Here is a 40,597-nt window from a genome sequence, read left to right on the forward strand (position 1 = left end):
TGAGCTGGGGGTGGCCGCAGAGACCAGCGAGAAGCGACTGTTTACTAAAAACACAGGTCCGTGCGAAGCCGTAAGGCGATGTATACGGACTGACGCCTGCCCGGTGCTGGAACGTTAAGGGGACCGGTTAGCTGCTCTTCGGGGTGGCGAAGCTGAGAACTTAAGCGCCAGTAAACGGCGGTGGTAACTATAACCATCCTAAGGTAGCGAAATTCCTTGTCGGGTAAGTTCCGACCTGCACGAATGGCGTAACGACTTCTCGACTGTCTCAACCATAGGCCCGGTGAAATTGCACTACGAGTAAAGATGCTCGTTTCGCGCAGCAGGACGGAAAGACCCCGGGACCTTTACTATAGTTTGATATTGGTGTTCGGTTCGGCTTGTGTAGGATAGGTGGGAGACTTTGAAGCGGCCACGCCAGTGGTTGTGGAGTCGTCGTTGAAATACCACTCTGGTCGTGCTGGATGTCTAACCTGGGTCCGTGATCCGGATCAGGGACAGTGTCTGATGGGTAGTTTAACTGGGGCGGTTGCCTCCTAAAGAGTAACGGAGGCGCCCAAAGGTTCCCTCAGCCTGGTTGGCAATCAGGTGTTGAGTGTAAGTGCACAAGGGAGCTTGACTGTGAGACCGACGGGTCGAGCAGGGACGAAAGTCGGGACTAGTGATCCGGCAGTGGCTTGTGGAAGCGCTGTCGCTCAACGGATAAAAGGTACCCCGGGGATAACAGGCTGATCTTCCCCAAGAGTCCATATCGACGGGATGGTTTGGCACCTCGATGTCGGCTCGTCGCATCCTGGGGCTGGAGTCGGTCCCAAGGGTTGGGCTGTTCGCCCATTAAAGCGGTACGCGAGCTGGGTTTAGAACGTCGTGAGACAGTTCGGTCCCTATCCGCTGTGCGCGTAGGAATATTGAGAAGGGCTGTCCCTAGTACGAGAGGACCGGGACGGACGAACCTCTGGTGTGCCAGTTGTTCTGCCAAGGGCATGGCTGGTTGGCTACGTTCGGAAAGGATAACCGCTGAAAGCATCTAAGCGGGAAGCCTGCTTCGAGATGAGTATTCCCACCCTCTTGAAGGGTTAAGGCTCCCAGTAGACGACTGGGTTGATAGGCCAGATGTGGAAGCCCGGTAACGGGTGGAGCTGACTGGTACTAATAGGCCGAGGGCTTGTCCTCAGTTGCTCGCGTCCACTGTGTTGTTCCCAGGCCACGAACGGTCGTGCTGGTTGAACAACGTCACTCATAAATTGAAAAGTGTGCTTGTTCGCTAAGTGCCGATACTCCGCTTTGCAGCGGGGTGGCCGATAGTGTTTCGGTGGTCATTGCGTTAGGGAAACGCCCGGTTACATTCCGAACCCGGAAGCTAAGCCTTTCAGCGCCGATGGTACTGCAGGGGGGACCCTGTGGGAGAGTAGGACGCCGCCGAACAATTTTTGAAGGACCCTTGGTCCCAGCGTTCAGCGCTGGGACCAAGGGTCTTTTTTGTTTTGCCCGAAGCGCGTCGGGTGTCCGGCTGCGCAAGAATGTCTGTAGTACCCCGATGACAGGAGCTCCACCCATGTCCACCAACTCTCCCGACGATCGTTCGGAGCGCGAGCCGCGTCGCCGGGACGGCGGTGACCGGGGCGGCTTCGGCGGCGGTCGCGATGACCGCTCGCGCGGTCCGCGCCGGGACAACGACCGCGGTGGATACCGCCGTGACGACCGTCCCTCCGGGGGCGGCTTCCGCCGCGACGACCGGGACCGCGACCGGGATCGTGGCCCGCGCCGCGACGACCGGCCCGCCGGCGGTGGTTTCCGCCGCGACGACCGGGGCGGTTCCACCGGTGGCGGCTTCCGTCGCGATGACCGCGGTGGCGGCTACGACAACCGTGGCGGTGGGTTCCGTCGCGATGACCGGGCGCCGCGTCGTGATGACGACCGCGGTGGCCGGCCGGGTGGCTTCGACCGCCGTGACGACCGGCCTCGTGGCCCGCGTCGGGATGACGACAACCGTGGTGGCGGCTTCCGCCGCGACGACCGCCCTTCCGGTGGCGGCTTCCGTCGCGATGACCGCGGTGGCGGCTACGACAACCGTGGTGGCGGGTTCCGTCGCGATGACCGGGCCCCGCGCCGCGACGACGACCGCGGCGGGTTCCGCCGTGACGACCGCGCTCCGCGCCGGGACGACGACCGCGGTGGGTTCCGCCGCGACGACGACCGTGGCGGCTTCCGCCGGGACGACCGCGACCGCGCCCCCCGGCGCGACGACGAGCGCGGCGGGCGTTCCGGCGGCTACGGCTACGACCGGCGCGACGACCGCCGTGACGACCGCCCGCGCGGTCCCCGCCGCGACGACGGCCGTCCGGCCGGCGGCGGGTTCCGCCGTGACGACCGGGACCGGGACCGCGACCGCGGCCCCCGCCGTGACGACAACCGGGGCGGCGGCTACCGCGGCCAGCGGGACGACCGCGACCGGGGCGGCTACCGGGGCCGCGACGACCGAGGCGGCCGGCAGGGCGGTTACGAGCGTCGCGACGACCGCGACCGCGAGCCCGTCAAGCGGCTGCCCATCCCGGACGACGTCACCGGTCACGAGATCGACCAGGACGTCCGCCAGGAGCTGCTGAGCCTGCCCAAGACGCTGGCCGAGGACGTCGCGCGGAACCTGGTCATGGTGGCCCGGCTCATCGACGAGGACCCCGAGCAGGCGTACGCGTACTCCCGCATCGCCCTCCGGCTCGCCTCGCGCGTCGCCGCCGTCCGCGAAGCCGCCGGTTTCGCCGCCTACGCGACCCAGAAGTACGCGGAGGCCCTGGCGGAGTTCCGGGCGGCCCGGCGGATGACCGGGTCCGTGGAGCTGTGGCCCGTCATGGCCGACTGCGAGCGCGGGCTCGGGCGGCCCGAGAAGGCCATGGCGATGGCCGGTGAGCCCGAGGTGCAGAAGCTGGACAAGGCCGGCCAGGTCGAGATGCGTCTCGTGGCCGCCGGCGCCCGGCGCGACATGGGGCAGCTCGACGCCGCCATCGTCACCCTGCAGAGCCCCGAGCTGGCCTCCAACGCGGTGCACCCGTGGACCCCGCGCCTGCGCTACGCGTACGCGGACGCGCTGCTCGAAGCGGGCCGCGAGGACGAGGCGCGCGAGTGGTTCGGCAAGGCGCTGGAGGCCGACAAGGACGGCGCCACCGACGCGTCCGACCGCCTCGCCGAGCTGGACGGCGTGGAGTTCGTGGACGCGCTGGACGACGACGAGGACGAGCCCGTCGCCGCCGACACGGACCGGGACGACGCCGACGAGGACGGCACGCCCCGCGCGTAACGCATGAGAAGAGGGCGGCACCCCGCGCGGGTGCCGCCCTCTTTCGCGTTCAGCCCAGGTTCAGGCTGCGTAGGACCAGGCCCGTCGCCGGCTTCGGGCCGAACGACGTCGACTTGCGGGGCATGGTGACGCCCTGGCGGGCCAGGTTCCGGACGAGCTCCTCGCGCACCGGATGCATCAGCACCGCGGTCGAGCCGTTCCGCTCGGCCTGTTCCACCGCGGCGGCGGTGTCGTGGATGTAGGCGATGTGCGCCGGGTCGTCCGGGATGCGCCACACCCGGTCGAGCAGCGCCGCGTGCAGGACCGTGGCGTCGAGGGTGCGCCAGGCGGCCGGGCGGTCCCCCGGGACCGTGCGGGCCAGCAGCGCCTCGTCCGGGCGGTCGACCAGATGGAAGGCGCCGTCGCCCGCGAGGAGGAAGGCGTTGCCCTCGGCCGCCGCCCCCGCCAGGGCTTCCATCGCGTCGGGAAGCGGCCCCGCCACCTCCCGTATCCGGAACAGGCCGGTCAGCGCGTCCAGCGCGTCCGCGACGGGCAGTCCGTGCAGCAGGCGGTGGATGGCGCGGACCCGGAGCGGGTAGCGGGCGGTGTCCACCAGGAGCACGAGACCGTAGTCCCAGGGGCCCGGGTCCGTGTGCTCCTCCTGAAGCCTCAGATAGGTGGCCCAGCGGTGGTGGCCGTCCGCGATCAGCGCCTGGTGCCCGGCCAGGTCCGCCTGGATCTCCGCGCGTTCGGCCGGGTCGGTGACCGCCCACAGCCGGTGGCGGAAGCCGTCCTCCGTGGTCGTGCAGAGCAGCGGTTCGCGTTCGACGGTCCGCTCGACCACCGCGGTCGCCCCCGTCGCCGTGCCCTCCCCACCCCGGTACGTCAGCAGCAGCGGTTCCAGGTGGGCGGCGGTGGCACGCATCAGGTCGGCCCGGTCCTCGACCACATGCGCCATGACGTCCTCGTGCGGGAGCACCACGCCGTCGGCCGGCCCCGAGAGCGCGAGGGCGCCGATCACGCCGCGTTGCAGGATCTCCTCGTCGCGCTGCTCGTACACGTACAGGGCGGGCTCCGGGTCCGGCGCGAGGACACCCTCCGCGAGCCAGTCGTCCAGGGTGGCGGCGGCCCGGGCGTTGCGGGCGGCGACCGTGCCGGCCTGCGGCAGGATCAGCCGCACGATGTTGTGCGGGTCCGCCGACTCCAGGTGCAGCAGCCCGTCGGGCCGCACGACCACGTCGTACGGGGGAGAGGTCACCGCGGCGAGACTGCCGACCCGCTCGGGGACGTACCGCAGCCCACGGAACGGAAGCAGACGCAGTCCCTGGTCCGCCGTGCCTCGTGTGTTCATCCACGCATCGTATGTGGGGTACAGGGATGCGCGATGATCGGGGGAGAAGCAGTCGATGAGGAGCGCGGAACATGAGCGGGACGAGCAGGACCAGGCCGAGCGGCAGCAGCACCGCGCTGAGTGAGGCGTACGACACGGCGCTGCTCGACCTCGACGGTGTCGTGTACGCGGGCGGGCTGGCCATCGACCACGCCGTCGAGGCGCTCGGCTCGGCGCGGGCCGGCGGGATGCACCTGGCGTACGTCACCAACAACGCGCTGCGCACCCCGGCCGCGGTGGCCGCGCACCTGACCGAGCTGGGCGTCCCGGCCGAGCCGGCCGACGTGATCACCTCGGCGCAGGCCGTGGCCCGGCTCGTCGCCGACCAACTGCCCGCCGCGGCGCGGGTCCTGGTCATCGGCGGCGAGGGACTGCGCGTCGCACTGCGGGAACGCGGCCTCGAACCCGTCGAGTCGGCCGACGACGACCCGGTCGCCGTGGTCCAGGGATACGGCGGCCCCGACCTGGCGTGGGGCCGGTTCGCGGAGGCGTCGTACGCGATCAACCGCGGGCTGCCGTGGTTCGCGTCCAACACCGACCTGACGATCCCGGGCGCCCGGGGGATCGCGCCGGGCAACGGGGCGGCCGTCGAGGTCGTCCGCATCGCCACCGGCGCCGAGCCGCAGGTGGCCGGGAAGCCGCTCCCGCCGATGCACCGCGAGACCGTGCTGCGCACCGGCGCCGAACGGCCGCTGGTGGTCGGCGACCGGCTGGACACCGACATCGAGGGGGCGTTCAACGGGGGCGTCGACTCGCTGCTCGTGCTCACCGGGGTGACCGACGCGGCCCAGCTGGTCACTGCCGTCCCCGAGCACCGGCCGACGTACATCGACGCCGACCTGCGCGGGCTGCTCACCGGACAGCCCGAGGTGACGGAGGACGGCGAGGGATTCCGCTGCGGCGGCTGGACGGCCTCCGCCGGGGGCGGCGCGCTCGTACTGGAGGGCGACGGCGACCCGCTCGACGGGCTGCGGGCGCTGTGCGCGGCGGCCTGGTCGCACGCCGGGGACGGGGCCTGTGACCTGGCCGCGGAGAAGGCCGTGGCCCGGCTGGGGCTGTGAGGACGGGGCCGGAGCCGGAAAGGCTGGGTAGGCTAACCTAACCGGGTGTTGGTTGAAAGCCCCCCGGATTCCAGTTCCGGCCCGATAGCCGCGCCGGACCAGGCCGCCGCTCCCCGCAGGCGCCACGCGGCGAGAGCGGCGGGGCTCCTGGTGGCCGTGGCCGTCCTCGTGCTGGTGTGTCTCGCGTCCATCGGGATCGGCGCCAAGGCGCTGCCGCTCTCCGACGTGTGGCACGGCCTGTTCCACTACGCGGGCAGCGGCGACGACGTCCTCGTACGCAAGGTCCGTGTCCCCCGCACCGTGCTGGGGCTCCTGGTGGGCGCCGCGCTGGGCCTCGCCGGGGCGGTGATGCAGGCGCTGACCCGGAACCCGCTCGCCGAGCCGGGCATCCTCGGCGTCAACGCGGGGGCCTCGGCCGCCGTCGTCTCCGCGATCAGCTTCTTCGGCGTGACCTCGCTGACCGGCTACGTGTGGTTCGCTTTCGCGGGCGCCGCGATCGTGTCGGTGGCCGTGTACTTCCTCGGGGGCAGCCGGTCCTCGACGCCGGTACGGCTCGCGCTCGCCGGGACGGCCGTGACCGCCGCGCTGTACGGATACGTCAACGCCGTACAGCTGCTGGACTCGGCGTCGCTGGACCGGCTGCGGTTCTGGCAGGTCGGCTCGCTGGCCTCCGCGAACACCGAGACCGTCGGCAAGGTCTGGCCGTTCATCGCGGCGGGCGTCCTGCTGACGGTGTTCATCGCACGCCCGCTCAACGCCCTGGAGATGGGCGACGACACCGCCAGGGCGCTGGGCGCGCACCTGACCAGGACCCGCGTCCTCGCGATGCTGGCCGTCACCCTGCTGTGCGGGGCGGCGACCGCCGCCTGCGGGCCGATCGTCTTCATCGGGCTGATGATCCCGCACCTGGTCCGCACCCTCACCGGTCCCGACCTGCGGTGGATTCTGCCGTACGCGGCGGTGCTCTCCCCGGTGCTCCTGCTCGGCGCGGACGTGGTCGGCCGGGTCGTCGCCCGCCCCTCCGAACTCCAGGTCGGCATCGTCACCGCGCTCATCGGCGGGCCCGTCTTCATCTACCTCGTACGACGCAAGAGGATGTCCCAGCTGTGAAGGCCACGACCACGAAGGAGACGGCACGCGCGGTCCGCCCGGCACGGGCCGTGCGGACGGCCGGCGGGTACTCGTTCCGGATGAACGTGCGGGCGGCCCTGGTCGTCCTGCTCCTGGCCGTCGTGGCGGCGGCGGCCGCGGTCGTCCTCATCGGCAGCGGCGACTTCTCGATGACGCCCGGCGAGGTGCTGACCACGCTCTTCGGCCACGGCACCTTCCAGCAGGAGTTCATCGTCACGGACCTGCGGCTGCCCCGGGTCCTCGTCGGACTGCTCGTCGGCGGTGCGCTCGGTGCCGGGGGCGCCGTCTTCCAGACCATCTCGCGCAACCCGCTCGGCAGCCCCGACGTGCTCGGCTTCGGGCAGGGCGCCACGGTCGGCGCGCTCACCGTGATCGTCCTCTTCGGGGGCGACGCGAAGGAGGTCGCGGCCGGCGCGGTCGTCGGCGGCCTGCTGACCGGTCTCGCCGTCTACCTGCTGGCGTGGAAGCGCGGGGTGCACGGCTTCCGGCTCGTCCTGGTGGGGATCGGGGCGGCCGCCATGCTGACCGCCGCCACCCACTACCTGATCACCAAGGCGAACCTGGTCGACGCGACCCGTGCCGTCGTCTGGATGACCGGCTCCCTGGACGGCCGCGACTGGGCGCAGGTCTGGCCGCTGCTGGTCGTCTGCGCGGTGCTGCTCCCGCTCGTGTACGGGCACGGACCGGCCCTGCGCGTGATGGAGATGGGCGACGACGCCGCGTACGCACTCGGGGTCCGCGTGGAACGCACGCGCCTCCTCCTCATGGGCGCCGCCGTGCTGCTCGTCGCCGTCGCCACGGCCGCCGCCGGGCCGATCGCCTTCGTCTCGCTGAGCGCCCCGCAGCTGGCGCGCCGGCTGACCCGCTCCACCGGCCCGAACCTGGTGGCCGCGACGTTCATGGGCGCGGCGCTCCTGCTCGTCGCCGACTGGGTCGCGCTCGACGCCTTCGGCGACCGGCAGCTGCCGGTGGGGGTGGTCACCGGGGTGCTCGGCGGCTGCTACCTGGTGTGGCTCCTGGTGACCGAGCGCAAGGCGGGTCGCATATGAGATCCCGTACCGCCGCCACTCCCCGACCGTCCGCCCCCCGACCGCCCGACAACCGGCCGTCCGACCCCCGGAGTACCCCCATGCAGCGCCTCACCGCGGACTCGGTGACCCTCGGATACGACCAGCGGGTCATCGCGGAGAACCTGTCGGTCGAGATACCCGACCACTCGTTCACCGTCATCGTCGGCCCCAACGCCTGCGGCAAGTCGACGCTGCTGCGGGCGCTCTCCCGGATGCTGAAGCCGAGCCGGGGCCAGGTGCTGCTGGACGGGCAGTCGATCCACGGACTGCCCGCCAAGAAGGTCGCGAAGACGCTGGGCCTGCTGCCGCAGTCCTCGATCGCGCCGGAGGGCATCACGGTCGCGGACCTCGTGGCGCGGGGCCGGTACCCGCACCAGGGGCTGCTGCGGCAGTGGTCGCCCGAGGACGAGCGGGTCGTCCGGGAGTCGATGGAATCGACGGGCGTCGGTGAGCTGGCCGACCGCTATGTCGACGAACTGTCCGGCGGCCAGCGTCAGCGGGTCTGGATCGCGATGGCCCTCGCCCAGCAGACGCCGCTGCTGCTGCTCGACGAGCCGACGACGTACCTCGACATCCAGCACCAGATCGACGTGCTGGACCTCTGCGCCGAGCTGCACGAGACGCAGGGGCGGACGCTGGTGGCCGTCCTGCACGACCTGAACCACGCGGCGCGGTACGCCACGCATCTGATCGCGATGCGCGGCGGGGAGATCGTCGCGGAGGGGGCGCCGGGGGAGATCGTCACCGCGGAGCTGGTGGAGCGGGTGTTCGGGCTGCGGTGCCAGGTGATCCCCGATCCGGAGACGGGTACGCCGTTGGTCGTACCCGCTGCGAGGGTGCGCGGGGCGCGCGTTGCGCGCGGGGCCGAAAAGACGTCCTCAAGCGCCGGACGGGCTTGATTTTGGCCGCTGTGGGCCTGCCTGCTCAGCTCAAAGACGTCCTCAATCGCCGGACGGGCTTGAGTTTGGTGGGCGTGGTGCCGCCTGCTTCACTTGCAGAGGTCCTGAAGCGCCGGACGGGCTTGATTCGGCTGATGCCGTCACAGCAGTGACTTCAGTTTCAGGAGGTCTCTGAAGCCCGCCTCCAGGCGGACCCGGCCCGACGCCCACGCCTTCGCGAAGTTCAGGTCGCCGTCGACCATGGCGACCAGGTCGTCGCCGGTCATCGCGAGGCGGATTTCGGCCTTTTCACGGGGTGGGCCCTCCAGCGTGTCCAGGACCTGGATGCGGCCGCCGGACAGGCGGCCCGTGAACGTGATGTCCAGGTCCCGGATGTGGCAGCTCAGCGAGCGGTCCAGGTCGGCGGCGCGGCGCACGTCGCCGTCGGCCCCCGCGAGGTTGTCGGAAAGTCTGTCGAGTGCGCTGCGGCACTCCGCCATGGTCGCCATCATGATCGACGGTACCCCAGCGCTTCGCGGTAGCGTTTCCGCATGAGCGACCCTATGCCCGCCCCCGAGACGGACGCCCCGCCGGAGCCGGCCGAGCCCGCGGGGCCCGCGCCGCTCGGTGTCGTACGGACGCCCACCGGCAGCCCCGAGGTGGACGGTCTGCTGGAGCGGCTCGCCGACGCCGACCACCTCGCGGCGGACGGACACACCGAGGTGTACGAGGATGTACACCGGGGCCTGCGCGAGGCGCTGAGCGCGCTGGACGCCGGGCCCGCCCCCGCACCGGGACCACCCGTACCGGTGCCCCCGTACAACCACAGGAGCTGAACCGAACGTGGCAGGAGTCGCCCGTCGCCGTCTCGACGCCGAGCTGGTACGCCGCAAGCTGGCCCGGTCGCGCGAGCACGCCAGCCAGCTGATCGCGGCGGGCCGGGTGACCGTCGGCGGCAACACCGCGACGAAGCCGGCCACCCAGGTCGAGACCAGCGCCGCCGTCGTCGTCAGCAAGGACGACAGCGACCCCGAGTACGTCTCGCGCGGCGGCCACAAGCTGGCCGGCGCCCTCGCCGCCTTCGTCCCGCTCGGGCTGGAGGTCGAGGGCCGCCGGGCGCTCGACGCGGGGGCCTCGACCGGCGGGTTCACCGATGTGCTGCTGCGCGCCGGGGTCGCCCGGGTGGTGGCCGTGGACGTCGGCTACGGGCAGCTGGCCTGGTCGCTCCAGTCCGACGAGCGCGTCGTCGTCAAAGACCGCACCAACGTCCGGGAGCTGACCCTGGAGGCCATCGACGACGAGCCGGTCGACCTGGTGGTGGGCGACCTGTCGTTCATCCCGCTCGGGCTCGTGATGCCGGCCCTGATCCGCTGCACGGCCCCCGGCGCCGACCTGGTCCTCATGGTCAAGCCGCAGTTCGAGGTCGGCAAGGAACGGCTCGGCAGCGGCGGTGTGGTGCGCGATCCCGAACTGCGCGCCGAGGCGGTGCGGGAAGTCGCCCGCCGGGCGTGGGCGCTGGGCCTGGGGGTGCGGGGCGTGACCGCCAGCCCGCTGCCGGGGCCCTCCGGGAACGTCGAGTACTTTCTGTGGCTGCGGGCCGGAGCACCGGAACTCGATCCCGCGGATGTCGACCGTGCAGTGGCGGAGGGGCCCCGTTGACGACGAATGCGGCACGTACAGTCTTTCTTCTTGCGCACACCGGCCGCCCGGCCGCGATCCGCAGCGCGGAGCTCGTGGTGCAGGGGCTGCTGCGCAACGGCCTGGGGGTGCGGGTCCTCGCCACGGAGGCGGCCGACCTGCCGCTGCCCCTGTCCGTGGAGACCGTCACCGATGCCACGCCCGAGGTGCTCAACGGCTGCGAACTGCTGATCGTCCTCGGCGGCGACGGGACACTGCTGCGCGGCGCCGAACTCTCCCGCGCCTCCGGCGTGCCCATGCTCGGCGTCAACCTCGGCCGGGTCGGCTTCCTCGCCGAGGCCGAGCGCGACGACCTCGACCAGGTGGTCGACCGGGTCGTCACCCGGGCGTACACGGTCGAGGAGCGCATGACGATCGACGTGCTGGTGCACAGCAACGGGGACGTCGTCCACACCGACTGGGCGCTCAACGAGGCGGCCGTGCAGAAGGTGTCGCCCGAGCGGATGCTCGAAGTCGTCCTGGAGATCGACGGCCGCCCGGTGACCGGGTTCGGCTGCGACGGCATCGTGTGCGCCACGCCCACCGGCTCCACCGCGTACGCCTTCTCGGCCGGCGGGCCCGTCGTCTGGCCGGAGGTCGAGGCGCTGCTGATGGTCCCGATCAGCGCCCACGCCCTCTTCGCCAAGCCGCTCGTCACCTCACCCTCCTCGGTGCTCGCCGTCGAGGTCCAGCCGCACACCCCGCACGGGGTGCTGTGGTGCGACGGACGCAGGACCGTCGAGCTGCCCTCCGGGGCGCGGGTCGAGGTGCGGCGCGGCGCGGTGCCCGTCCGGCTGGCCCGGCTGCACCAGGCGTCGTTCACGGATCGCCTGGTCGCCAAGTTCGCGCTGCCGGTGTCGGGGTGGCGGGGCGCGCCCCACTGACCCTCGGACGCGGCGCCACGATCCGGGGACCCGGGCCGTGGCCCGTGTGCACGCGGGCGGTGAAACCTCGTATGGTCATGTCCGTGTTGGAGGAGATGCGGATACGGTCGCTCGGGGTCATCGACGACGCGGTGGTGGAGCTGTCACCCGGCTTCACCGCGGTGACGGGTGAGGCCGGCGCCGGCAAGACCATGGTCGTCACCAGCCTGGGGCTGCTGCTCGGCGGGCGCGCCGACCCCGCCCTGGTGCGGATCGGCGCCAAGGCCGCGGTGGTCGAGGGCCGGATCACGGTGGCCGAGGGCGACGCGGTGGCCCTGCGCGCCGAGGAGGCCGGGGCCGAGATCGAGGACGGGGCGCTGCTCATCAGCCGCACCGTCTCCGCCGAAGGGCGCTCCCGGGCGCACCTCGGCGGCAGATCCGTGCCCGTGGGCGTGCTGTCCGAGCTGGCCGACGAACTCGTCGCCGTGCACGGCCAGACCGATCAGCAGGGCCTCCTCAAGCCCGCCCGGCAGCGCCAGGCCCTCGACCGGTACGCGGGCGACGGCGTCGCCGTGCCGCTCGCCAAGTACGCGGCGGCCTACCGGCGGCTGCGGGACGTGGCGGCGGAGCTGGACGAGCTGACGACGCGCGCCCGCGAACGCGCCCAGGAGGCCGACCTGCTGCGCTTCGGTCTGGACGAGATCGCCGCCGTCGAACCACTGGCCGACGAGGACACCGAGCTGGCCGCCGAGGCCCAGCGGCTCGGCCACGCCGACGCGCTCGCCTCCGCCGCCGCCCTCGCGCACACCGCGCTGGCCGGCAACCCGGAGGACCCGGAGGCCCTGGACGCCACGACCGTGGTGGCCGCCGCCCGGCAGGCCCTCGACGGGGTGCGGTCGCACGACCCGGCGCTCGCCTCGCTCGCCGACCGGGTCGGCGAGATCTCCATCCTGCTCGCGGACGTCTCCGGCGAACTGTCCGGTTACGCGGACCAGCTCGACGCCGACCCGCTGCGGCTCGCCGCCGTCGAGGAGCGGCGGGCCGCGCTCACCGCCCTCACCCGCAAGTACGGGGAGGACATCACCGCCGTACTCGCCTGGGCGCAGGAGGGCGCGGCCCGGCTCACCGAGCTGGAGGGCGACGACGACCGGATCGGTGAGCTGACCGCCGAGCGGGACGCCCTGCGCGCCGAACTCTCCGGGCTCGGGCAGGCGCTGACCGACGCCCGGACGGCGGCCGCCGCGTCCTTCGCGGAGGCGGTGACCGAGGAGCTGGCGTCCCTGGCCATGCCGCACGCCCGGGTGTCCTTCGACATCCGGCAGGCGGAGGCGGCGGACGAGGCGTCCGGCATCGAGATCGGCGGGCGGAACGTGGCGTACGGCCCGTCCGGCGCGGACGAGGTCGAGCTGCTGCTGGCCCCGCATCCCGGTGCCCAGCCCCGGCCGATCGCCAAGGGCGCGTCCGGCGGTGAGCTGTCCCGGGTGATGCTCGCGGTCGAGGTGGTCTTCGCGGGCTCCGACCCCGTGCCCACGTACCTCTTCGACGAGGTCGACGCGGGCGTCGGCGGAAAGGCGGCGGTGGAGGTCGGGCGGAGGCTCGCGAAGCTGGCGAAGTCCGCCCAGGTCGTCGTCGTCACGCACCTGCCCCAGGTGGCCGCGTTCGCGGACCGGCAGCTGCTGGTCGAGAAGACCGTGGACGGCTCGGTGACCAGCAGCGGGGTCACGGTCCTGGAGGGCGAGGACCGGGTCCGGGAGCTGTCCCGGATGCTCGCGGGCCAGGAGGACTCCGAGACGGCCCGCGCCCACGCGGAGGAACTGCTCGCGACGGCCCGCGCGGACGGGTAGCCGCACCGGCCGGGGCGCGCTCGGCGCGTGCCCCGGCTCGCGCGCCGTACGGGTGTCGTGGCGCCGTACACGCTTTCACCCGTGCGGGTGGTGTCGGCCGTCCGATTTGTCGTGGTGAGCCCCGGAGTAACGGTTCCGTCGTGCCGGAACGTGCGTACGGACTGGCATCCTTGGCCGTGTTCGTACCCCCGACTCGGGAGCCCCGGGAGCCAATCGACGTGTCACAGCTGCGCACGGTCCAGGTACTCGGCGGCGGCAGTGCCGGCAGCAGCACGCACGCCGGCTCGCTGGCCGCCGGACTGGTCGCCCGGGGAGTGCGGGTGACCGTCTGCGCGCCGGCCGCGCTGGACCGCACCCACGACTTCGCCGCCACCGGCGCCCACTTCGCGCCCGTGCCCCGGCGCAGCGACCCGGCGGCCGTCGCCGCCCTGCGCGCCGCCTGCGCCGACGCGGACGTCGTCCACGCGCACGGACTCCACGCCGCCGTGCGGGCGGCCCTGGCGATCGGCCGCCGGCCCGTCCCCCTGGTCGTCACCTGGCACACCCGGGCCCACGCCGAGGGGGCCCGCCGCCGGCTGCTGCGCCTCCTGGAGCGAAGGGCGGTGCGCGCGGCGGCCGTGGTGCTGGCCACCTCCTCCGATCTGGTCGACCGGGCGCGCGCCCGGGGCGCCCGCGACGCCCGGCTCGCGCCCGTCGCCGCCCCCCGGGCGCCGCGCCCGGCCGGCCCGCCCGCCGACAAGGTCCGCGCCGAACTGGGGGCGGTGGAGCGGCCGTTGGTCGTCGCGCTCGGCAGTCTCGTACCGCATCACGGCTACCGGACCCTGCTCGACGCGGCGGCCGTGTGGCGCCTGCTCGACCCGGTACCGCTGGTGGCCGTCGTCGGCGAGGGGCGGGAGCGGGCGGTCCTGCGGCGGCGGATCACGGCCGAGGGCCTGCCCGTCGAACTGCTCGGCGACCGACCCGACGCCGCAGCGCTCCTGGCCGCCGCCGACGTGGCCGTCCTGCCCAGCCGCTGGGAGTCCCGCTCCACCACCGCCCAGCAGGCGCTGCGGTCCGGGGTGCCCCTGGTCGCCATGGCGGTCGGCGGCACGCCCGAACTGGTGGGGGACGCCGCCGTCCTCGTGCCGTACGCGGACGCCGAGGCGCTGGCCGTCGAGGTGGCCCGGCTGCTCGGGGACCCGGCCGAGCGGGACCGGCTGGCCGCCGAGGGCCTGCGGCAGGCGGCGAGCTGGCCGACCGAGGACGACACGGTGGCCCAGGTCCTCGCGGTGTATGACGAGCTGGCCCAGCCGCTGGCCCGTTGACAGCCTTCCGGCCGGCTGCGATCTTGAAAATTCGGACCGGGCGGCTGGGAGGGCGTGTGGGCGGGGAAACGCAGGCTTACGGGGACGAGGGGGGCACCGCCGTCGGCGCGTTGCCCGGGCCCCTCGTCTCCGCGCAGTGGCTCGCCGCGCGCCTCGGCGCCCCCGGGCTGCGGGTGTTCGACGCGTCGGTCGGCGCGCACCGGGGGAGCGGGACGCGGATCGCGGGGGCCCGGTTCTTCGACATCGACGGCGCGCTCTCCGACCCCGCGGCGCCGGTGCCGCACACCATGCCGACCGCTGCCCGCTTCACCGAGGAGATGCGGGCGCTCGGCCTGAACGGCACGGACACCGTGGTCGTGTACGACGCCGCCGGGATCTACTCCAGTGCCCGGGCCCGGTGGATGCTCCGGGCCATGGGCTTCGACCGGGCCGCCGTCCTCGACGGCGGGCTGCCCGCCTGGACCGCCGCCGGACTGCCGGTCACCCGGGGCGCGCCGGAACCGCCCGCCGCGCCCGGGGACTTCACTGCCCGCCCCCGGCCGGGACTCCTCGTCGGCGCCGTCGAGGTGGCGGCGGCGCTGGCCGATCCGGAGGCGGTGGTGCTCGACGCCAGGACCCGGGGGCGGTTCGAGGGCACGGAGCCCGAGCCGCGGGCCGGGCTGCGCGGCGGCCATATGCCGGGGGCGGTCAGCCTGCCGTTCGGCCGGCTCCAGCACGACGGCCGGATGCGGGCGCCCGGCGAGCTGCGCGCCGCGTTCGCCGACGCGGCCGGTGACCGCGAGCGGCTGTACTTCAGCTGCGGGTCGGGGGTGACCGCCTGCGTCCTCGCGCTGGGGGCCGAGCTGGCCGGATACCGGGACCTGACGGTGTACGACGGGTCCTGGAGCGAGTGGGGGCTGCCCATCGCGGACCCGGCGGACCGGCCGGTCGTGACGGGCCCGGCGCGGGGCTGACACGGACTCCGCCCGGCGGCCGGAGAGCGGCAGCCGGGCGGAGAACGCGGACCGGGGGGCGTCAGCCCACGTACGCCCCGCTCGCCGTCAGACGCAGGGCCGTGTCGATCAGCGGGACGTGGCTGAACGCCTGCGGGAAGTTGCCCACCTGGCGCTGGAGCCGGGCGTCCCACTCCTCGGCCAGCAGGCCCAGGTCGTTGCGGAGGGACAGCAGCCGCTCGAAGAGCCGGCGGGCCTCGTCGACCCGGCCGATCATCGCGAGGTCGTCCGCCAGCCAGAACGAGCAGGCCAGGAACGCGCCTTCGTCGCCCTCCAGGCCGTCCACCCCCGCGTCGTCGCCGGCGGTGGGGTAGCGCAGGACGAAGCCGTCCTCGGTGGACAGCTCCCGCTGGATCGCCTCGATGGTGCCGATGACCCGCTTGTCGTCGGGGGGCAGGAAGCCCATCTGCGGGATCAGCAGCAGGGAGGCGTCCAGCTCCTTCGACCCGTAGGACTGGGTGAAGGTGTTGCGCTCGGGGTCGTAGCCCCGCTCGCAGACGGCGCGGTGGATCTCGTCGCGCAGCTCGTGCAGCCGTTCGACCGGGCCCTCTGCGTCGCCGGACTCGATGAGCTTGATGGTGCGGTCGACCGCGACCCAGGCCATCACCTTGGAGTGCACGAAGTGGCGGCGCGGCCCGCGCACCTCCCAGATGCCCTCGTCCGGCTCGTTCCAGTGCTTCTCCAGGTACTCGATCAGCTTGAGCTGGAGCCCGGTGGCGTAGTCGTTGCGGGCCAGGCCCGTCATGTGCGCCAGGTGCAGGGCCTCGGTGACCTCGCCGTACACGTCCAGCTGGAGCTGGCCGGCCGCGCCATTGCCGACCCGGACCGGGGCGGAGCCCTCGTAACCCGGCAGCCACTCCAGCTCCGCCTCGCCCAGCTCCCGCTCGCCCGCGATCCCGTACATGATCTGCAGGTTCTCCGGGTCGCCGGCCACCGCGCGCAGCAGCCACTCGCGCCAGGCGCGGGCCTCCTCGCGGTAGCCGGTGCGCAGCAGCGAGGAGAGGGTGATCGCGGCGTCGCGCAACCAGGTGTAGCGGTAGTCCCAGTTCCGGGAGCCGCCGATGTCCTCGGGCAGCGAGGTGGTCGGCGCGGCGACGATGCCGCCGGTCGGCGCGTACGTCAGGGCCTTCAGCGTGATCAGCGAGCGGACCACGGCCTCGCGGTAGGGGCCGTGGTACGTGCACTGCTCGACCCACTCGCGCCAGAAGTCCGCGGTGGCCTCCAGCGAGCCGTCGGGGTCCGGGAGCGCGGGCGGCTCGTGGTGCGAGGGCTGCCAGCTGATCGTGAACGCGATCCGGTCACCGGGGGCGACGGTGAAGTCGGAGTACGTCGTCAGGTTCTCGCCGTAGGTGTCGACGGGCGTGTCCAGCCACACCGAGTCCGGGCCCGCGACGGCGACCGTACGTGAGTCCACCTTGTGCACCCAGGGGGTGACGCGGCCGTAGCTGAACCGCATGCGCAGCTCCGAGCGCATCGGCACCCGGCCGCTGACGCCCTCCACGATGCGGATCAGCTGCGGCGCCCCGTCGCGCGGCGGCATGAAGTCGGTCACTCTGACCGTGCCGCGCGGCGTGTCCCACTCCGATTCCAGGATGAGGGAGTCCCCGCGGTAGCGGCGGCGGTCGGCCGCGGGCGGCTCCGCGCCCTCGGGGCGGGCCGGCCCCAGTCGCCAGAAGCCGTGCTCCTCGGTGCCCAGGAGGCCCGCGAAAACGGCGTGTGAATCGAAGCGGGGCAGGCACAGCCAGTCGGCTGTGCCGTCCCGGCAGACCAGGGCGGCGGTCTGCATGTCTCCGATGAGTGCGTAATCCTCGATGCGCCCGGCCACGTGCATCTCCAGTCGAACGGCCATGTCGCCCCGTGGGGCGCTTACTGCGGGTCAAGAGGTTGTCGCAAGGGGTTGTCGTGGGGGGACCTGCGAACTTCCGGCCTCGCCCGAGCGAGTGTCCGAGCAGGATACGACGCACACGGGTGATCCGCGCGACCCTCTTGACAACCGGACTGCGCCGATCGAGTGGGATGCGAGTGGCATATGCGATTCGCGCCGCGCTCGCGCGCCGGTGGCCGGAAGCAGTCCCCCTCCGTCGCTGATACCCTGGTAGCCCGTGGACGGTGGTCGTCGGCGAGAGCAGACGAGGCCCCCGAACCGCAGCGACGGCATCTCCGGAATCTCCGGACGGCAACGCCGGCACGCACCTCATGATCGCGACCACGGGAGCCCCCTTTGGCTATGCAGCCCACATCCACGACGACCAAGCACATCTTCGTCACCGGGGGTGTCGCCTCTTCCCTCGGCAAGGGTCTGACTGCCTCCAGCCTCGGTGCCCTGCTCAAGGCGCGCGGTCTCCGGGTCACCATGCAGAAGCTCGACCCCTACCTGAACGTCGACCCCGGCACGATGAACCCGTTCCAGCACGGCGAGGTCTTCGTGACCAACGACGGCGCCGAGACGGACCTCGACATCGGCCACTACGAGCGCTTCCTCGACGTGGACCTCGACGGCTCGGCCAACGTCACCACCGGCCAGGTCTACTCGCAGGTCATCGCCAAGGAGCGGCGCGGCGAGTACCTCGGTGACACCGTGCAGGTCATCCCGCACATCACCAACGAGATCAAGCACCGCATCCGCCGCATGGCCACCGACGACGTCGACGTGGTCATCACCGAGGTCGGCGGCACCGTCGGCGACATCGAGTCGCTGCCGTTCCTGGAGACCGTCCGCCAGGTCCGCCACGAGGTCGGCCGGGACAACGTCTTCGTCGTCCACATCTCGCTGCTGCCCTACATCGGCCCCTCCGGCGAGCTGAAGACCAAGCCCACCCAGCACTCCGTGGCCGCCCTGCGCAACATCGGTATCCAGCCGGACGCCATCGTGCTGCGCGCCGACCGCGACGTGCCGACCGCCATCAAGCGCAAGATCTCGCTTATGTGCGACGTGGACGAGGCGGCCGTGGTCGCCTGCGTGGACGCCAAGTCGATCTACGACATCCCCAAGGTGCTGCACACCGAGGGCCTGGACGCCTACGTCGTGCGCAAGCTGGACCTGCCGTTCCGGGATGTCGACTGGACCACCTGGGACGACCTGCTGGACCGCGTCCACAACCCCGACCACGAGGTCACCGTCGCCCTGGTCGGCAAGTACATCGACCTGCCCGACGCCTACCTCTCGGTCACCGAGGCCATCCGGGCCGGCGGTTTCGCCAACAAGGCCCGGGTCAAGGTCGAGTGGGTCGCCTCGGACGACTGCAAGACCGCGGCCGGCGCGCAGAAGGCCCTCGCCGGTGTCGACGCGATCTGCATCCCCGGCGGCTTCGGTGAGCGCGGCGTGGTCGGCAAGGTCGGCGCGATCCAGTACGCCCGCGAGAACAAGGTGCCGCTGCTCGGCCTCTGCCTCGGCCTCCAGTGCATCGTGATCGAGGCGGCCCGCAACCTCGCCGGCATCCCGGACGCCAACTCCACCGAGTTCGACGCCGCGACCTCGCACCCGGTCATCTCGACCATGGAGGAGCAGCTCGCGTACGTCGAGGGCGCCGGTGACCTGGGCGGCACCATGCGGCTCGGCCTCTACCCGGCGAAGCTCGCCGAGGGCTCGCTGGTCCGCGAGGCGTACGACGACCAGCCGTACGTGGAGGAGCGCCACCGCCACCGCTACGAGGTCAACAACTCCTACCGCGCCGAGCTGGAGAAGAAGGCCGGCCTGGTCTTCTCGGGCACCTCCCCGGACAACAAGCTGGTCGAGTACGTCGAGTACCCGCGCGAGGTCCACCCGTACCTCGTCGCCACCCAGGCGCACCCGGAGCTGCGCTCCCGGCCGACCCGCCCGCACCCGCTCTTCGCCGGTCTGGTGAAGGCGGCCGTCGCCCGCAAGACGGGCGCCGCCGCCGGGGGCGAGCAGAGCAAGTAGGCGGCACCTCCGCAGGCGTTACGGTTGACCGGGGCGCGCGTCCGAGCAGGGACGCGGGCCCCGGTCACCGTTTTTCGTGGGAGGACGCAGATGGGTTTCCAGGACACGCCCGAGGAATGGCGGGTCGCCGAGAGCGCGACCCCGTTCCGGGGGAAGAAGACCAGCGTCCGCGCCGACGACGTCGAGATGCCCGACGGTACGGTCGCGCACCGCGACTACCAGGTGCACCCCGGCTCGGTCGCCGTGCTCGCGCTGGACGACGAGGGCCGCGTCCTCGTCCTGCGCCAGTACCGCCACCCGGTCCGCCACAAGCTGTGGGAGATCCCGGCCGGGCTGCTCGACGTGCCCGGCGAGAACCCGCTGCACGCCGCGCAGCGCGAGTTGTACGAGGAGGCGCACGTCAAGGCCGAGGACTGGCGGGTGCTCACCGACATCTACACCTCGCCCGGCGGCTCCGACGAGGCCGTACGGATCTTCCTCGCCCGGGACGTCTCCGAGGCCGAGGGCGAGCGCTTCGAGGTCGCCGAGGAGGAGGCCGACATGGAGCTGGCCCGGGTGCCGCTCCAGGACCTCGTGCGCAACGTGCTCGCCGGCGACCTGCACAACAGCTGCCTGGTCGTGGGCGTTCTCGCGCTCACCGCGGCCCTCGCCGGTGACGGCGTCGACACGCTGCGCCCCGCCGACGCGCCCTGGCCGGCCCGCCCCTTCGACGCCTGACGGGCCGTCGGAAGCCTTGCGAGGCGGTCGATGAGGACCCAGGGGGTGTCTTGCCGGTCAGGGCCGGCAAGACACCCCCTCGTACGGTCACTCCCGCGCACCCTCCGATCGTAATAAATGCTGATCCGATCGGGGGATGCCCGGGTCGCGCTCCCCCTTCTCCGGCCGCCCGCCTGAACTACGCTTCGAATGCCCTGACCGGAGTCCCGCAGGGCGACGCGTGCAGCGAAGTGGAGCGTGGCCCGTGACGGATCAGGCGGTGGACACCAGCGGCCCGGCCGAGGCAGCGGGGACCGAGGAGCCGCCCGCCCCGGAGCCGACCCGATTCTTCGGCCGCGAACGGGAGTTGAAGGAACTCCGCGACGACATCGAGCGCGCCGGACTCGACACCATGGCCGGCCGCCGCAGCGCCCGCTCCCGGGTCCTCCTGATCGCCGGACGCCCCGGTTCCGGCCGCACCGCGCTCGCCTCCGAACTCGCCCGCCGGCTCCTGGAGACCGGCGACTACCCCGACGGCCTGCTGCGCGTCCGGCTCACCGAGACCGGCGGTGCCCCCGTCCCCCCGGAACGCGCCGCCCGCGACCTCCTCGGACGGCTCGGCCTGACCGGACCGCCCGGCGCCGACGCCGACGAACTGACCGAAATGGTCCGCGAGGCCCTGGCCGTGCGCCGGGCCCTGCTCCTCCTGGACGACGCGGCGGACGCCGAACAGGTCGACCCGCTCCTCCCCGACAACCCGGACTGCCTCGTCGTCGCCACGTCCGAGGGCCCGCTGACCGGCATCCCCGGCGTCCGGCCCTGCACCCTCGGCGGCCTGGACGCGGGCTCCGCCGTCCAGCTCCTCGGCCGGGCCACCGGCCAGGTCAGGATCACCGTCGACCCGCTGACCGCCCAGACCCTGGCCGAGGAGTGCGGCGGGCAGCCGGCCGCCCTGGTCCTGATCGGCGGCTGGCTCGCGGCCCGCCCGACCGCCTCGGTGGCCGATGCCGGGCGGCAACTGCGCGCGCTGCCCGACGACCCCGAAGCGCCCGCCGGGACGCGCCCGCTGACCCGCGCCTTCCGCCTCGTCCACGATTCGCTGCCGGCCACCCCGGCCCGGATACTGCGTCTGCTCTCCCTCGCCCCCGGCGGCCTCGCCGACGCCCACACCGCCTCCGCGCTGGCCGGCTGCTCCGTCTCGGCCGCCCGGACCACCCTGGACGACTTCGTGACCCTGGGCCTGCTGCGCCGGGAGGACGCCGACGAACCGCAGTACGAGGTGCCGGGCTGCCTCGCCGGACTGCTGCGGGCCCTCCTGGAGGACCGGGACCGCCCCGCCGAGATCCAGCTCGCCCGGGCCAGGATGCTGGAGCGCACCGTGCGCCTGCTCCAGTCCTGCCGCGCCGTCACGGACCCGGAGGGCTCCCCGTCCCGCCGCAAGCTCGCCGGGCTCCCGCGCACCCTGCGCTTCCCGAACCCGGAGACCGCCGCCGCCTGGCTGCGCGCCCGCAGGCCCGCCCTGCTCGCCGCCGCCCGGGTCGCCGTCGAGGACGGGGAACTCGACACGCTGGCCCGCCGGCTGGTCGCCGCGCTGGTGCGGGCGCTCGCCGCGCACGAGGGCACCGACGCCGCCGCCCCCGACCTCTACGCCCTGCACGGCCTGGTGCTGGCCGTCGCCGAACGCCGCGACCTGCCCCGCGAGCGGGCGGCCGCCCTGCTCAACCTGGCCGACCTGGACGCCGGGACCGGCCGCACCCGGGAGGCGCTGGCCCGGTACCGCGAGGCGCTGGACGCCGGGCGGGCCGCGAAGGACCCGTACGCCACCGGGCGGGCCATGGAGTCCGTCGGCGGCGCCTACGCGGAGCTGGGCGACTACCACCGGGCGTCCGACTGGTACGGACGGGCGCTCGCCCAGCGCCTCACCCAGGGCGAGCCGGCCGAGGCGGCGCGCCTGTACGGGCGGCTCGGCGCCGTCCACACCTACGCGGGGCGGTACGGCGAGGCGCTGCGGAACTGGCGGGCCGCCGCCGCGGGCCACCGCAGGCTCGGCGACCTCCCGGCCCAGGCCCGGGCGCTCAGCGAGATGGCCCGGGTCCAGGAGTACGCGGGCCGGCCGCAGGAGTCGCTGCGCACCTGCCGGGAGGCGGTGGAGTGGGCGCGGCGGGCCAAGGACGTACGGCTTCAGGCCGCGCTGGAGCTGCGGCTCGCGGACACCCTGGACCGGCTCGGCGATCCCGCCGCGGCCGGGCTGCACCGGGGCGCGGCCGACAGATTGCTGGGCGACAAGGGCCTGACCTGCGAAACCAATAGCACTTCCTCGGAAAAATAATGCTTTGCAAGGCTAGACAGCGGGAAGCCCTTCATTAGACTGGCTGTACCGCGGCCGTTCGCGGTGCCTTCACATGTGATGCATCTACCCTTTTTGCATCGCTGTGCCCGGATTATCCTCTGAGCCAAGGACCGTGATCGACATGAAGGTCGGCATCCCCCGCGAAGTGAAGAACAACGAGTTCCGCGTGGCGATCACGCCCGCCGGCGTGCATGAGCTCGTCCGCCACGGCCACCAGGTCGTCGTCGAGCGGAACGCCGGAGCGGGCTCCTCCATCACGGACCAGGAGTACGTCGCGGCCGGTGCGGAGATCCTGCCCACCGCCGACGAGGTGTGGGCCGCCGCCGACCTGCTGCTCAAGGTCAAGGAGCCGGTCGCCGAGGAGTACCACCGCCTCCGCAAGGGCCAGACCCTCTTCACCTACCTGCACCTTGCCGCCTCCCGCGAGTGCACCGACGCGCTCCTGGAGTCGGGCACCACCGCCATCGCGTACGAGACCGTCGAGACGGCCAACCGCGCGCTGCCGCTGCTCGCCCCGATGTCCGAGGTCGCGGGCCGGCTGGCCCCGCAGGTCGGCGCGTACCACCTGATGCGCTCGGCCGGTGGCCGCGGCGTGCTGCCGGGCGGCGTCCCGGGTACGGCGGCCGGCCGGGCCGTCGTCATCGGCGGCGGCGTCTCCGGCTGGAACGCCACCCAGATCGCCGTGGGCCTCGGCTTCCACGTCACGCTGCTCGACAAGGACATCAACAAGCTCCGCGAGGCGGACAAGGTCTTCGGCACCAAGGTGCAGACCGTCGTCTCCAACGCCTTCGAACTGGAGAAGGCCGTGGTCGAGGCCGACCTCGTCGTCGGTGCCGTGCTGATCCCCGGCGCCAAGGCCCCGAAGCTGGTCACCAACGAGCTGGTCGCCAAGATGAAGCCCGGAAGTGTACTTGTCGACATTGCAATTGATCAGGGCGGTTGCTTCGAGGACTCGCACCCCACGACGCACGCCGAGCCGACCTTCCAGGTCCACGACTCGGTCTTCTACTGCGTCGCGAACATGCCCGGCGCGGTGCCCAACACCTCGACGTACGCCCTCACGAACGCGACGCTGCCCTACATCGTGGAGCTCGCGAACCGGGGCTGGGTGGAGGCGCTGCGCCGTGACGCCGCGCTCGCCAAGGGCCTCAACACCCATGACGGGCAGGTCGTTTACCGCGAGGTGGCCGAGGCGCACGGCCTCGACCACGTCGACCTGAACACGCTCATCGGCTGACCGGGGTCAACCCCTGCGTCAACTCCGTGCGTCCGGCCGGACCTTGCTGTCAAGGTCCGGCCGGACGCATGCCGGGTCCGCGCGCGCCCCCGAGCAACTCGTCTCGAACGTAGCCATTTAACCGTTTCGTACACCCGGGAAAAGTGTGTACCGAGGGTTGCGCGCCCTTGACAGCGGGGCGTTCGATTGCCGACACAACGGGCCGGGTCCGGCGGATTGTGTTGCTGCGGACAGGGGACACGCCATAGAGTCGCCAATCGTCGGCATGGTGCCACGCTGACCTATCGATAAGTTTCCTGGTCACGTCCAAGGAGGTAAGACGACTTGTGAATGAGTCGACAATTACTCCCGGGGGTGTTCAACCAGGGATGCCTGCACGGGGCCAGAGCCCGAACGGGCTGGAGGCTGTCGGCTCCGTCGCTGTCCGCACCTTCGCCACCCACCAGCACATGACGACAGCCCCCCAGATGATGGACGGCCTACACGTGAACGCCATGGCCGGCAACGAGAGTGGCCGGGACACCGCCCCCCTCGCCGACTTCGCCGAGACGCCCCAGGCGCATTTCTACGACCCCGACGCCGAGTACGAGCCCGACCCGGAGTACGCGGCCACGCTCGCGCCGGACGCCGCCCGGCAGCGCCGCGAGCGGATCGGCCCGACCGGCCGCCCCCTGCCGTACTTCCCGATCCCGGGCCCGCTGACCGACCACGGCCCCGCGAAGATCATCGCGATGTGCAACCAGAAGGGCGGCGTCGGCAAGACCACGTCGACCATCAACCTGGGTGCCGCGCTCGCGGAGTACGGCCGGCGCGTCCTGCTGGTCGACTTCGACCCGCAGGGCGCCCTCTCGGTCGGCCTCGGGGTCAACCCGATGGAGCTCGACCTCACCGTCTACAACCTGCTGATGGAGCGGGGCATGGCGGCCGACGAGGTCCTGCTGAAGACCGCGGTCCCCAACATGGACCTGCTCCCCAGCAACATCGACCTCTCCGCCGCCGAGGTGCAGCTCGTCAGCGAGGTGGCCCGCGAGTCCACGCTCCAGCGCGCCCTCAAGCCGCTGATGGCCGACTACGACTACATCGTGATCGACTGTCAGCCCTCGCTCGGCCTGCTGACGGTGAACGCGCTGACCGCCGCGCACAAGGTGATAGTCCCGCTCGAGTGCGAGTTCTTCGCGCTGCGCGGGGTGGCGCTGCTCACCGAGACGATCGAGAAGGTCCAGGAGCGGCTCAACCCGGAGCTGGAGCTCGACGGCATCCTCGCCACGATGTACGACTCCCGTACGGTGCACAGCCGCGAGGTCCTGGCGCGGGTGGTCGAGGCGTTCGACGACCACGTCTACCACACGGTCATCGGGCGCACGGTCCGCTTCCCGGAGACCACCGTCGCCGGTGAGCCCATCACCACGTACGCCTCCAACTCGGTCGGTGCCGCCGCTTATCGCCAGCTCGCCAGGGAGGTGCTCGCCCGGTGTCACGCCGAGTGAGTCTGCCCGGGGCCGACGAACTGTTCCGTACGACCGGGGGGATGGGGCTCCAGTCCTCGTCGCCCGCGGAGCGGAGGCGCAAGGCGAACGGCGAGGCCCGGGTGCCGGCTCCGGCCGGCGAGAACGAACCCGGGGCCGACGCACCGGGGGAGACCGCCCCGGACCCCGGCACCGCCCCCGCACGCCAGGAGCACGCGGCGGCCGGCGCCGACGCGGGCGACTCGCGCAGCCGGTCCGCCGAGGGGGACCGGGTCGCCGTCGCGGCCCAGGCCGCCCGCCGCCCGCAGCAGCCCGCCGAACCCGCCCCGGCGCCCGTCGTGCAGCAGCAGCGCAGGCGCGGCGGCGGACGCGGTGCGAACCGGCGGCCCAGCGGGCGCGAGCGCCACGACGAGAAGATCACCGTCTACGTCTCCGCCGAGGAACTGATGGACCTGGAGCACGCGCGCCTCGTCCTGCGCGGCGAACACGGCCTCGCCGTGGACCGGGGCCGGATCGTGCGCGAGGCGGTCGCCGTCGTCCTGGCGGACCTGGAATCGCGCGGCGACGCGAGCATCCTCGTACGACGGCTGCGCGGCCGCTGACCGGTACGGCGTCGGTAACCTGCCCGTACGGGCCGCCGGATGCGCGGCCCCGCCCCTTCCGTACGGGCCGCCGCCCGCCGCCGTAGCCCGCCCGCGCACCCTGGACCTCCATGCCGACACCCGACGAGCCCGCCCGCACCGCCCGCCGCCCCCTGGGGCGCGGGCCGGGGGCGGGGGGCCTGCCGGTGGAGACGCCGGCCCCGGCCGGCGCACCCGAGCCCGAAGCGGCCCCCGAAGCGCCGGCCTCCGGAACGCCGGGCCCCGAAGCACCGCCCCCCGAAGCACCGGCCTCGGCCGACGACGGCCGGTTCACCGTGCGGCTCGCGAACTTCGAGGGCCCCTTCGACCTGCTCCTCCAGCTGATCTCCAAGCACAAGCTGGATGTGACCGAGGTCGCCCTGTCCAAGGTCACCGACGAGTTCATGGCCCACATCCGGGCGATGGGCCCCGACTGGGACCTGGACCAGACCACCGAGTTCCTGGTGGTCGCCGCGACCCTCCTCGACCTGAAGGCCGCCCGGCTGCTCCCCGCGGCCGAGGTGGAGGACGAGGCGGACCTCGCGCTCCTGGAAGCCAGGGACCTGCTCTTCGCGCGGCTCCTCCAGTACCGCGCGTACAAGCGGGTCGCCGACATCTTCAGTGGCCGGCTCGAATCGGAGGGCCGCCGCTTCCCGCGTACCGTCGGCCTCGAACCGCACCACGCCGAGCTGCTGCCGGACGTCGTCATCAGCATCGGCGCCGAGGGCTTCGCCCGGCTGGCCGTGAAGGCGATGCAGCCGAAGCCCGCGCCGCAGGTGTACGTCGACCACATCCACGCCCCGCTGGTCAGCGTGCGCGAGCAGGCGGGCATCGTGGTCGCCCGGGTCCGCGAGGCGGGCGAGCTCAGCTTCCGGGCGCTGACCGAGGACGCGCCGGACACCCTCACCGTCGTCGCCCGCTTCCTCGCCCTGCTGGAGCTGTACCGGGAGAAGGCCGTCGCGCTGGACCAGGACGTGGCGCTCGGCGAGCTGGTGGTGCGCTGGGCAGGCGAGGCGGGGGCCGAGCCGGTCGTGACGGACGAATTCGACCAGGAGGCCACGGACGCCTCCGCACCCCCCGAGGAGACGCCATGACGGACCCCACCGGCTCCCCGGTCGCGGACCTCGCCCTCAAGCCCGCCCTGGAGGCCGTCCTCATGGTCGTGGACGAGCCCGCCACCGAGGAGCACCTCGCCAAGGTGCTGGAGCGCCCCCGGCGGGCCGTGGCCGCCGCGCTGCGGGAGCTGGCCGACGAGTACACCGTGCAGCGGCGCGGCTTCGACCTGCGGCTCGTCGCGGGCGGCTGGCGGTTCTACACCCGCCCCGAGTACGCGGCGGCGGTCGAGGGCTTCGTCCTGGACGGCCAGCACGCCCGGCTGACCCAGGCGGCGCTGGAGACCCTGGCGGTGGTCGCGTACCGGCAGCCGGTGAGCCGGTCGCGGGTCTCGGCGGTGCGCGGGGTGAACTGCGACGGGGTCATGCGGACCCTCCTCCAGAGGGGCCTGGTCGAGGAGGCGGGCACGGAACCCGAAACAGGTGCGATCCTGTACAGGACGACGAACTACTTTCTGGAGCGGATGGGCCTGCGTGGCCTGGATGAGCTCCCGGAGCTCGCGCCCTTCCTCCCCGAGGCGGACGCGATCGAGGCCGAGACGCCAGAGGGTGTGCCGTCGTTCGATCCGGACGCACCGGACACCCCGGAAACTCACGCAGACGACAAGACGGACTTTTGATGCGAAGCAGTGGCAGGAACAGCGGTAGCGGCGGCGGCAGGAGCGGCGGCAGCGGCGGGGGCTGGAGCGGCGGCCGGAACAACAGCGGCACCGGCAGGAACAGCAACCCGAACGCGCGGACCCCCCGCTCGGAGCGCGACGACCGCCGGAACGAGGAGCGCCCTCGCAAGCCCAGGCCCGAGGAGCGCCGCTACGACGTGGGCTCCGACAAGCCCGGCACCGGCGGCGGAGTCCGCAAGGGCCGCGGCGCCGCGGCCCGGGGCGGGGCCAAGGGCGGTCCGAAGAGCCCGCAGGGCGGCGGCGCGAAGGGCGGCGCCCGGCGCGGCCCGTACGGCGCCCCGGCGCGCCCGCGCGAGCTCGACGCCAAGATCGAGCAGCGCAACCGCGAGCGGTACGCGAACAAGCCCGAGATCAAGACCCCCAAGACGCACCCGGGCGCCGAGCAGGAGGGCGAGCGGCTGCAGAAGGTCCTGGCCCGGGCCGGCATGGGCTCGCGCCGCGCCTGCGAGGAGCTGATCGAGCAGAGCAGGGTCGAGGTCAACGGCGAGATCGTCGTCGAGCAGGGCATGCGCGTCGACGTGCACAAGGACGAGATCAAGGTCGACGGGCTGACCGTCGCCACCCAGTCCTACCTGTTCTTCGCGCTGAACAAGCCGGCCGGAGTCGTCGCCTCCATGGAGGACCCGGACGGGCGCCAGTGCCTCGGCGACTACGTCACCAACCGCGAGACGCGGCTCTTCCACGTCGGCCGGCTGGACACCGAGACCGAGGGCATCATCATGCTCACCAACCACGGCGAGCTGGCCCACCGTCTCACCCACCCCCGGTACGGCGTGAAGAAGACGTACCTGGCGGCCATCCAGGGCCCCCTCCCGCGCGACCTGGGCAAGCGGCTCAAGGACGGCATCCAGCTGGAGGACGGGTACGCCCGCGCCGACCACTTCCGCGTGGTGGAGAACACCGGCAAGAACTACCTGGTCGAGGTGACCCTGCACGAGGGCCGCAAGCACATCGTGCGCCGCATGCTGGCCGAGGCGGGCTTCCCCGTCGACCGGCTGGTGCGCACCGGCTTCGGCCCGATCGCGCTGGGCGACCAGAAGTCGGGCTGGCTGCGCCGGCTCACCAACACCGAGGTGGGCATGCTGATGCGCGAGGTCGGCCTGTAGCCGCCCCCCGCCACGCACGAGGCCCGCGGCCGGTTCCCCGGAATGTCCCGGAGAGGAACCGGCCGCGGGCCTTTCGCATGCCCGGCCGAACCTTTATAGTCACAGTGACTATTAAGGAGGCGGGCGTGAGTCTCGCGGACATACTCGATCCCCTGCAACAGCCCCTGGTGACGGTCCTGGACACGCCGGTCAGCTGGACCGAGGTGCTGGGCTTCGGCAGCGGCGCGCTGTGCGTCTGGCTCGTGGCCCGCCAGCACCTCGCCAACTGGCCGATCGGCATCGCCAACAACCTGTTCTTCATCCTGCTGTTCACCCAGTCCGGCCTGTACGCCGACGCCGGACTCCAGATCGTCTTCATCGCCCTCGCCGCCTACGGCTGGTGGACCTGGACCCACGGGGGTGGACCAGGGACGGACCTGCCGGTGCGGCGCACCACGCGCACCGAGTGGACCGCGCTGCTCGCGGCGGGGGCGGTGGGGGCCGTGGCGCTGACCGTCCTGCTCGACCGGGCGACCGACTCGACCGTTCCGTTCTGGGACGCGCTCACGACCGCGCTGTCGCTCGCGGCGACCTACGGGCAGTGCCGCAAGCTGGTCGAGTCCTGGTGGCTGTGGATCGCCGCCGACCTCGTGTACATCCCGCTGTACGCGTACAAGGAGCTGTACCTGACCTCGCTGCTGTACGCCGGCTTCCTCACGCTGTGCCTGATCGGCCTGCGCAACTGGCGCCGCGACCTCGCCCCGTCCGCCCCGCGACCCGCGGAGACCCTCGCATGAAGCGCTACCCGCACGGGCTCGTGCTCGGCAAGTTCTACCCGCCGCACGCCGGCCACCACCACCTCGTCCGCACCGCCGCCGCCCGCTGCGAACGGCTGACCGTCCTGGTCTGCGCCGCGTCGGTGGAGTCCGTCCCGCTCGCCGACCGGGTCGACTGGATGCGGCAGGCGCACCCCGACGTCACGGTGGTCGGCGCCGTCGACGACACCCGCATGGACCTGCACGACCCGGCGATCTGGGACGCCCACATGGCCGTCTTCACCGCCGCGGTGCCCGAGCGGGTGGACGCCGTCTTCACCTCGGAGTCGTACGGGGACGAACTGGCCCGCCGCTTCGGCGCCGAGTCCGTCTGCGTCGACCCCGACCGCACCGCCCACCCCGTCTCCGGCACCGCCGTCCGCGCGGACCCGGCCGGCTGCTGGGGCTTCCTCGAAGCGCCGGTGCGGGCCGCGCTCGCCCGCCGCGTCGTCGTCCTCGGCGCCGAGTCCACCGGCACCACCACGCTGGCCCGGGCGCTCGCCGCCCACTACCGGCAGCGCGGCGGGGTCTGGGCGCACACGGGGTACGTGGCCGAGTACGGGCGCGAATTCAGCGAGCGGAAGCTGGCCGAGTTGCGCGAGCGGTGGCCCAGGGCCCAGTGGGAGGACGTCACCCTCTCCACCCACGACTTCCCGCACATCGCCGAGGTCCAGAACGCCCGGGAGGAGGCGGCCGCCCGCACCGGCTCGCCGGTGCTCGTCTGCGACACGGACTCCTTCGCGACGACCGTCTGGCACGAGCGGTACGTGGGCGGGCGCAACCCCCTCGTCGAGCGCGTCGCGGACCGGACCCGCCACCACCTGTGGCTGCTCACCCGCCACGAGGGCGTCGCCTTCGAGGACGACGGGCTGCGCGACGGCGAGGAGCTGCGGCCCTGGATGACCGAGCGGTTCCGGGCCGAGCTCACCCGTACCGGCCGGCCCTTCATCGAGCTGACCGGCAGCCCCGAGGCGCGCCTCGCCCGTGCGGTCGAGGCCGTCGACGCGCTGCTCGCCGAGGGCTGGGACTTCGCCGCGCCCCTCCCGGAGCGCCGATGAGCGCCGCCGCCCCCGAGGACTACGATCCGAGCGCCTTCGAGCCGTTCGCGGTCACCGTGGACCTGGCGGTCTTCACGGTCCGCGAGTCCCGGCTGCACGTCCTGCTGGTCGAGCGCGGCGAGGAGCCGTACAAGGGCCACTGGGCGCTCCCCGGCGGCTTCCTGCTGCCCTGGGAGTCCGCCGGGGCCGCCGCCCGCCGCGAGCTGGCCGAGGAGACCGGGCTGAGCGAGGACACCGTCTCCGGCCTCCACCTGGAACAGCTGCGCACCTACAGCGACCCGGACCGCGACCCCCGGATGCGCGTCGTCTCCGTCGCCCACACCGCCCTCGTCCCGGACCTCCCCGAGCCGCGCGGCGGCGGCGACGCGGCGGGCGCGCGCTGGTGGGACGCGGCCCGGACGGGCCCCCTCGCCTTCGACCACGACCACATCCTCGCGGACGCCCGCAACCGCGTCGGCGCAAAGCTGGAGTACACCTGCCTGGCCACCGCGTTCTGCCCGCCGCACTTCACCCTGGGCGAGCTGCAACAGGTCTACGAGACGGTCTGGGGCGTCGAGCTGGACCGCCCCAACTTCCGCCGCAAGGTCCTCGCCACACCGGGCTTCGTACAGCCCGCGGAGGGCGCCCCGCGCCGCACCGGCGGCCGGGGCAAACCGGCCGCCCTCTACCGCGCGGGCGACGCCACCGCACTCCACCCCCCGCTCCTGCGACCGGAAGGACGGCAGGCATGACGACCACCCGTACGAAGAGGGCCGCGACCGGCGCGCTGCTCGGGCTCGCGCTCGGCGACGCGCTGGGCTTCCCCACCGAGTTCAACGACGTGCCGTCGATCCTCGCCAAGTGCGGGCCCTGGCGGGAGATGGAGCTGCCGAAGCCGGCCTTCGTCACCGACGACACCCAGATGACCCTGGCGCTGGGCCGCGGCCTGCGCACCGCCATGGGCCGGGGGCCGCTCACCGGGCTCCGGCTGGCCCGCCCGGTGCGCGAGGAGTACGTCGACTGGTACCACTCGCCCGACAACAACCGCGCCCCCGGCCGCACCTGCCTGGAGGCCTGCGCACTCCTCGACGGCGACCGCGCCTGGCAGGAGGCCAGCCGGACCGGCTCCAAGGGCTGCGGCGCCAACATGCGCGTCGCGCCCGTCGGACTCGCACCCGGCCTCACCGACGAGCAGCGCTCCGGCGCCGCCCAGCTCCAGTCGGCCCTGACCCACGGCCACCCGACCGCGCTCGCCGCCTCCGACCTGACGGCCCGTGCGGTGTACCTGCTGGCCCGGGGGACCGAACCGCTCGGCCTGATCGGCCAACTCCGCTCGTACGCGTACGAGAACCGCGAGCGCTACCTCGACCGGTGGCTCGGCGACCTCTGGCGCCACACGCACGACGCCTCGCCCGAGGCGTACATCAGCCGGGGCTGGGACGAGTGCCTGGCCGCGCTGGAGACCGTCCGGGACGCCCTGCGCGACCCCTCACCGGAGACCGACCCCTGCGAGCGGACGGGGGACGGCTGGATCGCCGAGCACGCCCTCGCCACCGCCCTGCACTGCTTCCTCCTCTTCCCGGACGACCCCGTCACCGCCCTGCGCCGCGCCGCCTGCACCCGGGGCGACTCGGACTCCATCGCCTGCCTGACCGGCGCCCTGGCCGGGGCGCACCTGGGCCCGGACGCCTGGCCGGCCGCGTGGGCGGAGCGCATCGAGTACCGGGGCGAACTGCTGGAGCTCGGGGCGCTCTGGGACGCTTGAGCCATGCCCTCGCACACCACGCTCCTCCAGGAGGCCGGTCTCCCGGTCACCGACCTCGGCCCGGTCCTCGCCGGTGAACCCCACCCGCTGCTGTTCGCCACGGTCTCCGGGGCGCACCTGTACGGCTTCCCGTCCCGGGACTCGGACGTGGACATGCGCGGGGTGCATCTGCTGCCGGCCGAGGACCTCGTGGGGCTCCGGGAGCCCGAGGAGACCCGCACGCGGATGTGGGACCGGGACGGGGTGGAGATGGACCTCGTCACGCACGACCTGCGCAAGTTCGTCCGGCTGATGCTCAAGCCGAACGGCTACGTGCTGGAGCAGCTGCTCTCGCCGCTGGTCGTGCACACCACCCCGCTGCACGCCGAACTGGTGGCCCTCGCCCCGCAGGTCCTCACCCGCCATCACGCCCACCACTACCGGGGGTTCGCCAACACCCAGTGGCGGCTCTTCGAGCGCACCGGTGAGCTCAAGCCGCTGCTGTACACCTTCCGGGCGCTGCTCACCGGAATCCACCTGATGCGCAGCGGTGAGGTGCTGGCCCACCTGCCGGCGCTCCTCGCGCGGGTGGAGGCCCCCGGCTACCTGCCCGGCCTGATCGAGGCCAAGGCGGAAGCCGAGCACGGGGGAGCGGACGCCGTGGACGCGGCGGCGGTGGGCCGGGACGTCGAGGTGCTGCACGGGGTGCTCGACGCGGCGCAGGAGGCGTCGGAGCTTCCGGACGGGGCGGGCGGCTTCGACGCGCTTCACGGCCTCGTGGTGCGCACCCGGCTCTCAGGACGCTGAGGCCAGCGCCGACGCCCGGCGCGTGCGGACGAGGAAGGCCTCGACACGCGCCCGGTCCGGCTCGGGAGGCAGCGGGGAGGTGTCCGCCGCCTCGTCGTTCTCGGCGGCGAGGCGGGTCATGCGGCGCTCGACCTCCGGCCACGGGACCTCGCCGCGCCGGACCGCCAGGAGGGCTTCGCGGGCCTCGCCCACCTCGACCGTCAGTTCGCCGGTGCGCAGCAAATCCCGGCAGCTGCCCAGCAGCCGCAGCAGGTGCATCGCGTGCTTCCAGCGCGGGGCGCCGTACTGGCGGACGTCCGCCTCCAGCTTGCGGCGCTGGGCCAGGGCATAGCGGACGAACGAGTCGTGCGCCCGGCGGGAGAGGAAGGCGCCGCGCAGGGAGAGCAGTTCCCGGCCGGTGTCGTCCACGTGCTCCACGAGCGGCGAGTGCAGGCACTCCAGCACGTTCGGGTTGGCGCGCAGGGCCAGCTCGCAGAAGCGTTCCAGCTCCCAGGAGAACTGCTCGTCCGCCGGGCCCTCGATGTGCGTGGGCGGCTTCTCGAAGCGCCAGAACAGCGGGGTCGGTGCCAGGAACACGCCCCGCCGGTCGGTGTCGCTGGTCTCGGTGGCGAGACCGAAGGCGCGCGACCCCGTCACACAGGAGTAGACCGTGTGGCGGCGTACCAGGTCCTCGTCGGTCGGCGTGATCATGCCGGGAGGGTACGCGAGGGACGGGCGCGGGCGCGTCTCATAAAAAAGGGCGGGCGGGCACCGGACCCCGCCCGCCCCTCTACGCTGATCGCATACGCAGGAAGCGGTACGGACGAGCAAGGAGCACGACGTGGCGGTACGAGCGGTCCGGGGCGCCGTCCAGCTGGACCGGGACGAGGCCGGGCACATGCGCGAGCGGGTCGGCGCCCTGCTCATCACCGTGCTCGAACGCAACGAGCTCGTCGCGGACGACCTCATCAGCATCTGGTTCACGGCCACGACCGACCTGCACAGCGACTTCCCGGCCGCCGCCGCGCGCTCCATCGGGATCGTCGACGTACCGCTGATCTGCGCCCAGGAGCTGGACGTCGAGGGGGCCATGCCCCGGGTGGTCCGCATCCTGGCGCACGTCGAGACCTATCTGTCCAAGGCCGAGATCAACCACGTCTACCTCGGCGCCACCGCCGCCCTGCGCAAGGACATCGCCCAGTGAGAACCGCCGTCGTCATCGGTACCGGCCTCGTCGGGACCTCCGCGGCCCTCGCCCTCGCGGGCCGGGGCGTCACCGTCCACCTGGTCGACCACGACCCCGAGTCCGCCAGGACCGCCGCCGCGCTCGGCGCCGGTACGGACCAGCCGCCCGAGGGACGGGTCGACCTGGCGGTCGTCGCCGTGCCGCCCTCCCACACCGCGACCGTGCTCGCCGCCGCCATGCGCGACGGGGTGGCCCGCGGCTACCTCGACGTCGCCAGCGTGAAGGGCGGCCCGCGCCGCGAGCTGGAGGCGCTGGGGGCGGACCTCACCCCGTACATCGGCTCGCATCCCATGGCCGGCAAGGAGCGCTCCGGGCCGCTCGCCGCGACCGACGACCTCTTCGAGGGGCGGCCCTGGGTGCTCACCCCGACCCGGGACACCGACACCGAGGTGCTGAACCTCGCGCTGGAGCTGGTCGCGCTGTGCCGGGCCGTCCCGGTCGTCATGGACGCCGACGCCCACGACCGGGCCGTCGCGCTCGTCTCGCACACCCCGCAGCTGATCTCCTCGATGGTCGCGGCGCGGCTCCAGGACGCCGACGAGAGCGCGGTGCGGCTGTGCGGGCAGGGGATAAGGGACGTGACCCGGATCGCGGCCTCCGACCCGGGCATGTGGGTGGAGATCCTGTCCGCCAACCCCGGTCCCGTCGCCGACGTCCTCGCCGGCGTCGCCGCCGACCTGGAGGAGACGGTCACCGCGCTGCGCAGGCTCCAGTCCGACGACGAGGAGAAGCGGCGGGCGGGCACCGAGGGCATCCGTGACGTCCTGAGCCGGGGCAACGCGGGCCGGGTCCGGGTGCCAGGCAAGCACGGCGCCGCCCCGGCCGCGTACGAGACGGTCGCCGTCCTGATCAGCGACCGGCCCGGCGAGCTGGCCGCCATCTTCGCCGACGCGGGCCGGTCCGGGGTCAACATCGAGGACGTGCGCATCGAGCACGCCAGCGGCCAGCAGGCCGGTCTCGTCCAGCTCATGGTCGAGCCCAGCGCCGCCCCCGGCCTGGCCGCGGCCCTCCGCGAGCGGGGCTGGTCGATCCGGCAGTAGGAACCGTGCGACCATGGCCGGTCGCACACTTGTCCACAGGGGTGACCGGACCCGTCCCCGCACTCGGTAACCTTGTGCGGGGCGGGTTCACGCGTCCCGTCCAGCCCGCCCCGAGCACCAGGAAGGTGTCCACCACCGTGGAAACCGTAAGCGCCGCCGTCCGGACCGCCCCGGCCGCAGTGATCGTCGCCATCGACGGCCCCTCCGGCACCGGCAAGTCCAGCACCTCCAAGGCCGTCGCCGCCCAGCTCGGCCTCAGCTACCTGGACACCGGCGCCCAGTACCGCGCCATCACCTGGTGGATGCTGAACAACGGCATCGACGTGCAGGACGCCGCGCAGGTCGCGACCGCCGCCGCCAAGCCCGTCATCGTCTCCGGCACCGACCCGGCCGCCCCGACGATCACCGTCGACGGCGAGGACGCCTCCGGTCCGATCCGCACCCAGGAGGTCACCTCCAAGGTCAGCGCCGTCAGCGCCGTCCCCGAGGTGCGCACCCTGATCACCGAGCTCCAGCGCACCATCGCCGCCGAGGCGGAGAGGGGCATCGTGGTCGAAGGCCGCGACATCGGCACCACCGTGCTGCCCGACGCCGACATCAAGATCTTCCTCACCGCCTCGCCGGAGGCCCGTGCCGCCCGTCGCAGCGGCGAGGTCAAGGGCTCCGATCTCGCCGCCACCAAGGAGGCGCTGATCAAGCGGGACGCCGCGGACTCCGGCCGCAAGACCTCTCCGCTCGCCAAGGCGGCCGACGCGGTCGAGGTGGACACCACCGAGCTGACGCTCCAGCAGGTCATCGAGTGCGTCGTCACCCTCGTCGGGGAGAAGCGGGCCGCGAAGTGACCGATACCACGAGCGCGCCCTCGCCGCGTGGTGCGGCGGTCGGGCGCGGCATCGGGATCGGGCTGATGTACGGGCTCTTCCGGCCCCGGGTCCTCGGTGCCTGGCGGGTCCCGGCCTCCGGACCCGTCATACTCGCGGTGAACCACTCGCACAACATCGACGGGCCGATGCTGATGGGCACCGCGCCCAGGCCCGTCCACTTCCTGATCAAGAAAGAGGCGTTCGTCGGCCCCCTGGACCCGTTCCTGCGCGGAATCGGGCAGCTGGAGGTGGACCGTACGACCGCCGACCGCACCGCCATCACCCGCGCGCTCGGCGTGCTGGAGGACGGTGGGGTGCTCGGGATCTTCCCCGAGGGCACCCGGGGCGACGGAGACTTCGCCTCGCTGCGCGCCGGGCTCGCGTACTTCGCGGTGCGCAGCGGGGCGCCGATCGTCCCCGTGGCCGTCCTGGGAAGCACCGAGCGCCGCGGACGGTTGATATCGGCACTGCCGCCGCTGCGCAGCCGTGTGGACGTCGTCTTCGGAGAACCCTTCGAAGCCGGTGATCGCAGAGGCAGGCGTACGCGCAAGGCGCTGGACGAGGCCACGCTGCGCATCCAGGCCCGGCTCACCGGCCACCTGGAGCACGCCGGGCGCCTCACCGGGCGCACCGGGTAAGACTTGAGTAGTGGACCGCGCGCTGCGTGGTCCATCGATGATGATGCAAAGAGGAACGGACTTCATGAACGACCAGATTCACTCCGGCGGCTCGGACCACGAGCACGGGGAGCTTGGCGATGCCGAGTACGCGGAGTTCATGGAGCTCGCCGCGCAGGAGGGGTTCGACCCCGAGGAGGTCGAGGGCGCGCTGGACGAGGCCGGTCACGGACCGCTCCCCGTCCTCGCCGTCGTCGGCCGGCCCAACGTCGGCAAGTCGACCCTGGTGAACCGGATCATCGGCCGCCGCGAGGCCGTCGTCCAGGACAAGCCGGGCGTCACCCGCGACCGCGTCACCTACGAGGCCGAGTGGGCCGGCCGCCGCTTCAAGGTCGTGGACACCGGCGGCTGGGAGCAGGACGTCCTCGGCCTGGACGCCTCCGTCGCCGCCCAGGCGGAGTACGCGATCGAGACGGCCGACGCGGTGGTCTTCGTCGTGGACTCCACCGTCGGCGCCACCGACACCGACGAGGCCGTCGTCAAGCTGCTGCGCCGGGCCGGCAAGCCCGTCGTGCTCTGCGCCAACAAGGTCGACGGGCAGAGCGGCGAGGCGGACGCCACCGCCCTCTGGTCGCTCGGCCTCGGCGAGCCGCACCCGGTCTCCTCGCTGCACGGCCGCGGCACCGGCGACATGCTGGACGCTGTCCTGGAGGCCCTGCCCGAGGCCCCGCCGCAGTCCTTCGGCACGGCCGCCGGCGGACCGCGCCGCATCGCGCTCATCGGCCGCCCGAACGTGGGCAAGTCCTCGCTGCTGAACAAGGTGGCCAACGAGGACCGCGTCGTCGTCAACGAGCTGGCGGGCACCACCCGTGACCCGGTGGACGAGCTCATCGAGCTGGGCGGCGTCACCTGGAAGTTCATCGACACCGCCGGCATCCGCCGCCGCGTCCACCTCCAGGAGGGCGCGGACTACTACGCGTCGCTGCGCACCGCCGCCGCCCTGGAGAAGGCCGAGGTCGCGGTCATCCTGATCGACTCCAGCGAGACGATCAGCGTCCAGGACCAGCGCATCGTGACCATGGCCGTGGAGGCGGGCCGCGCCGTCGTGCTCGCCTTCAACAAGTGGGACACGCTGGACGAGGAGCGCCGCTACTACCTGGAGCGCGAGATCGAGACGGAGCTCGCGCAGGTCGCGTGGGCCCCCCGGGTCAACGTCTCGGCCCGCACCGGCCGCCACATGGAGAAGCTGGTCCCGGCGATCGAGACCGCGCTCGACGGCTGGGAGACCCGCGTCCCGACCGGCCGGCTCAACGCCTTCCTGGGCGAGATCGTCGCCGCCCACCCGCACCCGGTCCGGGGCGGCAAGCAGCCCCGCATCCTGTTCGGCACCCAGGCGGGCACCAAGCCGCCGCGCTTCGTCCTCTTCGCCTCCGGCTTCCTGGAGCACGGCTACCGGCGCTTCGTGGAGCGCCGCCTGCGCGAGGAGTTCGGCTTCGAGGGCACCCCGATCCACATCTCGGTCCGGGTCCGCGAGAAGCGGGGCCGCAAGAAGTAGTCCCGTACCGGGCGCGCGAAGGCTCACGCGACAGCCCCGGACCGCTCGGTGACCGAGCGGTCCGGGGCTGTCGCGTACGGGAGGTCAGGCGTCCCGTGAGCCGGGCGGCAGCGCCGCCGGCCGGGCGCGCCCCGCGTGGCGGCCCACCCGCTGCCAGCCGCCGAGGCTCCCGGAGCGGCTGCCCGTGCCGGAGCGGTCGCCGGGCGCCGTCACCGTACCGCCGGGCGAGGAGTGGCCCGAGTGGCCGCGCAGCGGGGCGCGCGAGCCGAAGAGGCCGAGGCCGAGCGCCTGGAGGCCCAGACTCTCCTCGCCGCTCCGGTCCCCCGGCAACGCCCGGAACGAGCGGCGGTACTCGGAGTACAGCGCGTCGTAGATCGGGGTGTGGGACGGGCCGCCCGAGGGGTCCTGCGCGGGACGCATGGCAGGGATCGGGCTCGGACGCTGGTGGGAGGGGTCGTATGAGTGCACGTAGGTGCCAACGACCTCGTCGGCCGTCGGATGCGGGCCCGCCGCGGAAACACCCGTCGGACAGACAACTGTTCGCCGCCGGCGCTCCGGATGCGCGGTCACGGTCAGGTCCCGGCCAGCGGCATGGCGGCGGCGACCAGCAGCCCGGCGGCCGACGCCTTCTCCAGGGCCTCGCGCAGCAGGTCCTCGCGGGGCTGCTGGCCGATCGAGCCCGCCGGGGCGGCGTAGACCAGCACGGTCTGGGACTTGTTGGCGGCGGTCCGCCAGCCCTCGGTGACCTGGAGCGGCGCGTGCGCCTGCCACCAGGCGACCGGGGTGCCGCCCCCGGTACCGGGCTGGAGCACGGCGTGCAGCTGGCCCATGGCGAGCAGGATCGACCAGCCGTGCAGCACCTCCGGCACCTGCTCCATGCGGTCGACCGGCCGGAAGCCCTGTTCCAGGAGGAGCTGGAGGAACTGGTCGCCGTCCCGGCCGTCCGTCCCGGGGCGGGCGATCGCGCCGGTCGGCTCGACGACCAGGGCCGGGTGGAGCTCGTCGTCGATCAGGACGAGGCCGCTGGTGATGCCGAGGACGGCCTGCTCGGGGACGACCCGCTCCGGCTCGCCCCGGTCGCCGGCGGTGATGCTCCGGACGGCACCCTGGAGCTGTTCCTCGGCGACCTGGACCACCTGCGAGGGGATGCAGCTGGCGTGCGCGAAGGCGAGCACGGCGGTCTCGTCGCCGACGAAGAGCACCGTGCTGGTGCGCTCCTGCTCGGAGTCGCCGGGGGTGCGGCAGGAGGTGCAGTCGTAACTGCCCGGGGCGTTGTCGCCGACGAGCAGCCGGTCGGCTTCGGCGTCGCCGATCTCGGCGCGTACGTCCTCGCTGACGTCGAGCATGCGCGGCACGGGTGGCTCCTCGAACTCGGTACGTGCGCCGGGCGGTTCCCGGCTCAGAGATGACAACGGGCGAGTCGCTGCCGGGGTCACGCGGGAAGCCGTACGGAATCGGGCCCGGGCGCGCCGGGAGGGTGGGGATCATCCGACAAAGAGGGAGAAAGCCGCCCGCCCGGGGCGGGTGTGGAGGGGCGCGCGCGGGGCAGGCGCGGGGCGTGGGCCGCTGCCCGGCCGCGTGCCGGAATGCGCGGAACCGGGTTGTCCGCTATACGGTCCCGTGGCCCCGGGTGGGCCCGTCCGATGGTATGTCTGTCGGCCCTCCGGGATAAGGGTGCGATAAGGGACGGTGAATTACCGGCGAAGCCCGTCTTTGCGGAACGTTTTCCCGTAGAGAATTCAACCTCGCCCCGAGGTGGAAATCGCGCTCGTTTTCCCCTCTTCCGGAGCCCGGTCCGATGATCGTTCACCGGCCTGTGCGATTACTGTGCGTCCGGTTGTGAATCGCACGTTCGGGTGAAGGGCGTGCGGGGAACGGGTGTCGGAATCCTGTGACACAAGTGTGACCGGTGAGCGACATGAGGATGCCGTGTGCCCGCGCGCGGCCCCCGCTACCGCCTCCGCCGCCGGGCGCCTACGGTGAGAGGTATGGCACCCCTACCGACTCCCCCCGCCCAGCCCGACGACGCCACCGGCGCTTACGTGGGGCTCTCCGCAGAGACCGCCGAGCAGCGGGCCCGGGAGCGCGGCTGGTCCACCGTGCGGGCCCTGCCGCCGGGCACGGTCATCACCATGGAGTTCCAGGCGGGCCGGATCAACTTCGAGGTCGACGGCGGCGTCGTCAGGCGCTGCTGGACCGGCTGAGCCGTCCGTGCCGTACGCGTGAGGGGCCCCGACCGGACGTGGTCGGGGCCCCTCACGCG

Annotated in this window: 37 protein-coding genes and 2 rRNA genes; 33 read left to right on the plus strand and 6 right to left on the minus strand. The window is 72.9% G+C overall.

What is annotated here, in order from left to right; genetic code table 11:
* From ACFUJY_RS08665 to ACFUJY_RS08675, 3 genes are all read left to right on the plus strand, one after another.
* Positions 1–1,173 (plus strand): 23S ribosomal RNA (locus ACFUJY_RS08665); the annotation flags it as partial.
* Between the two features lie 135 nt (positions 1,174–1,308).
* A 5S ribosomal RNA gene (gene rrf, locus ACFUJY_RS08670) occupies positions 1,309–1,425 on the plus strand.
* 1,117 nt (positions 1,426–2,542) lie between these two features.
* Entirely contained in the window at positions 2,543–3,295 is a 753-nt protein-coding gene (locus ACFUJY_RS08675) for a tetratricopeptide repeat protein (protein ID WP_383297438.1), read from the plus strand.
* Positions 3,296–3,344: 49 nt separating this feature from the next.
* Here the strand turns inward: ACFUJY_RS08675 and ACFUJY_RS08680 are convergent, their stop codons facing one another.
* On the minus strand, positions 3,345–4,625 hold the full coding sequence (locus ACFUJY_RS08680) for a DUF1015 family protein (protein WP_383296520.1): 1,281 nt from the start codon (positions 4,623–4,625) through the stop codon (positions 3,345–3,347).
* A gap of 71 nt (positions 4,626–4,696) precedes the next feature.
* Here ACFUJY_RS08680 and ACFUJY_RS08685 point away from each other — a divergent pair, with 71 nt between their 5' ends.
* From ACFUJY_RS08685 to ACFUJY_RS08700, 4 genes are all read left to right on the plus strand, one after another.
* Entirely contained in the window at positions 4,697–5,725 is a 1,029-nt protein-coding gene (locus ACFUJY_RS08685) for an HAD-IIA family hydrolase (protein ID WP_383296523.1), read from the plus strand.
* 150 nt (positions 5,726–5,875) lie between these two features.
* On the plus strand, positions 5,876–6,835 hold the full coding sequence (locus ACFUJY_RS08690) for a FecCD family ABC transporter permease (RefSeq protein ID WP_383297440.1): 960 nt from the start codon (positions 5,876–5,878) through the stop codon (positions 6,833–6,835).
* Positions 6,832–7,905 (plus strand): FecCD family ABC transporter permease, encoded by a 1,074-nt coding sequence (locus ACFUJY_RS08695; RefSeq protein WP_383296525.1) that lies wholly within the window; start codon positions 6,832–6,834, stop codon positions 7,903–7,905. Before ACFUJY_RS08690 ends, ACFUJY_RS08695 begins: the two co-directional genes overlap by 4 nt.
* A gap of 80 nt (positions 7,906–7,985) precedes the next feature.
* Positions 7,986–8,825, plus strand: a complete 840-nt coding sequence (locus tag ACFUJY_RS08700) for an ABC transporter ATP-binding protein (protein WP_383296528.1) — start codon at positions 7,986–7,988, stop codon at positions 8,823–8,825.
* Positions 8,826–8,965: 140 nt separating this feature from the next.
* On the opposite strand, the gene ACFUJY_RS08705 is transcribed toward ACFUJY_RS08700, so the two are convergent.
* Positions 8,966–9,313: an SCP2 sterol-binding domain-containing protein gene (locus tag ACFUJY_RS08705; RefSeq protein WP_164635055.1), complete on the minus strand. Its 348-nt coding sequence runs from the start codon at positions 9,311–9,313 to the stop codon at positions 8,966–8,968.
* 54 nt (positions 9,314–9,367) lie between these two features.
* Here ACFUJY_RS08705 and ACFUJY_RS08710 point away from each other — a divergent pair, with 54 nt between their 5' ends.
* The 6 genes from ACFUJY_RS08710 to ACFUJY_RS08735 all read left to right on the plus strand — a co-directional run bounded on the left by ACFUJY_RS08710 (position 9,368) and on the right by ACFUJY_RS08735 (position 15,445).
* Positions 9,368–9,640 (plus strand): hypothetical protein, encoded by a 273-nt coding sequence (locus tag ACFUJY_RS08710; protein WP_383297441.1) that lies wholly within the window; start codon positions 9,368–9,370, stop codon positions 9,638–9,640.
* 7 nt (positions 9,641–9,647) lie between these two features.
* A complete protein-coding gene (locus ACFUJY_RS08715; RefSeq protein ID WP_383296532.1) occupies positions 9,648–10,463 on the plus strand; it encodes a TlyA family RNA methyltransferase in 816 nt (271 codons plus the stop codon).
* Positions 10,460–11,365: an NAD kinase gene (locus tag ACFUJY_RS08720; RefSeq protein WP_383296535.1), complete on the plus strand. Its 906-nt coding sequence runs from the start codon at positions 10,460–10,462 to the stop codon at positions 11,363–11,365. Before ACFUJY_RS08715 ends, ACFUJY_RS08720 begins: the two co-directional genes overlap by 4 nt.
* Before the next feature lie 77 nt (positions 11,366–11,442).
* Complete coding sequence (gene recN / locus ACFUJY_RS08725) at positions 11,443–13,188, plus strand: DNA repair protein RecN (RefSeq protein ID WP_383296538.1); 1,746 nt, start codon at positions 11,443–11,445, stop codon at positions 13,186–13,188.
* A 218-nt stretch (positions 13,189–13,406) separates the two neighbouring features.
* Positions 13,407–14,492: a glycosyltransferase family 4 protein gene (locus tag ACFUJY_RS08730; protein WP_383296540.1), complete on the plus strand. Its 1,086-nt coding sequence runs from the start codon at positions 13,407–13,409 to the stop codon at positions 14,490–14,492.
* 56 nt (positions 14,493–14,548) lie between these two features.
* Positions 14,549–15,445: a sulfurtransferase gene (locus ACFUJY_RS08735; RefSeq protein WP_383296543.1), complete on the plus strand. Its 897-nt coding sequence runs from the start codon at positions 14,549–14,551 to the stop codon at positions 15,443–15,445.
* A 61-nt stretch (positions 15,446–15,506) separates the two neighbouring features.
* On the opposite strand, the gene ACFUJY_RS08740 is transcribed toward ACFUJY_RS08735, so the two are convergent.
* Positions 15,507–17,309, minus strand: coding sequence for a glycoside hydrolase family 15 protein (locus ACFUJY_RS08740; protein WP_383297443.1), 1,803 nt, complete (start codon positions 17,307–17,309; stop codon positions 15,507–15,509).
* 402 nt (positions 17,310–17,711) lie between these two features.
* Between ACFUJY_RS08740 and ACFUJY_RS08745 the strand changes: the two genes are divergently transcribed.
* From ACFUJY_RS08745 to ACFUJY_RS08810, 14 genes are all read left to right on the plus strand, one after another.
* Positions 17,712–19,385: a CTP synthase gene (locus ACFUJY_RS08745; protein ID WP_383296545.1), complete on the plus strand. Its 1,674-nt coding sequence runs from the start codon at positions 17,712–17,714 to the stop codon at positions 19,383–19,385.
* A 90-nt stretch (positions 19,386–19,475) separates the two neighbouring features.
* A complete protein-coding gene (locus tag ACFUJY_RS08750; protein ID WP_383296548.1) occupies positions 19,476–20,102 on the plus strand; it encodes an NUDIX domain-containing protein in 627 nt (208 codons plus the stop codon).
* A 244-nt stretch (positions 20,103–20,346) separates the two neighbouring features.
* Positions 20,347–22,410: a tetratricopeptide repeat protein gene (locus ACFUJY_RS08755; protein ID WP_383296551.1), complete on the plus strand. Its 2,064-nt coding sequence runs from the start codon at positions 20,347–20,349 to the stop codon at positions 22,408–22,410.
* A 142-nt stretch (positions 22,411–22,552) separates the two neighbouring features.
* Positions 22,553–23,668 carry an alanine dehydrogenase gene (gene ald / locus ACFUJY_RS08760; RefSeq protein WP_383297445.1) on the plus strand — a complete coding sequence of 372 codons (1,116 nt, stop codon included), beginning with the start codon at positions 22,553–22,555 and terminating at the stop codon, positions 23,666–23,668.
* 368 nt (positions 23,669–24,036) lie between these two features.
* Complete coding sequence (locus ACFUJY_RS08765; protein WP_073968097.1) at positions 24,037–25,155, plus strand: ParA family protein; 1,119 nt, start codon at positions 24,037–24,039, stop codon at positions 25,153–25,155.
* Entirely contained in the window at positions 25,152–25,736 is a 585-nt protein-coding gene (locus tag ACFUJY_RS08770; protein ID WP_383297447.1) for a hypothetical protein, read from the plus strand. The genes ACFUJY_RS08765 and ACFUJY_RS08770 overlap by 4 nt, the downstream gene beginning before the upstream one ends.
* 110 nt (positions 25,737–25,846) lie before the next feature.
* Positions 25,847–26,848, plus strand: coding sequence for a segregation and condensation protein A (locus ACFUJY_RS08775; RefSeq protein WP_383296556.1), 1,002 nt, complete (start codon positions 25,847–25,849; stop codon positions 26,846–26,848).
* Positions 26,845–27,486 (plus strand): SMC-Scp complex subunit ScpB, encoded by a 642-nt coding sequence (scpB, locus tag ACFUJY_RS08780; RefSeq protein WP_383296559.1) that lies wholly within the window; start codon positions 26,845–26,847, stop codon positions 27,484–27,486. The genes ACFUJY_RS08775 and scpB overlap by 4 nt, the downstream gene beginning before the upstream one ends.
* Positions 27,486–28,652, plus strand: a complete 1,167-nt coding sequence (locus ACFUJY_RS08785; RefSeq protein ID WP_383296562.1) for a pseudouridine synthase — start codon at positions 27,486–27,488, stop codon at positions 28,650–28,652. The genes scpB and ACFUJY_RS08785 overlap by 1 nt, the downstream gene beginning before the upstream one ends.
* Positions 28,653–28,777: 125 nt before the next feature.
* Positions 28,778–29,428, plus strand: a complete 651-nt coding sequence (gene pnuC / locus ACFUJY_RS08790) for a nicotinamide riboside transporter PnuC (RefSeq protein ID WP_383296564.1) — start codon at positions 28,778–28,780, stop codon at positions 29,426–29,428.
* Positions 29,425–30,504 carry an AAA family ATPase gene (locus tag ACFUJY_RS08795; RefSeq protein WP_383296565.1) on the plus strand — a complete coding sequence of 360 codons (1,080 nt, stop codon included), beginning with the start codon at positions 29,425–29,427 and terminating at the stop codon, positions 30,502–30,504. Before pnuC ends, ACFUJY_RS08795 begins: the two co-directional genes overlap by 4 nt.
* Positions 30,501–31,235 (plus strand): NUDIX domain-containing protein, encoded by a 735-nt coding sequence (locus ACFUJY_RS08800; protein WP_383296568.1) that lies wholly within the window; start codon positions 30,501–30,503, stop codon positions 31,233–31,235. The genes ACFUJY_RS08795 and ACFUJY_RS08800 overlap by 4 nt, the downstream gene beginning before the upstream one ends.
* Positions 31,232–32,248, plus strand: coding sequence for an ADP-ribosylglycohydrolase family protein (locus tag ACFUJY_RS08805; protein WP_383296571.1), 1,017 nt, complete (start codon positions 31,232–31,234; stop codon positions 32,246–32,248). Before ACFUJY_RS08800 ends, ACFUJY_RS08805 begins: the two co-directional genes overlap by 4 nt.
* Positions 32,249–32,251: 3 nt before the next feature.
* Positions 32,252–33,034: a DNA polymerase beta superfamily protein gene (locus tag ACFUJY_RS08810; RefSeq protein WP_383296572.1), complete on the plus strand. Its 783-nt coding sequence runs from the start codon at positions 32,252–32,254 to the stop codon at positions 33,032–33,034.
* Here the strand turns inward: ACFUJY_RS08810 and ACFUJY_RS08815 are convergent.
* Entirely contained in the window at positions 33,023–33,724 is a 702-nt protein-coding gene (locus tag ACFUJY_RS08815; RefSeq protein WP_383296574.1) for a DNA polymerase beta superfamily protein, read from the minus strand. The two genes, ACFUJY_RS08810 and ACFUJY_RS08815, sit on opposite strands and share 12 nt — an antisense overlap.
* Before the next feature lie 130 nt (positions 33,725–33,854).
* On the opposite strand from ACFUJY_RS08815, the gene aroH reads away from it, so the two are divergent.
* The 5 genes from aroH to der all read left to right on the plus strand — a co-directional run bounded on the left by aroH (position 33,855) and on the right by der (position 38,334).
* Entirely contained in the window at positions 33,855–34,217 is a 363-nt protein-coding gene (aroH, locus tag ACFUJY_RS08820) for a chorismate mutase (protein ID WP_383296576.1), read from the plus strand.
* Complete coding sequence (locus ACFUJY_RS08825; protein ID WP_383296579.1) at positions 34,214–35,299, plus strand: prephenate dehydrogenase; 1,086 nt, start codon at positions 34,214–34,216, stop codon at positions 35,297–35,299. Before aroH ends, ACFUJY_RS08825 begins: the two co-directional genes overlap by 4 nt.
* Positions 35,300–35,424: 125 nt before the next feature.
* A complete protein-coding gene (gene cmk / locus ACFUJY_RS08830) occupies positions 35,425–36,141 on the plus strand; it encodes a (d)CMP kinase (protein WP_383296582.1) in 717 nt (238 codons plus the stop codon).
* The gene (locus ACFUJY_RS08835; protein ID WP_383296584.1) at positions 36,138–36,800 is read left to right on the plus strand and encodes a lysophospholipid acyltransferase family protein; all 663 of its coding nucleotides are present in this window, start codon (positions 36,138–36,140) and stop codon (positions 36,798–36,800) included. The genes cmk and ACFUJY_RS08835 overlap by 4 nt, the downstream gene beginning before the upstream one ends.
* 64 nt (positions 36,801–36,864) lie before the next feature.
* On the plus strand, positions 36,865–38,334 hold the full coding sequence (gene der / locus ACFUJY_RS08840) for a ribosome biogenesis GTPase Der (protein ID WP_383296587.1): 1,470 nt from the start codon (positions 36,865–36,867) through the stop codon (positions 38,332–38,334).
* 84 nt (positions 38,335–38,418) lie between these two features.
* Here the strand turns inward: der and ACFUJY_RS08845 are convergent, their stop codons facing one another.
* Both ACFUJY_RS08845 and ACFUJY_RS08850 read right to left on the minus strand, forming a co-directional pair.
* The gene (locus tag ACFUJY_RS08845) at positions 38,419–38,754 is read right to left on the minus strand and encodes a hypothetical protein (protein WP_383296590.1); all 336 of its coding nucleotides are present in this window, start codon (positions 38,752–38,754) and stop codon (positions 38,419–38,421) included.
* Positions 38,755–38,906: 152 nt separating this feature from the next.
* Positions 38,907–39,689 carry a hypothetical protein gene (locus tag ACFUJY_RS08850; RefSeq protein ID WP_383296593.1) on the minus strand — a complete coding sequence of 261 codons (783 nt, stop codon included), beginning with the start codon at positions 39,687–39,689 and terminating at the stop codon, positions 38,907–38,909.
* Between the two features lie 633 nt (positions 39,690–40,322).
* On the opposite strand from ACFUJY_RS08850, the gene ACFUJY_RS08855 reads away from it, so the two are divergent.
* On the plus strand, positions 40,323–40,538 hold the full coding sequence (locus ACFUJY_RS08855; protein ID WP_383296595.1) for an I78 family peptidase inhibitor: 216 nt from the start codon (positions 40,323–40,325) through the stop codon (positions 40,536–40,538).
* The last annotated feature ends 59 nt before the right edge of the window (positions 40,539–40,597 follow it).

It is taken from the genome of Streptomyces sp. NPDC057249, assembly GCF_042669245.1.
In the GTDB taxonomy this organism is placed as follows: domain Bacteria; phylum Actinomycetota; class Actinomycetes; order Streptomycetales; family Streptomycetaceae; genus Streptomyces.

Excerpts from the sequence above, each read along its gene's own strand:
- ald (WP_383297445.1), top strand. The coding sequence starts at position 22,553 with ATGAAGGTCGGCATCCCCCGCGAAGTGAAGAACAACGAGTTCCGCGTG.
- ACFUJY_RS08680 (WP_383296520.1), bottom strand. The coding sequence starts at position 4,625 with ATGAACACACGAGGCACGGCGGACCAGGGACTGCGTCTGCTTCCGTTC.
- scpB (WP_383296559.1), top strand. The coding sequence starts at position 26,845 with ATGACGGACCCCACCGGCTCCCCGGTCGCGGACCTCGCCCTCAAGCCC.
- ACFUJY_RS08685 (WP_383296523.1), top strand. The coding sequence starts at position 4,697 with ATGAGCGGGACGAGCAGGACCAGGCCGAGCGGCAGCAGCACCGCGCTG.
- ACFUJY_RS08700 (WP_383296528.1), top strand. The coding sequence starts at position 7,986 with ATGCAGCGCCTCACCGCGGACTCGGTGACCCTCGGATACGACCAGCGG.
- ACFUJY_RS08800 (WP_383296568.1), top strand. The coding sequence starts at position 30,501 with ATGAGCGCCGCCGCCCCCGAGGACTACGATCCGAGCGCCTTCGAGCCG.
- ACFUJY_RS08810 (WP_383296572.1), top strand. The coding sequence starts at position 32,252 with ATGCCCTCGCACACCACGCTCCTCCAGGAGGCCGGTCTCCCGGTCACC.
- ACFUJY_RS08745 (WP_383296545.1), top strand. The coding sequence starts at position 17,712 with ATGCAGCCCACATCCACGACGACCAAGCACATCTTCGTCACCGGGGGT.
- ACFUJY_RS08855 (WP_383296595.1), top strand. The coding sequence starts at position 40,323 with ATGGCACCCCTACCGACTCCCCCCGCCCAGCCCGACGACGCCACCGGC.
- ACFUJY_RS08705 (WP_164635055.1), bottom strand. The coding sequence starts at position 9,313 with ATGGCGACCATGGCGGAGTGCCGCAGCGCACTCGACAGACTTTCCGAC.
- ACFUJY_RS08765 (WP_073968097.1), top strand. The coding sequence starts at position 24,037 with ATGCCTGCACGGGGCCAGAGCCCGAACGGGCTGGAGGCTGTCGGCTCC.
- ACFUJY_RS08795 (WP_383296565.1), top strand. The coding sequence starts at position 29,425 with ATGAAGCGCTACCCGCACGGGCTCGTGCTCGGCAAGTTCTACCCGCCG.
- ACFUJY_RS08775 (WP_383296556.1), top strand. The coding sequence starts at position 25,847 with ATGCCGACACCCGACGAGCCCGCCCGCACCGCCCGCCGCCCCCTGGGG.
- ACFUJY_RS08750 (WP_383296548.1), top strand. The coding sequence starts at position 19,476 with ATGGGTTTCCAGGACACGCCCGAGGAATGGCGGGTCGCCGAGAGCGCG.
- ACFUJY_RS08785 (WP_383296562.1), top strand. The coding sequence starts at position 27,486 with ATGCGAAGCAGTGGCAGGAACAGCGGTAGCGGCGGCGGCAGGAGCGGC.
- ACFUJY_RS08805 (WP_383296571.1), top strand. The coding sequence starts at position 31,232 with ATGACGACCACCCGTACGAAGAGGGCCGCGACCGGCGCGCTGCTCGGG.
- ACFUJY_RS08710 (WP_383297441.1), top strand. The coding sequence starts at position 9,368 with ATGCCCGCCCCCGAGACGGACGCCCCGCCGGAGCCGGCCGAGCCCGCG.
- ACFUJY_RS08815 (WP_383296574.1), bottom strand. The coding sequence starts at position 33,724 with ATGATCACGCCGACCGACGAGGACCTGGTACGCCGCCACACGGTCTAC.
- recN (WP_383296538.1), top strand. The coding sequence starts at position 11,443 with ATGTCCGTGTTGGAGGAGATGCGGATACGGTCGCTCGGGGTCATCGAC.
- ACFUJY_RS08845 (WP_383296590.1), bottom strand. The coding sequence starts at position 38,754 with ATGCGTCCCGCGCAGGACCCCTCGGGCGGCCCGTCCCACACCCCGATC.
- der (WP_383296587.1), top strand. The coding sequence starts at position 36,865 with ATGAACGACCAGATTCACTCCGGCGGCTCGGACCACGAGCACGGGGAG.